At 71.5% G+C, this 54,029-nt stretch carries 60 protein-coding genes and 2 pseudogenes (2 of these 62 cut by a window edge); 35 read left to right on the top strand and 27 right to left on the bottom strand.

Going from position 1 to position 54,029, the window contains the following annotated elements:
• From DEJ08_RS17860 to DEJ08_RS17840, 5 genes are all read left to right on the top strand, one after another.
• A protein-coding gene (locus DEJ08_RS17860; RefSeq protein ID WP_284180492.1) for a LacI family DNA-binding transcriptional regulator crosses the window boundary here: on the top strand, positions 1-185 show its 3' end. Its footprint begins 856 nt before the window's first position; only the last 185 of its 1,041 coding nucleotides appear in the window; its start codon lies beyond the left edge, outside the window; the stop codon is at positions 183-185.
• Between the two features lie 134 nt (positions 186-319).
• Entirely contained in the window at positions 320-1,585 is a 1,266-nt protein-coding gene (locus tag DEJ08_RS17855) for an ABC transporter substrate-binding protein (RefSeq protein WP_071404107.1), read from the top strand.
• Between the two features lie 25 nt (positions 1,586-1,610).
• Entirely contained in the window at positions 1,611-2,564 is a 954-nt protein-coding gene (locus tag DEJ08_RS17850; RefSeq protein ID WP_110865344.1) for a carbohydrate ABC transporter permease, read from the top strand.
• Complete coding sequence (locus DEJ08_RS17845) at positions 2,561-3,433, top strand: carbohydrate ABC transporter permease (RefSeq protein WP_071404106.1); 873 nt, start codon at positions 2,561-2,563, stop codon at positions 3,431-3,433. The genes DEJ08_RS17850 and DEJ08_RS17845 overlap by 4 nt, the downstream gene beginning before the upstream one ends.
• A gap of 53 nt (positions 3,434-3,486) precedes the next feature.
• Positions 3,487-4,764: a family 1 glycosylhydrolase gene (locus DEJ08_RS17840; RefSeq protein WP_111053635.1), complete on the top strand. Its 1,278-nt coding sequence runs from the start codon at positions 3,487-3,489 to the stop codon at positions 4,762-4,764.
• Between the two features lie 58 nt (positions 4,765-4,822).
• Here the strand turns inward: DEJ08_RS17840 and DEJ08_RS17835 are convergent, their stop codons facing one another.
• A complete protein-coding gene (locus DEJ08_RS17835) occupies positions 4,823-5,218 on the bottom strand; it encodes a MerR family transcriptional regulator (protein ID WP_071404104.1) in 396 nt (131 codons plus the stop codon).
• Between the two features lie 94 nt (positions 5,219-5,312).
• Here DEJ08_RS17835 and DEJ08_RS17830 point away from each other — a divergent pair, with 94 nt between their 5' ends.
• Positions 5,313-6,014, top strand: a complete 702-nt coding sequence (locus DEJ08_RS17830) for an SDR family oxidoreductase (RefSeq protein ID WP_071404103.1) — start codon at positions 5,313-5,315, stop codon at positions 6,012-6,014.
• Between the two features lie 121 nt (positions 6,015-6,135).
• Positions 6,136-7,122, top strand: a complete 987-nt coding sequence (locus DEJ08_RS17825; RefSeq protein WP_111053636.1) for a matrixin family metalloprotease — start codon at positions 6,136-6,138, stop codon at positions 7,120-7,122.
• A gap of 104 nt (positions 7,123-7,226) precedes the next feature.
• Here the strand turns inward: DEJ08_RS17825 and DEJ08_RS17820 are convergent, their stop codons facing one another.
• Entirely contained in the window at positions 7,227-7,877 is a 651-nt protein-coding gene (locus DEJ08_RS17820; RefSeq protein WP_111053637.1) for an NAD(P)H-binding protein, read from the bottom strand.
• A gap of 136 nt (positions 7,878-8,013) precedes the next feature.
• Here DEJ08_RS17820 and DEJ08_RS17815 point away from each other — a divergent pair, with 136 nt between their 5' ends.
• Both DEJ08_RS17815 and DEJ08_RS17810 read left to right on the top strand, forming a co-directional pair.
• Positions 8,014-8,499, top strand: coding sequence for a DUF4126 family protein (locus tag DEJ08_RS17815; protein WP_181433003.1), 486 nt, complete (start codon positions 8,014-8,016; stop codon positions 8,497-8,499).
• Between the two features lie 137 nt (positions 8,500-8,636).
• A complete protein-coding gene (locus DEJ08_RS17810; protein ID WP_111053639.1) occupies positions 8,637-9,608 on the top strand; it encodes an NAD-dependent epimerase/dehydratase family protein in 972 nt (323 codons plus the stop codon).
• Positions 9,609-9,617: 9 nt separating this feature from the next.
• Here DEJ08_RS17810 and DEJ08_RS17805 read toward each other — a convergent pair whose 3' ends face one another.
• From DEJ08_RS17805 to DEJ08_RS17780, 6 genes are all read right to left on the bottom strand, one after another.
• Entirely contained in the window at positions 9,618-10,811 is a 1,194-nt protein-coding gene (locus tag DEJ08_RS17805; protein ID WP_111053640.1) for an MFS transporter, read from the bottom strand.
• Positions 10,808-11,506, bottom strand: coding sequence for a carboxymuconolactone decarboxylase family protein (locus DEJ08_RS17800; RefSeq protein WP_111053641.1), 699 nt, complete (start codon positions 11,504-11,506; stop codon positions 10,808-10,810). Before DEJ08_RS17800 ends, DEJ08_RS17805 begins: the two co-directional genes overlap by 4 nt.
• A 60-nt stretch (positions 11,507-11,566) precedes the next feature.
• A complete protein-coding gene (locus DEJ08_RS17795; protein ID WP_071404097.1) occupies positions 11,567-11,770 on the bottom strand; it encodes a hypothetical protein in 204 nt (67 codons plus the stop codon).
• Entirely contained in the window at positions 11,767-12,708 is a 942-nt protein-coding gene (locus DEJ08_RS17790; protein WP_181438898.1) for a helix-turn-helix transcriptional regulator, read from the bottom strand. Before DEJ08_RS17790 ends, DEJ08_RS17795 begins: the two co-directional genes overlap by 4 nt.
• 203 nt (positions 12,709-12,911) lie before the next feature.
• Complete coding sequence (locus tag DEJ08_RS17785) at positions 12,912-13,790, bottom strand: helix-turn-helix transcriptional regulator (RefSeq protein WP_111028872.1); 879 nt, start codon at positions 13,788-13,790, stop codon at positions 12,912-12,914.
• 55 nt (positions 13,791-13,845) lie between these two features.
• Positions 13,846-15,003, bottom strand: a complete 1,158-nt coding sequence (locus tag DEJ08_RS17780; protein ID WP_111053643.1) for a PQQ-dependent sugar dehydrogenase — start codon at positions 15,001-15,003, stop codon at positions 13,846-13,848.
• A 110-nt stretch (positions 15,004-15,113) separates the two neighbouring features.
• Here DEJ08_RS17780 and DEJ08_RS17775 point away from each other — a divergent pair, with 110 nt between their 5' ends.
• Positions 15,114-15,512 (top strand): (R)-mandelonitrile lyase, encoded by a 399-nt coding sequence (locus DEJ08_RS17775; RefSeq protein ID WP_111053644.1) that lies wholly within the window; start codon positions 15,114-15,116, stop codon positions 15,510-15,512.
• Positions 15,509-16,180 carry an SDR family NAD(P)-dependent oxidoreductase gene (locus DEJ08_RS17770; protein ID WP_027466861.1) on the top strand — a complete coding sequence of 224 codons (672 nt, stop codon included), beginning with the start codon at positions 15,509-15,511 and terminating at the stop codon, positions 16,178-16,180. The genes DEJ08_RS17775 and DEJ08_RS17770 overlap by 4 nt, the downstream gene beginning before the upstream one ends.
• A 121-nt stretch (positions 16,181-16,301) precedes the next feature.
• On the opposite strand, the gene DEJ08_RS17765 is transcribed toward DEJ08_RS17770, so the two are convergent.
• The 8 genes and pseudogenes from DEJ08_RS17765 to DEJ08_RS17730 all read right to left on the bottom strand — a co-directional run bounded on the left by DEJ08_RS17765 (position 16,302) and on the right by DEJ08_RS17730 (position 23,798).
• Positions 16,302-16,745: a hypothetical protein gene (locus tag DEJ08_RS17765; RefSeq protein WP_284180491.1), complete on the bottom strand. Its 444-nt coding sequence runs from the start codon at positions 16,743-16,745 to the stop codon at positions 16,302-16,304.
• Between the two features lie 199 nt (positions 16,746-16,944).
• Positions 16,945-19,767, bottom strand: coding sequence for an ABC transporter permease (locus DEJ08_RS17760; RefSeq protein WP_111053646.1), 2,823 nt, complete (start codon positions 19,765-19,767; stop codon positions 16,945-16,947).
• Positions 19,764-20,559, bottom strand: a pseudogene (locus DEJ08_RS17755) (ABC transporter ATP-binding protein). Before DEJ08_RS17755 ends, DEJ08_RS17760 begins: the two are co-directional and overlap by 4 nt.
• Positions 20,556-21,140, bottom strand: coding sequence for a PadR family transcriptional regulator (locus DEJ08_RS17750; protein WP_258366972.1), 585 nt, complete (start codon positions 21,138-21,140; stop codon positions 20,556-20,558). The pseudogene DEJ08_RS17755 and the gene DEJ08_RS17750 overlap by 4 nt, the downstream one beginning before the upstream one ends.
• A gap of 177 nt (positions 21,141-21,317) precedes the next feature.
• A complete protein-coding gene (locus tag DEJ08_RS17745) occupies positions 21,318-22,199 on the bottom strand; it encodes an aldo/keto reductase (RefSeq protein WP_027466858.1) in 882 nt (293 codons plus the stop codon).
• 74 nt (positions 22,200-22,273) lie between these two features.
• A complete protein-coding gene (locus tag DEJ08_RS17740) occupies positions 22,274-22,861 on the bottom strand; it encodes a YdeI/OmpD-associated family protein (RefSeq protein WP_111053648.1) in 588 nt (195 codons plus the stop codon).
• A 32-nt stretch (positions 22,862-22,893) separates the two neighbouring features.
• The gene (locus tag DEJ08_RS17735) at positions 22,894-23,439 is read right to left on the bottom strand and encodes an acyl-CoA thioesterase (RefSeq protein ID WP_111053649.1); all 546 of its coding nucleotides are present in this window, start codon (positions 23,437-23,439) and stop codon (positions 22,894-22,896) included.
• Between the two features lie 122 nt (positions 23,440-23,561).
• Positions 23,562-23,798, bottom strand: a complete 237-nt coding sequence (locus DEJ08_RS17730; protein ID WP_111053650.1) for a hypothetical protein — start codon at positions 23,796-23,798, stop codon at positions 23,562-23,564.
• A gap of 111 nt (positions 23,799-23,909) precedes the next feature.
• Here DEJ08_RS17730 and DEJ08_RS17725 point away from each other — a divergent pair, with 111 nt between their 5' ends.
• Positions 23,910-24,896: an aldo/keto reductase gene (locus tag DEJ08_RS17725; RefSeq protein WP_111053651.1), complete on the top strand. Its 987-nt coding sequence runs from the start codon at positions 23,910-23,912 to the stop codon at positions 24,894-24,896.
• A 164-nt stretch (positions 24,897-25,060) separates the two neighbouring features.
• On the opposite strand, the gene DEJ08_RS17720 is transcribed toward DEJ08_RS17725, so the two are convergent.
• Both DEJ08_RS17720 and DEJ08_RS17715 read right to left on the bottom strand, forming a co-directional pair.
• Positions 25,061-25,543, bottom strand: coding sequence for an FBP domain-containing protein (locus tag DEJ08_RS17720; RefSeq protein ID WP_111053652.1), 483 nt, complete (start codon positions 25,541-25,543; stop codon positions 25,061-25,063).
• 168 nt (positions 25,544-25,711) lie between these two features.
• Complete coding sequence (locus DEJ08_RS17715) at positions 25,712-26,452, bottom strand: class I SAM-dependent methyltransferase (RefSeq protein ID WP_111053653.1); 741 nt, start codon at positions 26,450-26,452, stop codon at positions 25,712-25,714.
• A gap of 38 nt (positions 26,453-26,490) precedes the next feature.
• Here DEJ08_RS17715 and DEJ08_RS17710 point away from each other — a divergent pair, with 38 nt between their 5' ends.
• Positions 26,491-26,694, top strand: a complete 204-nt coding sequence (locus DEJ08_RS17710) for a hypothetical protein (protein ID WP_017887883.1) — start codon at positions 26,491-26,493, stop codon at positions 26,692-26,694.
• A 45-nt stretch (positions 26,695-26,739) separates the two neighbouring features.
• Here the strand turns inward: DEJ08_RS17710 and DEJ08_RS17705 are convergent, their stop codons facing one another.
• From DEJ08_RS17705 to DEJ08_RS17695, 3 genes are all read right to left on the bottom strand, one after another.
• Complete coding sequence (locus DEJ08_RS17705; protein ID WP_111045772.1) at positions 26,740-27,651, bottom strand: helix-turn-helix transcriptional regulator; 912 nt, start codon at positions 27,649-27,651, stop codon at positions 26,740-26,742.
• Positions 27,652-28,102: 451 nt separating this feature from the next.
• Positions 28,103-29,377 carry a hemolysin family protein gene (locus DEJ08_RS17700; RefSeq protein WP_111053654.1) on the bottom strand — a complete coding sequence of 425 codons (1,275 nt, stop codon included), beginning with the start codon at positions 29,375-29,377 and terminating at the stop codon, positions 28,103-28,105.
• Positions 29,378-29,538: 161 nt separating this feature from the next.
• Complete coding sequence (locus tag DEJ08_RS17695; protein WP_146248428.1) at positions 29,539-30,657, bottom strand: M23 family metallopeptidase; 1,119 nt, start codon at positions 30,655-30,657, stop codon at positions 29,539-29,541.
• Between the two features lie 162 nt (positions 30,658-30,819).
• Here DEJ08_RS17695 and DEJ08_RS17690 point away from each other — a divergent pair, with 162 nt between their 5' ends.
• A complete protein-coding gene (locus DEJ08_RS17690) occupies positions 30,820-31,314 on the top strand; it encodes a hypothetical protein (protein WP_111053655.1) in 495 nt (164 codons plus the stop codon).
• Positions 31,315-31,317: 3 nt separating this feature from the next.
• Here the strand turns inward: DEJ08_RS17690 and DEJ08_RS17685 are convergent, their stop codons facing one another.
• The gene (locus DEJ08_RS17685) at positions 31,318-31,683 is read right to left on the bottom strand and encodes a hypothetical protein (RefSeq protein WP_111053656.1); all 366 of its coding nucleotides are present in this window, start codon (positions 31,681-31,683) and stop codon (positions 31,318-31,320) included.
• A 193-nt stretch (positions 31,684-31,876) separates the two neighbouring features.
• On the opposite strand from DEJ08_RS17685, the gene DEJ08_RS17680 reads away from it, so the two are divergent.
• The gene (locus tag DEJ08_RS17680; RefSeq protein WP_110865317.1) at positions 31,877-34,087 is read left to right on the top strand and encodes an NADP-dependent isocitrate dehydrogenase; all 2,211 of its coding nucleotides are present in this window, start codon (positions 31,877-31,879) and stop codon (positions 34,085-34,087) included.
• A gap of 121 nt (positions 34,088-34,208) precedes the next feature.
• On the opposite strand, the gene DEJ08_RS17675 is transcribed toward DEJ08_RS17680, so the two are convergent.
• Positions 34,209-34,664, bottom strand: coding sequence for a DUF3817 domain-containing protein (locus tag DEJ08_RS17675; RefSeq protein ID WP_111053657.1), 456 nt, complete (start codon positions 34,662-34,664; stop codon positions 34,209-34,211).
• A gap of 79 nt (positions 34,665-34,743) precedes the next feature.
• Positions 34,744-36,183, bottom strand: coding sequence for a DUF4832 domain-containing protein (locus DEJ08_RS17670; RefSeq protein WP_111053658.1), 1,440 nt, complete (start codon positions 36,181-36,183; stop codon positions 34,744-34,746).
• A gap of 141 nt (positions 36,184-36,324) precedes the next feature.
• Between DEJ08_RS17670 and DEJ08_RS17665 the strand changes: the two genes are divergently transcribed.
• Both DEJ08_RS17665 and DEJ08_RS17660 read left to right on the top strand, forming a co-directional pair.
• On the top strand, positions 36,325-37,101 hold the full coding sequence (locus DEJ08_RS17665; RefSeq protein ID WP_258366973.1) for a ThuA domain-containing protein: 777 nt from the start codon (positions 36,325-36,327) through the stop codon (positions 37,099-37,101).
• A complete protein-coding gene (locus DEJ08_RS17660) occupies positions 37,098-38,255 on the top strand; it encodes a GAF domain-containing protein (protein WP_111053659.1) in 1,158 nt (385 codons plus the stop codon). The genes DEJ08_RS17665 and DEJ08_RS17660 overlap by 4 nt, the downstream gene beginning before the upstream one ends.
• A 54-nt stretch (positions 38,256-38,309) precedes the next feature.
• On the opposite strand, the gene DEJ08_RS17655 is transcribed toward DEJ08_RS17660, so the two are convergent.
• Complete coding sequence (locus DEJ08_RS17655; protein ID WP_111053660.1) at positions 38,310-38,753, bottom strand: disulfide bond formation protein B; 444 nt, start codon at positions 38,751-38,753, stop codon at positions 38,310-38,312.
• Positions 38,754-38,843: 90 nt separating this feature from the next.
• On the opposite strand from DEJ08_RS17655, the gene DEJ08_RS17650 reads away from it, so the two are divergent.
• The 9 genes and pseudogenes from DEJ08_RS17650 (at position 38,844) to DEJ08_RS17610 (ending at position 45,779) form a co-directional block, all read left to right on the top strand.
• Positions 38,844-39,494, top strand: a complete 651-nt coding sequence (locus DEJ08_RS17650; RefSeq protein WP_111053661.1) for a ScbR family autoregulator-binding transcription factor — start codon at positions 38,844-38,846, stop codon at positions 39,492-39,494.
• A 117-nt stretch (positions 39,495-39,611) separates the two neighbouring features.
• Positions 39,612-40,487, top strand: a complete 876-nt coding sequence (locus tag DEJ08_RS17645) for an aminoglycoside phosphotransferase family protein (protein ID WP_111053662.1) — start codon at positions 39,612-39,614, stop codon at positions 40,485-40,487.
• Positions 40,488-40,545: 58 nt separating this feature from the next.
• Positions 40,546-40,758: a hypothetical protein gene (locus tag DEJ08_RS17640; protein ID WP_111053663.1), complete on the top strand. Its 213-nt coding sequence runs from the start codon at positions 40,546-40,548 to the stop codon at positions 40,756-40,758.
• A 30-nt stretch (positions 40,759-40,788) separates the two neighbouring features.
• Positions 40,789-41,157: pseudogene (locus tag DEJ08_RS17635) on the top strand (DUF6197 family protein); the annotation flags it as partial.
• Entirely contained in the window at positions 41,154-41,882 is a 729-nt protein-coding gene (locus tag DEJ08_RS17630; RefSeq protein ID WP_111053665.1) for a DinB family protein, read from the top strand. The pseudogene DEJ08_RS17635 and the gene DEJ08_RS17630, both read left to right, overlap by 4 nt.
• Before the next feature lie 208 nt (positions 41,883-42,090).
• A complete protein-coding gene (locus DEJ08_RS17625; protein ID WP_071245638.1) occupies positions 42,091-42,738 on the top strand; it encodes an ABC transporter permease in 648 nt (215 codons plus the stop codon).
• On the top strand, positions 42,725-43,996 hold the full coding sequence (locus DEJ08_RS17620) for an ABC transporter ATP-binding protein (protein ID WP_017887899.1): 1,272 nt from the start codon (positions 42,725-42,727) through the stop codon (positions 43,994-43,996). The genes DEJ08_RS17625 and DEJ08_RS17620 overlap by 14 nt, the downstream gene beginning before the upstream one ends.
• Positions 43,993-44,757 (top strand): ABC transporter permease, encoded by a 765-nt coding sequence (locus tag DEJ08_RS17615; RefSeq protein ID WP_111053666.1) that lies wholly within the window; start codon positions 43,993-43,995, stop codon positions 44,755-44,757. The genes DEJ08_RS17620 and DEJ08_RS17615 overlap by 4 nt, the downstream gene beginning before the upstream one ends.
• Complete coding sequence (locus tag DEJ08_RS17610; RefSeq protein ID WP_071406245.1) at positions 44,754-45,779, top strand: glycine betaine ABC transporter substrate-binding protein; 1,026 nt, start codon at positions 44,754-44,756, stop codon at positions 45,777-45,779. Before DEJ08_RS17615 ends, DEJ08_RS17610 begins: the two co-directional genes overlap by 4 nt.
• 80 nt (positions 45,780-45,859) lie before the next feature.
• Here the strand turns inward: DEJ08_RS17610 and DEJ08_RS17605 are convergent, their stop codons facing one another.
• Entirely contained in the window at positions 45,860-46,489 is a 630-nt protein-coding gene (locus DEJ08_RS17605; RefSeq protein WP_111038413.1) for a TetR/AcrR family transcriptional regulator, read from the bottom strand.
• 80 nt (positions 46,490-46,569) lie between these two features.
• Between DEJ08_RS17605 and DEJ08_RS17600 the strand changes: the two genes are divergently transcribed.
• From DEJ08_RS17600 to DEJ08_RS17575, 6 genes are read left to right on the top strand one after another with little or no spacing between them, the layout of a single operon-like run.
• A complete protein-coding gene (locus tag DEJ08_RS17600) occupies positions 46,570-47,298 on the top strand; it encodes an ABC transporter ATP-binding protein (RefSeq protein WP_031260145.1) in 729 nt (242 codons plus the stop codon).
• On the top strand, positions 47,295-48,572 hold the full coding sequence (locus DEJ08_RS17595; RefSeq protein WP_111053667.1) for an ABC transporter permease: 1,278 nt from the start codon (positions 47,295-47,297) through the stop codon (positions 48,570-48,572). Before DEJ08_RS17600 ends, DEJ08_RS17595 begins: the two co-directional genes overlap by 4 nt.
• A 27-nt stretch (positions 48,573-48,599) precedes the next feature.
• Entirely contained in the window at positions 48,600-49,127 is a 528-nt protein-coding gene (locus DEJ08_RS17590; protein ID WP_181438899.1) for a GNAT family N-acetyltransferase, read from the top strand.
• Positions 49,128-49,181: 54 nt separating this feature from the next.
• A complete protein-coding gene (locus tag DEJ08_RS17585; RefSeq protein ID WP_111028900.1) occupies positions 49,182-49,850 on the top strand; it encodes a hypothetical protein in 669 nt (222 codons plus the stop codon).
• A gap of 39 nt (positions 49,851-49,889) precedes the next feature.
• Positions 49,890-51,335 (top strand): phytoene desaturase family protein, encoded by a 1,446-nt coding sequence (locus tag DEJ08_RS17580; RefSeq protein WP_111053669.1) that lies wholly within the window; start codon positions 49,890-49,892, stop codon positions 51,333-51,335.
• A 5-nt stretch (positions 51,336-51,340) separates the two neighbouring features.
• Complete coding sequence (locus DEJ08_RS17575) at positions 51,341-51,784, top strand: SRPBCC family protein (protein ID WP_111053670.1); 444 nt, start codon at positions 51,341-51,343, stop codon at positions 51,782-51,784.
• Positions 51,785-51,859: 75 nt separating this feature from the next.
• On the opposite strand, the gene DEJ08_RS17570 is transcribed toward DEJ08_RS17575, so the two are convergent.
• The gene (locus DEJ08_RS17570; protein WP_111053671.1) at positions 51,860-52,678 is read right to left on the bottom strand and encodes a shikimate 5-dehydrogenase; all 819 of its coding nucleotides are present in this window, start codon (positions 52,676-52,678) and stop codon (positions 51,860-51,862) included.
• Between the two features lie 95 nt (positions 52,679-52,773).
• Between DEJ08_RS17570 and DEJ08_RS17565 the strand changes: the two genes are divergently transcribed.
• From DEJ08_RS17565 to DEJ08_RS17555, 3 genes are all read left to right on the top strand, one after another.
• Complete coding sequence (locus DEJ08_RS17565; RefSeq protein ID WP_258366974.1) at positions 52,774-53,700, top strand: NADP-dependent oxidoreductase; 927 nt, start codon at positions 52,774-52,776, stop codon at positions 53,698-53,700.
• Between the two features lie 98 nt (positions 53,701-53,798).
• A complete protein-coding gene (locus tag DEJ08_RS17560; protein WP_027466823.1) occupies positions 53,799-53,993 on the top strand; it encodes a PspC domain-containing protein in 195 nt (64 codons plus the stop codon).
• A gap of 34 nt (positions 53,994-54,027) precedes the next feature.
• A protein-coding gene (locus DEJ08_RS17555; protein WP_111053672.1) for an L-serine ammonia-lyase crosses the window boundary here: on the top strand, positions 54,028-54,029 show a 2-nt sliver of it. 1,405 nt of this gene lie beyond the right edge of the window; a 2-nt sliver of its 1,407-nt coding sequence is all that appears in the window; the start codon is cut by the window's right edge — 2 of its three bases fall inside, at positions 54,028-54,029; its stop codon lies beyond the right edge, outside the window.

Below are 54,029 nucleotides of genomic sequence, written 5' to 3'. Positions count from 1 at the left end.
CGGCGTACTCGACCCCGGCGCTGACCACGGTGTCGGCCGACCTGGACCGCGTCGCGGCGACGGCGGTCGGGGTGCTCGTCGCCCAGCTCGAGGAGGGCGCCCCGGCGACACCGGGGGTGCTGCGCTCCCCGCACGCACTCGTCGTCCGCGCGTCGTCCGGACCGTTGCGTCCGGTTGCTGCCTGACCCGTTGACCACGGGTGCTCCCCAACCCCTTGACCGGGCGGTCGAGCACCGGCTACTGTCCACATTTACACCGGTGTAAATCCGGCATGGACGAGGTCCGCACACCGACGTGCCGGACGGATGGCAGGTTTTCGATGAAGAAGCACATCGCGGTCGTCGCGCTCGCAGCAGCGGCGTCGCTCTCCCTCGCCGGGTGCGCCGGCTCCCCCGGATCGTCGGGTGACGGCGGCCACGTCGACCTGACGTTCTGGCACGGCTACACCGAGGCCGACGGCAAGGTCCTGGACGGCATCGTCAAGGACTTCAACGCCTCGCAGGACAAGGTCACCATCACGACCCAGACGAAGACCTGGGCCGTGATCGACGACACGATGCTCCCCGCGCTGTCCGCGAAGAAGGGCCCGGACCTCGTCGCGATGACCTCCGACCGGCTGCCGGTCTACGCGCAGAAGAAGGCGCTGGTCGACCTCAGCGACTTCTACGCCGACGACGCCAACAACACCGGGGACCTGAAGGAACAGGCCGTCGCGATGGAGCGGGTCGACGGCAAGGAGTACGGCGTGCCGAGCGGGTTCGTCCCGCTCTCCGTGATCTACAACAAGAAGCTGTTCGCAGCGGCCGGCATCGACTCCTTCCCGACCACCTGGGACGAGTGGGTCGCCGACGCGAAGAAGCTCACGAAGGACGAGAACGGCGACGGCACCCCCGAGCAGTACGGGCTCGTGCTGCCGGACCACCAGACCGTCGGCAACGGCATCTGGCCGAGCCTGTTCGCCGGCAACGGCGGATCGATCACGAACGAGGCGGGCACGAAGTCCACCATCGACTCCGCCGCGAACGCCGAGACGCTCGAGTACTGGGCGAAGGCGGTGCGCGACGACAAGATCTCGCCGACCGGTGTCGACGGCATCGCCGCGGACAAGCTCTTCACGGCCGGCAAGACCGCCATGGAGATCGGCGGCCCCTGGATGGCCGGTGTCGCCGAGGCGTCGGACATCGACTACGGCATCGCCGCGATCCCGGCGGGCCCCGAAGCACAGGTGGCCTCGGCCATCGGCATCTCGCTCGGTGTGACGGCCCAGACCGACGACGCGAAGCAGGCCGCGGCCGAGCGGTTCCTGCGCTACTTCAACGAGCAGTCCGTCGCGACGAAGTGGGCCCTCGGGTCCGGCTGGCCGCCGCTCCGCACCGACGTCACCGCCGCGGACGTCGACGAGAACCCGACCGTCGCGACGCTCACCGGGCTGCCGGGCACCACGATCCCGCTCCTGCCCGGCGTGGTCGACAGCGCCGACGTGCTCACCGCCGTGGACACCGCGACCCAGAAGGCGATGGCGGGCGGGGACCCCGGATCGCTCCTCGCCACCGCCGACGCCGACGTGCAGTCGGCCCTGAAGTAGCAACAGCGGCCCTCGGAGGACCCTCGTGACCACGCAGCAACTCGGCCGACGCCGTCGGTACCGACCACCGGGCCAGCTCGGCGGACGATCGCCCCTGAACGGCACGTTCCGCCGCCGCGCCACCATCGTCGGGTTCCTCGCACCCGCGATCGTCATCCTCGGGGCGTTCGTGCTCTGGCCGATGCTCTCGGCGCTCCAGCTGTCGTTCACCGACGCCAGCGGGTTCGGCGACCCGTCGTTCATCGGGTTCGCGAACTACGTCCGGGTCTTCACCGACCCCGACGTCCTGCGGTCCATCGGCAACACCGCGCTGTACTCGGTGCTCTTCACCCCCGTCGCGATCGTCGTCGCCCTGGTGCTCGCCCTCGTGCTGAACCACCCGGCCCTGCCGTTCCGCGGGTTCTTCCGGTCGGCGCTGTTCCTGCCGTTCATCGTGTCGCTGGCCGTCGCCGCGTTCGCGTGGTCGTACCTGCTCGACCCGCAGATCGGCCTGCTGAACCACTGGCTGCAGCTCGTCGGCATCCGGCTCGGCAACGTGCTGCAGGACCCGACGCTCGCGATGCCCACCGTGGTGCTCGTGGCCGTGTGGAAGAACTTCGGCTTCTACGTGGTGATCTTCCTGGCCGGGCTGCAGGAGATCCCCACGAGCCTGTACGAGGCAGCGCAGCTCGACGGCGCGAACGGCCGCCAGCGGTTCGCGAACGTCACCTTCCCGATGCTGAGCAACACGATGGCGTTCGTCGTGATCGTCGCCCTCATCGCCGCACTGCAGGCGTTCGACCAGATCTACGTCCTGACCGGCGGCGGTCCGTACCGGTCGACCGAGACGATCGTCATGCAGATCTACCAGTCCGGCTTCAAGGACCTCGACCTCGGGTTCGCGAGCGCCCTGGCGTACGTGCTCCTCATCGCGACCCTGCTGCTCAGCCTCGTGCAGTTCCTGTTCTTCGGGAAGCGCGGAGAGGACACCGCATCATGACCGCGCTCCCCCGTCCCGCGACCGTCGTCCGACGCAGCACCGTGGCCCGTCGACAGCCGTCGATGCGGTGGCTCGGCTTCGCAGCCGTGGCCGTCGTGACCCTGGCGGTGCTGCTCCCCGTGCTCGTGATCGTGTTCACGGCGTTCAAACCGGCGAGCGAGGTCAACGCCTACCCGCCGACGCTGTTCCCGCACACCTGGACGCTCGACAACTTCCGGGCGATCTTCACGCAGCTGCCGTTCGGGCGGCTCATCCTGAACAGCTTCGCCTTCGCCGGCGGTGTCACGGTGTTCGCGCTGGCGTTCGACGCGCTCGCCGCCTACGCCCTGGCACGGCTCGACTTCCGGGGCAGCAAGGTGCTGCTCATCGTGATCGTCGCCAGCCTGATGATCCCGTTCCAGGCAACGCTCATCCCGATCTACCAACTGGTGTCCGACCTCGGGTGGGTGAACACGTTCGCGGGTCTCATCGCGCCGCGGGCGGCCGACGCCTTCGGGATCTTCTTCCTGCGGCAGTTCTTCGTGTCGCTCCCCCGCGACCTGGACAACGCGGCGCGGATCGACGGGGCCTCGGAGTGGCGGATCTTCCGGAGCGTCGTCCTGCCGAACGCCGTCCCCGCCCTGCTCACCCTCGGCATCTTCACCTTCGTCAACAACTGGAACGACCTGCTCTGGCCGCTGGTGTTCACCACCGACCAGGACATGGGGACCATCACGTCCGGCCTCACCCTGCTGACCGGACCCGGCGGGATCATCCCGCAGGGCGTGATGATGGCGGGCGCCCTGATCGCCGTGCTGCCCCTCGCCGTCATGTTCCTGCTCGTGCAACGCCGCTTCATCGAGAGCGTCGCCAGCACCGGGCTCAAGTGACGACGACACCGCACGAGCCCGGAGCGGCCGTGCCCACCACGAAACGAGACACCATGCACTGGTCCGACGACGGCAGGCTGCACTTCGCCCTGGGCATCGAGGACACCTTCGTCCCGCAGGCCCGACCGGGTGAACGGCCCATCGACGAGTACGAGCTGACCGACCACTACCGGCAGTACGCCGCCGACCTCGGGCTGGCGGTCGACGTCGGCGCCGAGCTCCTGCGCTGGGGCGTCCCCTGGTACCGGGTCGCCCCCGAGCCCGGCGTCTGGGACTGGTCGTGGGTGGACGGCGTCATGGCGCGCTTCCGCGAGACCGGCCTGCGCCCCGTCATCGACCTGCTGCACTACGGCACACCGCTCTGGCTCGACGGGCAGTTCGCCCACCCCGACTACCCGGCGCACGTCACCGAGTACGCCGCCCGGTTCGCGGCGCGGTACGGCGACGTCGCCACCGACTACACGCCCGTCAACGAGCCCGTCATCCACGCCCTGTTCTCGGGTGAGTACGGGTACTGGCCCCCGTACCTGACCGGCGCCGAGGGGTCGGCCCGGATCGCGTCCGCCCTGGCCAGGGGGTTCGTCTCGACGCAGCACGCGATCACCCGCGAACTCGGAGACGCCGCCACCTTCGTGCACGTCGACGCCGGCATCCGGTACGTGGGCGACGTCGACGCCCCGGAACACCGCGACACGGTCGCGCGCCTGCGCGCCCAGACGTTCCTGGTCGAGGACCTGGTCACCGGTGGCGTCGACGACGCGCACCCCCTGGTCGGACGGCTGCGTTCGGGGGGCGTCACCGACGCCGACCTCGACTGGTTCCGGCAGCACGCGGTCCGGCCCGACGTGATGGGCGTCAACTACTACCCGCTGCACTCCACCGAGGTGTTCGAGGCGGGGGTGCACCACGGCGGCGGGTTCGCCGACCCGCGGCCCTACGAGGACACGGGCGTCGAGGGGCTCCGCGACGTGCTCACCACCTACGCCGAGCGCTACGGCGCCCCGGTCATGCTCACGGAGACGTGCGTCACCGGTTCGGTCGAGGAGCGCATCGGCTGGCTGGACGCCTCGGTCACGGCCGTGCGGGAGCTCCGTGACGAGGGCGTGCCGGTCGTCGGCTACACCTGGTGGCCGCTGTTCGACATGTACGAGTGGACCTGGCGGCACACGGACGCCCCACGCCAGGAGCACCTGCTCACGATGGGCCTCTTCGACCTCGTCGAGGACGGCGCGGGCGGCCTCGACCGTCGCCGCAACCCGGTCGCCGACGCGTTCGCTGCGCACACGCGACAGGAACGGGCCGTGGCAGCGGCCCTGTCCGCGACCCCGTGACGGACGGGAGGCCCGTGGCGGAACCGCCACGGGCCTCCAGACCGTCAGGTGCCGCGTCTCAGGCCGCGACCGGCTCCGCAGGTCGGTCACGCAGTGCCGGGCAGTGCTCGGCGGTGGGGTGTTCGGTGATCGCGATGACCTGGTCGAGGCGCCCCCGGACCGCCTCGAGCTCGGCCAGCTGCGCGGTGATCCGGTCCCGCTCGGCGATGAGGAGCGCGAACGACTCCGGCGTCGACTCCCCACGGTCGACGCAGGGCAGCAGCTGCACGATCGTGCGGCTCGCGAGCCCGGCGGCGAACAGCTGCTGCACGAGCTGGACCCGCTCGACGGCGGCGTCCGTGTAGACCCGCTGCCCGCTCGCGGTGCGCGACGCGGTGAGCAGCCCCTGCTCCTCGTAGTACCGCAGCGAGCGGACGCTGACGCCGGTCTCTGCTGCGAGGTCACCGATGCGCATGGTGCTCCGATCCGGGCTTGCCCCTGACATGGATGTGAGGTCTTAGCGTAGCCGAGCCGCCGCGGGAGACACCCGCGCGGCAGGAGGAGACACCATGGACATCGCTGGATCGGTCGCACTCGTCACCGGCTCGAATCGCGGCATCGGACGCCGCTTCGCTCTGGAGCTGCTGGAGCGCGGTGCGTCGAAGGTCTACGCGACCGCACGCCGCCCCGAACTCGTCGACGTCGAGGGCGTCGTCGCGCTGCCCCTCGACATCACCGACCAGGCCTCGGTCGACGCGGTGGCCGCCGCCGCGGGCGACGTGACGCTGCTCGTGAACAACGCCGGCATCTCGACGCAGGGCTCCCTGGTGACCGACGACCTGACCATCGTCCGGAAGGCCATGGACACGCACTTCTGGGGCAGCCTGTCGATGATCCGCGCCTTCGCACCGGTGATCGAGCGGAACGGCGGCGGCGCGATCGTCAACGTGCTGTCGGCCCTGTCGTGGTTCGCGGCGCCCGGCGCGGGTGGCTACGCCGCGGCGAAGGCGGCCGAGTGGAACATGACGAACGCCGTCCGCCTGGAGCTCGCCGACCGGGGCATCAGCGTGCAGGGACTCCACCTCGGTGCGGCCGACACCGACATGATGGGCGACTACGACGGCCCGAAGACGGACCCGACGGACGTGGCCCGTGCGGCACTCGACGGTGTGGAGCGTGGCGTGGCCGAGGTGCTCGTCGACGACTGGAGCCGGATGGTGAAGGCGTCGCTCGCCGATGCACCGGAGCCCTTCTACGCGCAGATGGCCTGAGCGCCGCCCCTGACTGGGGGCGTGTCCCCGCAGCGCAGTCCTGGACCCGCTGCGTGGTCATCGGCGAGCATGGACCCCGATCAGGAGCGGGGGGCACGTCGCCTGCCGCTGGAAGGGAACCATGCGTCCTGTCAGGAACGCGCTGAGCACCGGGGCGATCGTCGCGATCCTCGCCGGCCTCACCATCACCGCAGCACCCGCCCAGGCGGCGACCCCGGGGGCCGGCGCGAGCTGCGCCCCCGGGACCCTGTCCGTGCAGACGCTCGAGAGCGGCTGCACGGCGGCCTCCGGGACGGTCGTGACGCCCGACGGCCGCACCTTCGCGCTCCCCGCGCCGGGTGAGAGCGTCATGGCGAGCAGCTCGGCCGCCCCCGGGGCGCCCGAGCTCGCCGACGTCCTCATCGCGAACAACGGCTCCGCCGGTGTCGCCGTCCGCGTCGACGAGGCCTGGACCGGTTCGGCCCCCGCCGTCCAGCAGGAGCGTGCGCAGAGCCAGGCCGCGACGGCACAGGCCGCTCCCGCCGCGACGACCGCTGCGACCACGAAGTGCACGAGCACGGCGTACAAGGCGTCCGGCTACACCTGGCCGAGCACGGTCAAGTGGTACTACAACCAGACCGACCAGAAGTCGACGTACGCCAAGGACGCCCTGCGCAAGGGGGCGAACGCCTGGAACGGCACGATCTCGGCGTGTGACCGCACCGTCACGTCGACGGCGAAGAACGACTACCTGCGCCTCGCCACCCAGAAGCCCAACCTCACCGACCAGGGCGGCTGCTCGCGGAACAACGGCTACAACGTGATGGGCTGGGGCAAGCTCCCGACCGGCACCCTCGGTGTCACGTGCGTCTGGTTCGACGGCAACGGCAACGCCCGCGAGGCCGACCAGCGCTACGCCACCGGCTTCAAGTGGAGCTCGACGGCCACCTGCTCGGGCGCGCGCTTCGACACCCAGGTCGTCGCCACGCACGAGTGGGGTCACCTGTACGGCCTCGACCACGTGAAGACCGGCACCGGCCAGGTCATGGAGCCGTCCGGCGGCTACTGCGAGCTCGACGGCCGCACGCTGGGCCGTGGCGACATGACGGGGATCTCGACGCTCTACTGAGCTCGACGTTCTGCAGACACACGAACGGGGTCGTGGCGGAGAACCGCCGCGACCCCGTTCGTCTGTGGGTCTCGCTCAGGCCGCGTCGGCGCGGTCGGTCTCGGTCAGGCCGCGTCGGCGCGCAGGAACTCCGCCACCGGGGTGGACCCCGTGTTGAACCGGAACGTGTTGCCGGCCGTGCCGGGGTTCTCGACCACGTCGGCGACCACGTGCGCCACGTCACCGCGCGGCACCTGGGTCGACGAGCCGTCCCAGTCGACGGAGCCGGTCGGCTCGTCGTCGGTCAGGGTGCTCGGGGCGACGATCGTCCACTGCAGCCCCGAGTCGCGGAGCACGGCGTCGGCGATCATCTTCGACTGCGCGTACGCGAAGAAGTCCTGGTCCTGCGGGACGCCGTGGTCGAGCTGCGAGCCCGAGAACGACACCATCACGTAGCGGTCGACGCCGGCCTGCTTCGCCCCCTGGATCGACAGCACCGCAGCGTCACGGTCGATGGCCCAGGTCCGGTCGACGGACCCGCCACCGGCACCGGCCGACCACACCACCGCGTCGTGCCCGCGGACGAGTTCGGCGAAGTCGTTCAGGGACTGCTGCTGGATGTCCGCGACGAGCGGTTCGCCGCCGTGGGCTCGGATCTCGTCGGACTGGTCGGCGTTCCGGATGACGGACGTGACCGTGTGTCCGCGCTCGGACAGGATGCGGGTGGCGAGGAGTGCGACCTTGCCGTGGCCGCCGAAGACGATGACGTTGCTCATGGGCAGGACGCTACTCGGGGCGGCTCCGTACCCGGGGAACGCCCGGGGAACGCTCGACGTCCGCCCGTCGCCCGCGATGCTCGGAACACCCGAGGTCACCGTGCGTACCGTCAGGGGCAACACGACAGGAGTCACGATGAGCAAGCAGCACGAGCAGCACACCCTGGTCCGCACCCTGGTCCTCGGCATCATGAGCGGCGGCCGGAGCGCCACCCCGCTCGCCGTCCTCGCACTGAACCACGACCGGTCCTCGCTGAAGGGTTCGTGGCAGCAGTGGAAGGTCTTCAGCACCCCGGTCGGCCGTGGGCTGCTCGTGGCCTCCGCCATCGGTGAGCTCATCGGCGACAAGCTGCCGAAGACCCCGAACCGCATCGCCCCGTCCGCACTGCTCGGACGGATCGCGTCCGGCGCCCTCGCCGGTGCCGCCCTCGGCACCACCGGCAAGCGCGACCTGCGCATCGAGGGCGCGATCCTCGGTGGCGTCGGTGCCCTCGTCGGCAGCTTCGTCGGCTGGGGTGCGCGCAAGGCCCTCGGGGGTGCGGGCCTGCCAGACCCCGTCGTCGCGCTCGCCGAGGACGCCGCGACCATCGCCGGTTCCGTGAAGGTCATCACCGCCGACTGAGCGTGGCGCTCGTGCGCGGCGCTCGTGGGCGCCGCGCTCGCCGCGGGCGCGTTTCGTGAGCAGGAACGGTCGGGTCGCACCGCCGCACCCGACCATTCCTGCTCACGATGCGCACGCCTCGGCCTACGGTGGCCCCCATGCACATCGTCGTCATCGGAGCCACCGGCCACATCGGCTCGTTCCTCGTCCCCCGTCTCGTCCGCTCGGGTCACCGGGTCGTCGCCGTCACCCGCGGCACGAGCACCCCCTACGCCGACGCCCCGGAGTGGCAGCAGGTCGAGCGGATCACCGCCGACCGCGAGCAGGAGGACCGCGACGGCACCTTCGGCAGCCGCATCGCCGCGCTCGGTGCCGACGCCGTCGTCGACCTCGTCTGCTTCACCGAGTCCTCAGCCGCAGCGCTGGTCGACGCGCTCCGCGGCACCGGCACGCACCTGGTGCACTGCGGCTCGATCTGGCGCGCCGGCGTCTCGCACGTGCTGCCGATCACCGAGCAGAACGCGACCCCGCCGTTCGGCGACTACGGCGTCCAGAAGGACGCCATCGCCCGGATGCTCAAGGAAGAAACCGTATCAGGCGGTTTGGTCACGACGTCGCTGCACCCCGGTCACATCAGTGGTCCGGGCTGGACGCCGATCGGTCCGCTCGGCAACCTCGACACCTCGGTGCTGACGAAGCTGTCCACCGGCGAACCGCTCGAGGTCCCCGGTCTCGGTGCCGAGACGATGGCCCACGTACACGCCGACGACGTCGCGCAGGCGTTCCAGCTCGCGGTCGAGCACCGCGATGCGGCGGCTGGCGAGGACTTCTTCGTCACGGCTCCGACGGCGCTCACCGCGCGCGGGTACGCCCACCTGGCAGCGTCGTGGTTCGGCCAGGAGGCCCGGCTCGACCCCGTCACGTGGGACCGGTTCCGCGAGACCACGGCTCCAGAGCACGCTGACGCCAGCTGGGAGCACCTGTCCCGCAGCCAGGTCTTCAGCACCGAGAAGGCGAGTCGTCTGCTCGGCTACGCGCCGGCGTTCACCGCCGAGGAGACCGTCCTGGACGCCGTGCGCTGGCTCGTCGACCACGGCGAGCTCGAGGTCGCGAACCCCCTGGTCCGCTGAGCCCCGTGGTCAGGCCCGCTCCGGCTCGACCACGAGCCCACGGTTCCGGTGCACGACCCAGACCGTCGCGGCGAACCCGGTCAGCACCGCGCCACCGATCGTGACCGCCGTCCAGCCCCCGGCGTTCCACAGCACCGACGCCAGCGCGGAGCCGATCGCTCCGCCGATGAAGTTCGAGGTGACGAAGGCCGTGTTGAGCCGGCTCCGCGCGGCCGGGTCCACCGAGAAGAGCCGGGTCTGGTTGAGCACGTTCGCGGCCTGCACGGCGACGTCGAGCAGCAGCACGGCGAGCAGCACCACGACGATCGAGTGCGCACCGATCCCGGCGACGACCAGGGAGACGAGCAGGAGCGCGATCGCTCCCCCGGTGACGGGTACCGACAGCCCGCGGTCGTGCAGTCGCCCCACCCGCTGCGCCGCCACGGCACCCGCGAGCCCCACCAGGCCGACCAGTCCGATGCTGCTGGTGGAGAAGTCGTAGGGGTCGCTGCTCAGCAGGAACGTCAGGGCGGTCCAGAACATCGTGAACACGGCGAACACCGACGAGCTGATCACGAGCGTGACCTGCACGGTCCGGTGGGTCCGGACGGCACGGAACACCGACAGGATGAGCTGCGGGTACGCCACCCCGCCGCGGGCCTCGAGCTCGGGGATGGCCCGCCGCAGCAGCACGGCGAGGACCACCGCGACGACGGCAGCGAGCACGTAGATCGCACGCCACCCGAACGCGTCCGCGACCAGGCCGCTGATCGTCCGCGACACGAGGATGCCGGTGAGCACCCCGGACGCGATCGTGCCGACCACGCGTCCGCGCTGCGCGGGGTCGGCGAGGTCCCCGGCAAGCGGGATGAGGAGCTGCCCCGCGACCGTGGTCAGCCCGACCAGTGCCAGGGCGACCAGGAGCGTCGCGAAGGTCGGAGCGATCGCGGCGAGCAGCAGCGCGACGGCGGAGGCGACGAGCACCCAGGGGATCAGGCGCCGGCGGTCGAGGACGTCCCCGAGCGGCACGACGAGCAGGATGCCGAGGGCGTAGCCGACCTGGGTCAGCGTGACGAGCAGCCCGGCGAGCGACGCCGAGGTGCCGAGCGACGATGCGATGTCGTCGAGCAGCGGCTGCGACCAGTACAGGTTGCCGACCGCCGCTCCCCCGGCGACGGCGAACAGCAGGGTCCGGCCCGTCGACATCGAGTGGTCCGTGCTCATGCTGCGGGTGCTCCCTCGTTCACGGCGGCCAGGGCGTTCAACGTGCGCGGGTAGCCGATGAGCGGGACGAGCACGGTCAGGACGTCCAGCATCTGCTGGCGGGTGTTCCCGACGTTCAGGTTGCCGGCCACGTGCCCCTGCACCTGGGCGTCGGCCCCGCCGAGCGCCGCGAGCAGCGCGAAGGTCAGGAGTTCACGGGTGGGCAGCGACAGCCCGTCCCGGCCGACGGTGTCCCCGAAGCAGTTGACGGACAGGAACCGCTGGAAGTGCACGGCGTCCGCGGGGGCGTTCTCGTACATCGCGTCGACGCGGTCCGCACCGACGACGGAGCCCTGCACCGCTCGGCCGCGCTCGAGTCGGTCCGCCGGGGTCGTCGTCGACTGTCCGGCCAACGGCAGGGTGACCCCGCGGGCGACCAGCACGGCGTTGGTGATCGTCAGGAAGTCGCCGACGCGTGCGGAACCGACGTAGGCCACGGCCTGGTAGACGATCTCCTTCGCCTCGGTGGGCGAGAGCGGGCCGTCGAGGGCCTCGTCCAGCAGGTCGCGGAACGCCGTCGGCGCCCCGGCCGCGATCGTCGCACCGAGCTGGACGACCACGCGGTCGTGCTCGCTGAGTGATGCGTTCCGCAGGGTCTCGTCCACGAAGTCGGCGTGGTACCGGGCGAACTCGGGGTCGGTGTCGGCGAAGGTCATGTCCTCGACGCTAGGGCCGACCGCAGGACCGTGACAGGTGCTGTCCTCCCCCCTCAGCCGTCACCGTCGCCGGAACAGCTCCCCCAGGTGCCACGGCCCGGGCGCGAGCCGCACCGCTGCCTCGGCTCGGACCCGTTCCTCGAGTTCACGGTCGCGGGTGAGCTCGTGGATCTCCTGCTCGGCACGCCACCGGAACCGCAGTCGGCCGAGGAACCCGGTCGGCGGAGCCGGGACGACGGTCTCGACGGACTCGGTCTCGTTCACGCGTCCTCCCCGGCAGCAGCGGCAGCAGCACCAGCGACGGAAGCAGCACCGGCGACGGAAGCGGTCGACGCAGCCGCCGCACTCGTCGCACCGGTCGCGCTCGTCGCCGCGAGGTTCGCCAGCAGTTGCAGCCGTTCCTCGGACGCCGACCCGGGCTCGGTGCCGTACACGACCATGGTCAGCCCCGAGTCCGTGACGAGCTCCATCGTCTCGTAGCTCATGTCGATGTCGCCCACGTCCGGGTGGTGCACGCGCTTCACACCGCTCCGGTGCCGCATCACGTCGTGGGCGGCCCATCGCCGCCGGAACTCGTCACTGCGGGTGGAGAGCTCCCCGATCAGGTCGGTCAGTCCCTTGTCGTACGGCGAGCGGGCCGCCTCGGCGCGCAGGGCGGCGACCACGTCGCCGGCGACCGAGTCCCAGTCTGGCCAGAACTGCTGACCGCGCGGGTCGAGGAACGCGAAACGCGCGGTGTTCGGAGTGCCGGAGGGCGACAGGAACAGCGGCGAGTAGACCGCGCGGGCGAGCGCGTTGCCGGCGAGGAAGTCGAACCGGCCGTTGCGGACCCAGGCCGGGGCGCTGATCGAGTCGAGCACCCGCTGCACGTTCGGCCGGACCTTCGACGTCGGGATTGTCCGGCGTGAGGCACCCGAAGCGTTCTGCAGGCGGGCCAGGTCGAACAGGTGCGCGTGCTCGGCATCGTCGAGACGCAGCGCACGGGACAACGACTCGAGGACGCTCTCGGAGACCCCGGTCAGGTTCCCGCGCTCGAGGCGGACGTAGTAGTCGACGCTCATCCCCGCGACCAGTGCGAGCTCTTCGCGCCGCAGTCCCTTGACGCGGCGGACCCCACCGAAGTCGGGCAGACCGACCTGCTGCGGCGTGACGCGCTCGCGCCGTGTGCGGAGGAAGTCGCGCACTTCGCTTCTGGTGTCCATGCGTCCACGGTACGGCCGACCGGGTGCCGGAAGCAGGGGTTGCTGGTACCCGTCAGCAGGGATCGGCCCGGACCCGGACGGGACGGACACGAGCCGGTTCGACCGGGTGATCCCGGAGGTCTGACGCGACCACGAGCGGCCGGGAGGCGCGGTGCGGGCCCGCCCCGTCCCTCCCGGCAGATGCGGTGGTCGCGACCACCGCATCAGGCGAGCTGGCGCGCCCGCTCCGCGATGCCCTCGGTCGCCGCCCACGACGCCAGCACCCGCAGGGCGTCGGCCGTGGGGCTGCCCGGGGTCGCCGGGTAGATCGTGAGCGCGAGCCCCGGGTCCTCGGCGAGTTCGAGCGTCTGGAAGTGCAGTTCGAGCGGCCCCACGACGCTGTGCCGGAACGACTTCACGCCGGCGTAGTGGCGTCGGACGTCGTGCGCTGCCCAGAGCTCGCGGAAGTCGTCGCTCCGCATCGACAGCTCGCCGATCAGCGCGGCGAGGTCCTTGTCGTTCGGCGTCCGGCCCGCTTCGCGGCGCAGGATCGCGACGTTCGTGTGCGCGGCCCGCTGCCAGTCCTGGTAGAAGTTCCGCGCCTGCGGGTCGAGGAAGATGAAGCGCGAGAAGTTCATCGGCCGCGCCGGTGCCGCGACCAGGTCCGAGTGCATCGCGAAGCCGAGAGCGTTCGCGGCGACGATGTCCTGCCGGTTGTTGATGATCATCGCCGGGGCGTCCGTGACGACGTCGAGCAGGTACTGCAGCTCGGGTCGGACGGCAGCGACGGGCACGACACGACCGGCGCGACGCGGGGTCTCGTTCTGGTGCTGCGACAGGTCGCGCAGGTGCTCCTGCTCGGCGGGGTCGAGCTGCAGGGCCCGGCCGATGGCGTCGAGCACGCTGTCCGAGACCCCCTGCAGGTTCCCGCGCTCGAGCCGCGTGTAGTAGTCGATGCTGACGCCGGCCAGGCGTGCGACCTCTTCGCGACGCAGCCCGGTGACGCGGCGCCGTGTGCCGAAGGTCTCGACGCCGGCCTGCTCGGGTGTGATGCGGGCGCGACGGCTGGAGAGGAAGTCGCGCGCTTCGTCGCGGTGGTTCATGCCGTCACGGTACTTCGCCCCGTCCGGCGCGAGCGAGGGGCTGCGGGAACCCCTTTCACGTGCGCGTGAACGGGACGGAGACGATCCGGTCGTCCCCGCTCGACGGTGTCCCGCGGCCGTCGGTGTTGTTCGTGACGAACCAGAGCGTGTCCGACGGGCCCTCGAGCACCGTCCGGATGCGGCCGAAGTCACCCGCGAAGTACTCGGTCGCCGTGCCGGGGTCGTCGGCCGGGACCGCACGGAGCACCTCGCCCCGCAGGTTCGCGACGAACACCGTGTCGTCGACGACGGCGAGGCCGCTCGGTGACGCCTCGTCGGTGGACCACTGCTGCACGGGGTCGACGAAGCCCTGGTCCTCGCCGCCGGTGCCCTCGACCTCGGGCCAACCGTAGTTCGACCCGGGCTCGATCACGTTGAGCTCGTCGTTCGTGTTCTCGCCGAACTCCGACGCGAACATCGTGCCGTCCGACGACCACCCCATGCCCTGCACGTTGCGGTGCCCGAGGCTCCACACCGGCGAGCCGTCGATCGGGTTGTCGGCGGGGACGTCGCCGTCCGGGGTGAGCCGCAGGATCTTGCCCGCGAGCGACTCCTCGTCCTGCGCGTCCGTGCTCGCGCCGGCGTCCCCGACGCTCGCGTAGAGCATGTCGTCGGGCCCGAACGCGATCCGGCCGCCGTCGTGGAACGTGTTCTTCGGCAGCCCGTCGATGATCGTCGTCGCCTCGCCGAGCCCCCACGACCCGGTGCTCCCCGTCAGCTCGTACCGCTGGATCCGGTTGCCGTCGTCGGCCGTGGAGTAGACGAACAGGTCGTCGTCGTGCAGCGCGAGCCCGAGCAGTCCGCCCTCGCCGCCGTGGCTGACACCGTCGACCGTGCCGACCTGGCGGGTGGTGCCGTCGGACCGCAGCTCGAGCACCCGGGCCGAGTCGCGCTCGCTGACCAGCGCGTCGCCGTCGTCACCCGTCAGGACCACCGACCAGGGGGCCTCCAGGCCGGTGACCACGTCGGTGGTGTCACCGTCGAGCGCCACCTGCCCGGCCGACAGGTCGGCGGGCGCGGTCGCGCGCGCCGACGGCGAGCCGCCCCGGTCGGATCCGTCCCGCTCTGCTCCGTCGCCGCTCGTGCAGGCGGTGAGCGCCAGCGCGGTGACGGCGGCGAGGCCGGCCACCGACCAGAGGCGGCGGCTGCGGGGTGTTCCGGCGGGTGTGTCCACGATGATCCTCCCGGGGTCGTGGGTCGATCACACACGCTGCGTTCGGGAAACCCCTGAGGGGGTCTGTCGGCACCTCCCGACGGTGCGTACGGCGGCCTACCGTCGTCGGCATGCAGATCGAACCGAAGCAGCCGACCGTCAAGAACCCGCCCGAGCAGTTCACCGGCGACGTGCACCTCGACGCAATCGCCTCGCCGAAGGAGCCCGGTCAGACGATGACCGTCGCCAAGGTCCGGTTCCTGCCCGGCGCCCGCACCGCCTGGCACTCGCACGCCAAGGGGCAGACCCTGCACGTCACCGAGGGCGTCGCGCGGATGGGCACCCGGGACGGCCGCGTCATCGAGGTGCAGGCTGGACAGACCGTCTACACGCCGGCCGGCGAGGAACACTGGCACGGCGCGACCCCCACCGACTACATGGAACACCTCGCGATGCTCGAGGCCGCCGACGACCCGGCGACGACCACCACCTGGCTCGAGCACGTGAGCGACGAGGAGTACACCGCATGACCACCATCGCCATCGTCGGGGCCGGCAAGGGCCTCGGCCTCGCCGTCGCCGAGCGCTTCGCCCGTGAGGGCTTCGCCGTCGCTCTGATCTCCCGCAACCAGGACCGGCTGGACGGCCTCGCCGCGGAGCTGCGTGAGCGCGGCCACACCGCAGCCGGGTTCGCCGCGAACGTCCGTGACGGGGACTCCCTGCGCACCGCACTCGAGCGCGCCACCGAGCAGCTCGGCCCCATCGAGGTGCTGCAGTACAGCCCGCTCCCCGCCAAGGAGTACATGCGCCCCGTGCTCGAGACCACGGCGGACGACCTGGTCGGCCCGATCGAGTTCTCGGTCTACGGCTCGGTCAACGCCGTCCGCCAGGTGCTGCCCGGCATGCGCGCGATCGGCCACGGCACGATCCTGTTCGTCAACGGCGGCAGCGCGGTCCGACCGGGAGCCCGCGTCACCGGCACGTCCGTCGCCTTCGCCGCCGAGAGCGCCTACGCGCAGCTGCTGCACGACGCCGTCCGCGACGAGGACGTCCACGTCGGCCAGCTCATCATCCCGTTCGGCATCGACGACGGGCAGCCCGAGCACTCCGGGGAGTCCATCGCCGACCGCCTGTGGGCGATCCACACGGAGCGCGGCGACTTCCGCACCTACGCGGAGGCGCTGCCCGAGCTCGCGTGAGCGCGGCGCTCGCCGCTTCGTGAGCAGGAATGGTCGGGTCCGGCACAGCGACCCGACCATTCCTGCTCACCATGTGACGGACGGGAGGCCCGTGGCGACGCCGCCACGGGCCTCCCGTCCGTCACTCCGGCAAGTGCACCTTCGCGAGATCCATCGACGCGTCTCGCCAGGAGCGCGCGCGAGCGGTGCTCATCACCGCGACGTGCGGTTCTGCCCAGTCGGTGATCGCCGGCCCGCGCATCAGTCGACCGGTGTGCGCGATCACGTCTCGGAGTGCGGCCTCGGTCAGCTCGGCCGCGAACGCCTCGCCCCCGGGCACCCCCGCGAGTTCGGTGAGGTAGGCATCCCCGAATCGTTCCGCCGCCGCCGCGCGCAGATAGGGGCTGTCGAGGCGCTCGTACCAGCGCCGGACGAACGCGTCGTACGGAGCCATGTCCACCGCGAAGCCGCCCGAGGCGAAGAGCAGGTCGGCGACCCGGTCGGGAGTCAGCCCCTGAGCTTCGGCGACCGCGGCTTCGATCGCTCCGGCATCGACGAGCCGTGCAATTTCGCTCATCTCACCCATCCGTTGCTGATGTGGCCACTCAAGGACGTCCGCACTGTGATCGTTCGGTTGTTGTGACGCCAAACGTAGTCAATGTGCTTCCGAGTCTTCGTTGCCGGTCACTTCGTGAGCAGAAGACGTCGAGTCCGAGCAGCCGACTCGACATCTTCTGCTGACCAAGCGAAGCCTCACGCAGCGCGCGGCTCAGGCAGCGCACGCGTCAGTGCGCCCGTCGCACCGCCACCCGCCGCCGACCCCGCGAGGTCAGCCAGGCCCCGGCCGTCACCACGAGGGGTAGGCCGATCGCGAGCAGGGCCAGCACCGGCCAGTCCGGCACGAACTTCATGTGGTTCACGCCGACGGGGCTCTCGGTGAAGCGCAGGGTCAGGGCGCGGATGGGCAGGAGTCCGAGGAGCGTCCCGATCACCGAGCCGACCGTGGCCAGGATCGCCGCCTGCCAGGTCGACACCCCTCGGCGCAGGCGCGGTGCGGCACCGATGGCGTCGAGCACCTCGTCGTCCCGCCGGCCGTCGGACCGTGCGAGTCCGATCGCCACCGCCGTCGCACCGATCGTGACGGCCGCGGCCAGTGCGAGCACGATCGCCCGGATGATCGCCTCGTTGTCGGTGGGGCCGGCTTCGTACATGAACGACGGGCCGCTCCACAGTGCACGGTCGTCGCCGCCGAAGCTCTGCCACGCCGAGCTCAGCTCGTCCGCCTGGGCCGGGTCGAGGTCGTGGGGCAGCGTCGTGACGAGCATGCCGTCGACCACGGGCACGCCGTACTGCTCGGCGGTCGCCTTCGTCATGAAGACGCCGACCTGGATCCGCGGGGTCTGCACGTCGAGCACGGCGGGGATCGAGACGCTGGCCGCCGGTCGGCTCCCCTCGGTGATGGGCTCGCTCTCCCACGTCCGGTCGTGGAAGGTGTCGACGCGGACCGCACCGTCGTGGGCGTACTCGGGCCAGAGCGACACGGCCCGACCGCCCTCGAGTGCGCTCCGGACGGCGGCGGACGGCCGGTGCCCGGTGAGCACGGCGTAGTCGTCCACGGTCCCGGTCCAGATGTGCGGGCTCGACACGCTCGCCGTGTCCAGGTAGTACGAGCAGCTCCTGGTGTCGTTCACCGGGCAGTCGTACGCGCTCCAGCGGTGCGGGATCGTGACGGTCGAGGGGGTGTCGCCCGGCTGCTCCTGCGCGACACCGAGCACCCGGATGCGGTCCTGGTCGAAGACCCCGGACACCACCTTCGCGGCGTGGGCCGTCAGTTCTGCGTCGTGGCGACCGGTACTGCCGCCGTCCTTCGTCTCGGTCTGCACCTCGGCCGTCGCGACCCCGACCGCCGTCGTGTACTCGTACCCACGGACGTACTGGGCGTGGCTCGACGCACTCCACGTGATCACGACGGAGGCCACGAACACGACGCTCATCACGCTCGACAGCACGGGTACCGTGCGGACCGGGTTGCGGCGGGCGTCGCGGGCGGCGAGCCGGGCGGACAGACCGGCCCGCGAGGTGAGCCGGGTGATCAGGGCGAGCAGCCACGGTGAGCAGATGGCGATGCCGAGCTGCATCAGGCACGGCCCGATCGCGACGCCGGCACCGACGACGTACGCCCACCGGTCCTGCTGCACCGGACGGTCGTTGAGCATGAGCACCCCGACACCGCACGCCAACGTCATCACGGCGCCGAGGACCACGAGCAGCGGCCCCCAGATGCGACGACGACGGCGGGCCGGACGGCTGACGGGCACCGGCCGGAGCGAGCCCCGCAGTGCTGCGAGCACGTTGATCCGGGTGGCCGACCGAGCGGCGACGAGTGCGGAGACGAGTCCGGCGAGCACGCCGGCCACGGCGATCGACAGCAGCAGGAGCGGCGGCACGTGCAACCCGGGGAACGACGCCACGTTGCCGTTGTCGATCAGTCGGTAGGCGAGCACGCCGATCCCGGTGCCGGCGGCGACCCCGAGGACCGCGCCGACGAGGCCGAGCACCACGCCCGACCCGGCGACGATCGTGCGGACGAACCGCTTGTCCCCGCCGACGCTCGTGACGATGGCGTACGAGCGGGTGTCCGCCCGGGTGCCGACCAGGAACGCGGCCCCGGCGAGCAGGGCGACCTCGAACATCGCGAAGACGCCGAGCAGTCCCATCGCCCCGAGGTACCAGCCGAGCGACGAGCCCAGCTGCCCACCGGGGAGCCGGGCGTCGGGCGGGTCGAGCACGACCGGACGCGACTGCACGATGATGCCGTGCGCGTTGAGCTGCCGGATCTCCGACCACGTCGGGGCGTCCGACGGCAGGTACACGGTGACGTCGGTGAGCCCGACGTCGTCGGTGGTGTCGGTCGTCGAGAGCGTCGTGCCCCAGGGCAGGAACACGCCCTGCGAACCCGGGTCCGTCCCCAGGTCGGTCATGGTGCCGGTGATCGTGAAGCGCTTGGTGACCGGGTCGGTCAGGTCCACCGTGTCGCCGATGTGCGCCCCGAGGCGGTCGAGCGTCGCCGGCGTGACCATGAGCTCACTGCGCGTGGTCGGCCTGGAACCGTCGAGCACGTGCCAGTGGCCCTCGAGCGACGGGTCCCAGACGCTGCCCTCGACCGCGGTCAGGCCGACGGGACCCTTCGGCCCCTGGACCACGACGGGTGTGCCGCCGACCGGGATCGACAGCGCGCCGTCGGGCACGTGGGCCAGGACGTTCGTGAACGGGGAGTCCTCGTCCGACTTCGTGACGGGGCTGTTCCGCTTCGAGTCCGTGGACTGCCACTGGACGGGGTCCTGCACCATGCCGGGCAGGTCCGGGCCGGACACCCGCATCTGCGCCGATGCCTGGCCGAGGTCGTAGTCGAGCCGCTCGGTTGCGGTGGCCTGTGTGGACTGCACCACGACGGCGACCGCGGCGAACCCGGCGGTGGGGATCCCGATGAGCGCGATGATCAGTGCCGCACGGCCCGCCTTCGCGAACGCCAGTCGACGCCCCAGACGGAGCGCCGGTCTCAGGGCGAACGGCGTCCGGCCGGTCCCGGCACGCCGACCCCGGCTCACGAGGCGGTCCGGTCCGTCAGCGCGGCCTCGACGCCCGAGTACACGGTCTCGTCGACCACCCGACCGTCGCGCAGGAACACGATCCGGTCCGCCCAGGCCGCGTGCCGGGCGTCGTGGGTCACCAGGAGGGCGCCGGCTCCGGCGTCGACGTGCCGACGGAGCATGCGGAGCACGACCTCGCCGGTCTGCGAGTCGAGGGCTCCGGTCGGCTCGTCGGCGAGCACGAGCCGGCGCTCGCCGACCACGCCGCGGGCGATCGCGACGCGCTGCTGCTGCCCGCCGGACAGGTCGTCCGGGTAGGCGTCGGCGCGGTGCGACAGCTCGACGTTGTCCAGCGCGAGCTCCGCGGCACGGCGGGCCTGCGAGGCCTTCCACCCGTCGAGCTCGAGCGGCAGTGCCACGTTCTCGACCGCGGTCAGCGAGGGGATCAGGTTGAAGTCCTGGAACACGAACCCGATGAGCCGGCGCCGCCTCGACCGCGGTCAGCGAGGGGATCAGGTTGAAGTCCTGGAACACGAACCCGATGAGCCGGCGCCGCAGCGCTGCGAGCTCCTTGGCTGGGCGGTCGGACACGAAGGCGCCGTCGATCAGCACCTCTCCGCTCGTCGGTGGCAGCAGGGTGCCGGCGCAGGCGAGCAGCGTCGACTTGCCCGAGCCCGAGGTCCCCATCACAGCGACCATCTCGCCGCGCTCGACCCGCAGGTCGATGCCGGCCAGGGCGGTGACGGCCTTCGCGCCGGAGCCGTAGTGCACGCTCACGGCGTCGAGCTGCAGGAGCGGTGCGGCGGTCACCGTGCGCTCCGGGGAGCGGAAGCAGCAGCGGCAGCGTCGGCACTGGCAGGCGCCGCCGGGTGCTCGTCCGGCCGGTACCGCGCGACGCTCGACTCCACGTGGTCGAGCCAGCGCACCTCGGCCTCCGCCTGGAACACCATCGACTCGAGCACGAGCGACCACGCCAGGTCCGTCGACGGGTCGGTCGTCCGCTTCAGCCGCGTCAGGTCCTGCAGGTTCCGGATCGCGGCACCGCGCTGCACCTGCACCAGCCGGGCGACGTCGACCCCGGGCACGGTCACGGCGAGGGCGAACTTGATCGCCAGCTCGTCGCGGCCGCGCTTGGCCGGCACGGGCTCGCTGAACCAGCGGGCCACCTCGGCCCGACCCGCGTCGGTCGCCGTGTAGACGACGTGTCCGTCGTCGTCGGCGTCGCCGCGGGCCACGAGGCCGTCGCGTTCCAGGCGGTCCAGGGTCGTGTAGACCTGGCCGATGTTCAGCGGCCAGCTCCCGCCGGTGCGGTGCTCGAACTCCCCCCGGAGCTGGTACCCGTAGCCGGGTCCCCCCACCAGCAGCGCGAGTACGCCCATCCGAACGCTCATGACACTTCCCCTGTCTCGGGCCACCGTGGCCATACTGAGTATGCACATACCCGGTATGCGTGCGCAAGCACGGATCGGTACAGGGCGGAAAACGGACGGGAGGCGCGGTGCCAGCTGGCACCGCGCCTCCCGTCCGACCGGTCGTCGCGTTCGCGACTCGCGGTCGGGTTCTCAGGGTCAGTGACCCAGCTTCGCCAGCTCCTCGAACTCGTCGTCGGTCAGCTCGACGGTGGCACCCGCGAGGTTGTCCTCCAGGTGCGCGACGCTCGACGTGCCGGGGATCGGCAGCATCACCGGGGAGCGCTTGAGCAGCCAGGCGAGCGCGAGCTGCGCCGGGGTGGCACCCTTGCGCTCGGCGATCTCGGTGAGCGGCGAGTCCTCGCCGGTCAGGCCACCCGTGGCCAGGGGGAACCACGGGATGAAGCCGATGCCCTGCTCCTCGGACCAGTCGAGCAGCTCCTCGGCGTCACGCTTCTGCAGGTTGTAGAGGTTCTGCACGGAGACGATCGTGGCGATCTCCTGCGCGGCCTTGACCTCGTCGACGGAGACCTCGGACAGGCCGATGTGACGGATCTTGCCCTCGTCCTGCAGCTTCTTCAGCTCGCCGACCTGGTCCTCGAGCGGGACCTTCGGGTCGATGCGGTGCAGCTGGAAGAGGTCGATGCGCTCGAGGCCCAGGCGGCGGAGGCTCATCTCCGCCTCTTGCCGGAGGTACTCCGGGCGGCCGACGGGCGGCCAGACGTTCGGGCCGGTGCGGGTGAGGCCGGCCTTCGTGGCGATGACGACGTCGTCGCCGTAGGGGTGCAGGGCCTCCTTGAGGAGCTCCTCGGCGACGTAGGGGCCGTACGAGTCGGCGGTGTCGAAGAAGTTCACGCCGAGCTCGACGGCACGCTTGAGGACGCGGATCGCCTCGTCGTGGTCCTTCGGCGGTCCCCAGACGCCGGGGCCGGTGAGCTGCATGGTGCCGTAGCCGAGCCGGTTGACCTCGAGGTCGCCGCCGATGCGGAAGGTGCCGGAGGACGCGGCCGGACGGTTCGTGGTGTCAGTGCCTGTGGTCATGTCCCCGGTCTACGCCCGGTGCGTTGCCGGTCCCTGAGTCGGTGTCCCCCGACCGCTTTCCGGGTTCGCAGGGTCTACGGACGGGTGGGCCGCGGGTACGGGGTCTCGCCGCGTTCGAGTCCGCCGACGAGCTTGGCGAGCCGGTTCGTTCGCACCGTGGCGTTCGGGGCGGTGGTGATGCGGTGCAGCACGGCGTACCGGTTCGTGGCGTCGAGCTCGGCGAACAGGGCGGCGGCTGCGGGGGCGGCGTCGAGCGCGGCCTGCAGGTCCTCGGGCACCGTGGCCGTTGCCGAGCCGGCGTAGGCGCGGTCCCACCGGCCGTCGCCCTTGGCGCGCTCGATCTCGGCGTGCCCGCGCTCCCGCATCCGGCCCTCGGCGATGAGTGCCGCGACCAGGCCGAGGTTCCGCTGCGACCACAGCGAAGCCTTCCGGCGCGGGGTGAACCGCTGGCGGTAGGTGGTGTCGTCGCGCCCGCGCCGCTGCCCGTCGATCCACCCGGAGCAGAGCGCCTCGTCGAGGGCCGTGTCGTAGGTCAGCGTCGTCGGCTCCGTGACGCCCTTCTTCGCGAGGACGAGCCACACGCCGTCGGGTTCGTGCTCGTGGTCGTCGAGCCAGGCACGCCACGCGGCGACGTCCGGCAGCACCAGGTCGACGATGTCCATGCGGTCATCGTAGGACCGGCCGGCCGCGCGGGTCAGGCCGAGCTGCTGCTGATCCGGGTCGCGCTCGCCCAGTCGTGCACCCAGTCGGGCACGGTCAGGTCGCGGTCCGCGCCGCCCGCCGCTTCGAGCAGGTCCGCGGTCGGCACCGTCCCGCCGGAACGTCGCAGGAACCGGGCCTGCACCACGGCGCGGGCCATCACGGCACCCTGTCGCACGAACGTCTGCTCCAGGTACACGGCACGGTCGTCGACCCCGAGCACGTGGGTGCGGAGCTCGAACCGCTGCCCGAGCGTCAACGACCGCTTGTACGTGATCGTCTGCGCCGAGACGACGGGGTACCAGCCGTGCTCGCCCAGTGCGGCCCAGTACCCGGAGCGGAGCATCAGGTCGAGCCGACCGAGGTCGAGCATCGACAGGTACTTGCCGTTGTTGACGTGGCGCAGCGGGTCGAGGTCGGTGGGAGCGACCCGGAACGGCGTCCGGACCTCGTCCCAGAGCGACGCCCGGCGGCGTCCACCGACCCGAGCGCGCAGACGGGTGCGCAGCTGCAGCAGGAGCAGTCGGAAGTACAGGTTCACGGGTCGATCACACCAGTGCGCGGAGTACTCGTGCGAGCACCTTGGAGGAACCTCACGAAGCGCGGGCAGCTCGGGTCACCGCGATCCGCTGCTTCGCACAACCGCCGGAGCGGCCGGGTGGGTCAGCCGGAGAACATCCCGCTGGCGGCGCTGCCACCCGGGTGCGCGGTCTTCGACACGCCTTCGGCCGTCGATCGAGCGGCGTCGGCCTCGACCATGGCACGTGACCCGGCCGTGGGGTCGGAGAAGTCCTCGAGGTCCGCGAGCGCTCGCCGCCGACGGCGGTTCTGCACCTCGAGCACGATCAGCAGGGCGCCGAGCACGACGACCACGGCGATGACGATCCAGATGATGACCACGACACTCCCCCGAGCCCGGGGCGTCTGCCCCGTCCCTCGCAGCGTAGCGGTGCGGAGGCGGGTACAGCCAGTGCCTCCCGCCGCCAGGGGGACCGGGAGTAGACCTGCAGCATGCAGACACGCAAGCTCGCAGACCTCGAGGTCGGACCGATCGGCCTCGGAACCATGGGCATGAGCGCCTTCTACACGGGCGCCGGCACCGACGACGACGAGTCGATCCGCACCATCCACCGCGCGATCGACCTCGGCGTCACCCTGTTCGACACCGCCGAGGCGTACGGCCCCTACACGAACGAGGAACTCCTGCGCCGTGCGCTCGAGGGCCGTCGCGACGACGTCGTCATCGCGACCAAGTTCGGCCTGTACCGCCACGAGGCCGGTGAGGAGACCCCGACGCAGCAGCGCGGTCTCTCCAGCCAGCCCGAGTCCGTGCGCGAGGCCCTCGAAGGATCCCTCCGTCGCCTCGGCACGGACCACATCGACCTCTACTACCAGCACCGCGTCGACCCGGCTGTCCCGATCGAGGACGTCATCGGCCAGCTCGCCGGCTTCGTGCAGGAGGGCAAGATCCGGCACATCGGACTGTCCGAGGCCGGTGCCGAGACCATCCGCAAGGCCCACGCCGTCCACCCGATCACCGCGCTGCAGAGCGAGTACTCGCTGTGGACGCGGGACCCCGAGGGCGACGTGCTCGACACCCTGCGCGAGCTCGGCATCGGCCTGGTGCCGTACTCGCCGCTCGGCCGCGGGTTCCTGACGGGTGCCATCACGAAGCCGTCCGACCTGGACTCCGACGACTTCCGCCTGGCGAACCCGCGCTTCCAGCAGGAGGCGTTCGAGCAGAACATGCGCATCGTCGACGCGGTCAAGGACATCGCGACCGAGGCCGGCGCCACCCCGGCGCAGGTGTCGCTCGCCTGGCTGCTCGCCCAGGGCGACGACATCGTCCCGATCCCCGGCACGAAGCGGGTCTCCCGCCTCGAGGAGAACGTCGGCGCAGCCGACCTGACCCTCACGGCGGACCAGCTGTCGCGCCTGTCGGCGCTGCCGGTCCCGACCGGTGACCGCTACCCCGACATGTCGACCATCGGTCGGTAGACGCGACCGGTTGACGGCCTGGAGGCCCGGTGCCAGCTGGCACCGGGCCTCCAGGCCGTCGTCAGTCGCGTTTGCGGACGCGAGACGCCGGCGTCAGCGCGAGACGCCTCCGAATCCGGCGGCGTCTCGCTGACTCGGGGGCGTCCTTCGAGGACGCCGGCGTCTCAGACCTCGGCGGCGAAGGACGCGGCCCGGACCTGCAGGTCCTCGATGCGCCGGAGGCGCGCGGCCTCGACGTCGTAGCCCTCGTAGGCGGACGGCGGCAGCTTCCGGACGTTCCGCGAGCACTGGAAGTCCTGGCACACCAGGGTGCCGACGGTGTTGCCGTTCCGTCCGGCCGGCCCGGATCGCTTGGCGCTGTAGAACGCGACGTCGTTCGGCAGCTTGACGTCCTGGCACCACGAGCACTGGGCACGGGAGCGGGGCGAGGCCTCGGCCTGCCGGAACAGGATGCCGATCAGGTCGCCGTCCAGGGTCGGCACGACGGCGTACGCACGCCGCCCGATCTTCGGGTCGCGCCAGCCGAGGTAGTCGAGCGCGTCCCAGTCGAGCGTCTCGAAGTCGGCGGGCAGCGTGAGGTCGGACACCTCCTTGCGCGAGGCGTTGACGAAGGACGTGCGGAGGGTCTTCTCCACGATGGGGAGCATGGGTGATCGCTTTCGTGCAGGCCCGGGGTGTGCGGACGCACACCGCACCGGGCGGAGGAGGTCAGGGTTCGACGAGGTCGGCCGCACCCGAGGGCACGACCGAGGGCCTCACGCCCTGATGCCGGCGATACGGGCGCCGACCACCTCCTGGAAGCTCACCCGACCAGCCTACGACCGGGTGTCAACCCCGGCCCGGTCTGCCCGCGATCGGTTCGGCGTCGCCGTGACCAGGACGACCGAGCCCTCGTACGTCGGGCGGATCCGCAACGACCCGTGCCGCCGGTCCCACTCCCCCGACTCCAGCGCGGTCCGGAGCGCGGCCACCGACCGCCGGACGGTGAACTCGTCGACGAGGCCCCACGCCGGGTCCGCCTGGCGCACGCCGGGGTCGAGCAGACGCTCGGGGCGCGCGTAGTACGCCTCGGCGAACCCGTCGACGCACGTGAACGGGATCGGCAACGGGGTGCTCGTCACGGTGTCGTCGCCCAGTGCGTCGGCGATCCGCGGCAGTGCCGGATGGCGACGGGCGTCGGCCGACAGCACCTCGGGCGCGTACTCGGCGAGCCAGGTTCGCTCGATGCGGTCGGGGTCGAACGTCAGGACCACGATCGGGCCCCGGGTGACCCGACGCACCTCGGCGAGCCCGCGTTCGAGGTCGTCCCACTCGTGCAGCGAGAAGGTCGTCATCGCGGCGTCGAAGGTGGCGTCGGCGAAGGGCAGGTCTCCGGCGGGTTCCACGGCGGTCACGTCGCGGTCGGTCGGTGCGTAGGAAACAGCGCCGGCCCCGACGTCGAGCACGGCCCGGGCGTCTCCGAGGGCCTTCGCGACCGCGCGGGCGAACGCGGGTTCGGGCCGGCGGTGCTGCCGGTGGTCCGCGTCCCCGGCTGAGCCGTCCGTGGTCCTCGTCACGTCTCCACCCTACGAACCCGCGCTGCTATGTTCGACGGATGCTCGCAGACAGTGGTCTCGGATTCGTCGTCGTCCTCTACGCCCTGTTCGTGCTGGCGCTCGCCGTGCTGGCCGTCGCCCTCATCGTGCTCGTGTTCGCCGCGATCCGTGTGCTGCGGTTGTCGGCGACGGAGCGGCAGCTGCGCATCGAGCGGATGCGCTCGCCGGAGCTGTTCGACGGCGACGTGCCGCCCCAGGCCTGACGTTCCGACCACGGCGCTGACGCACCTGCCCGTCGGCGGGCCGGGTCAGTCGACCGACTCGGACTCGGACTCCGACTCGCGCATGGCCGCGTACTGCTCGGCCCGCTCCGTCGCTGCCCAGCTGCCGAGCAGCGCGAGCGACCGCTCGGACTCGCTGCCCGGTTCGGCCGAGTACGAGAACAGCGTCAGGCCGGGGTCGGCGACCAGGTCGAGCGCCTCGTAGGACAGCCGCAGCTCCCCCACGATCGGGTGGTCGATGCGCTTCTTGCCGGTGCGCTGCATCCGGACGTCGTGGGCGGCCCACCAGCCGCGGAACTCCTCGCTCCGGGTGGAGAGCTCACCGACGAGCGTGATGAGCCCCGGCTCGCAGGGGTTCGACACCGCGGCGGTCCGGAGCACGGCCACGGCGTCCTTCGCGGTCTGGGCCCAGTCGGGGAAGAAGTCGCGGGCGGCCGGGTCGAGGAAGGTGAAGCGAGCGGTGTTCACCGGGCGTCCGGGGCCGGCGAAGAGCGGTGCGTAGAGCGCACGGCCGAGCTCGTTCGTCGCGACGACGTCCCCGCGCTCGTTCCGCACCCAGGCCGGCGCGCCGGTGATGGCGTCGAGCAGCCGCTGCACGCCGGGGCGCACGCGGGTCGGCACGTTCCGGTGCATGACCTTCGCGCCGGAGTTCGCCAGGCGCGTGAGGTCCCACAGGTGCGCGCGCTCGTCCTCGTCGAGCTGCAGGGCGCTCGCCAGGCCCTCGAGCACGCTGTCCGAGACGCCCTTGAGCGAGCCGCGTTCGAGTCGCGTGTAGTAGTCGACGCTCACGCCGGCGAGCATGGCGACCTCGTGCCGACGCAGCCCGGGCACGCGTCGGACGCCACCGCCGAACGACGGCATGCCGACCTGCTCGGGGGTGAGCCGCGCCCGCCTGGAGGACAGGAAGTCGCGGATCTCGTTGCGCACGTCGATACCCATGCGACGAGCGTACGTGCCCGGGCCGTGCGTCCGGCAGGCACGGGCGGTACCCGGCAGCCGGTCAGGGCGCGGCGGGGCCGCCGGCCGTCGCTGACTGGTCACGACACGTCGCGTGCCGTGCGCCGTCCCGTCGCAACCTGTCGGCTGGTGGCGCCGCAGGCGACGGCCTGTGACCGCTCGTCGGCGTCTGGCGGGGTGTTGCGACCGCCTGGAGCAGACGGGAGGCGCGGGGCGGCCCCGCCACGCGCCTCCCGTCCGCCGTCTGGTCGCGTTCCGTTGCGTGACCGGCCGTGCCCGACCGGTCGCGACACGTCGCGTGCCGCCCGCCGGGTGGTCGCGACCTGTCGGCTGGTGGCGCCGTAGACGACGGCCTGTGACCGCTCGCCGGCGTCCCGCGGGGTGTTGCGACCGCCTGCCGCCACGGGCTTCCCCCCCCCGCTCCGTCAGCCGGTCAGGGCGCGGCGTCGGCCCCGATGCGCACGCGGGCGACGCGGTGACCGTCCATGGCGGTCACCTCCAGGCGGTGTCCGCCGGCCAGGACGACGTCACCGACCTCGGGGACGCGGTCCAGCTGCACCTGCACGAGACCACCCACGGTCTCGTAGTCGCCGTCCGGCAGGACCGGACCGCCGTCCGCGGCCAGGTCCTCGAGCACCGTGGCCCCGTCGACGCCGTCGTGCGCCAGCATCGACTCGTCGTACTCGGTGGAGTCCCACTCGTCGCGGATGCGGCCGACGAGGTCCTCGAGCAGCGCCTCGAGCGTGACCATGCCCGCGCTGCCGCCGTACTCGTCGACCACCAGGGCGATCTGGTGGCCGTCGGTGCGCATGTCCGCGATCGCGCTCGACAGCGACTTCGTCTCGGGCAGGGCGAGCACCGGCCGGACGAGCGTGGCGACCGGTGCCGCGGGGTCGACCGGACGCAGCAGGTCACGGAGGTGCACGAAGCCCTGGACCTCGTCGCGCCCGCCGGAGGTCACGAGGTACCGGGTGTGCCCGGCCGCGATGGCCTGGTCGGTGGCCTCGGCGACGGAGAGGCCGGCATCCAGCGTCGAGACGTCGTACCAGGGGCGCATCGACTCGCGCAGGATGCGGTCACCGGCGTCCAGGGCGCTGCGGGCGATCCGGCGTCCCTGCTCGTCGACGCCGGTGTGCTCGTCGACCAGGCCGCGGAGTTCCTCGGTGCTCATCGACTCGCTGCGGGCGTTCGGGTCGCCGCCGAGCAGTCGCACGACGGTGTCGGTGGACTTCGAGAGCAGCCAGATCACCGGCCGCATGAGCACCGCGAAGCGCTCCAGGGTCGGGGCGACGGCCATCGAGAAGCCCTCGGCACGCTGCAGGGCGAGGCGCTTCGGCACGAGCTCGCCGAACACGAGCGACAGGTACGCGATGACGAGGGTCATCAGCACCAGCGCGACGGCTTCGGCCGTGCCCTGCTCGAGGCCGAGCCCCTGGAACAGCGGCGCGACGTCGGGTGCGATCGAGGACGCACCGTACGCGGCGGAGAAGAACCCGGCGACGGTCACGCCGATCTGCACGGCGGACAGGAACCGGTTCGGGTCACGGCCGAGCTCGGCGACCCGCATCCCGCGGGGGCCGCGGCGTTCGAGCTGCTGCAGCTGGGATTCGCGGAGCGAGACGAGTGCGATCTCGGCGGCCGCGAAGACCCCGCCGACGAGCACGAAGAGGATGACGAGCCCGAAGGCGATCCAGGTGTCGGCGCCCATCAGCGGGCAGCCGCCTCGGATCGACGACGGGCGGGCGGTCTGTGGGGATCGTCCATGCCTGTGAGTCTGCACAGGCCGACTGGGACATCACCGTGCTGCCGCTCGACAGCGGCTGTGGATCCCCCGTCGCGACGGGGAGCGGTCGGTGCGGGGCGCGGTCGCTACAGCGTGAGCGAGCGACCGATGCGGGCCTCGAGCCACGCCTTCGGGTCGATCGGCGTGACGCCGTCCATCAGGACCTCGAGGTGCAGGTGGGCACCGGTCGAGACGCCGGACGACCCGACGAGCCCGATGAACTGGCCGGCCGCGACGGTGTCGCCGACCTTGAGCGGCGAGGAGCCGGGGATCATGTGGCCGTAGAGCGTGGAGACCTGACGGCCATCGACCACGTGGTCGATGATGACCGCGTTGCCGTACGAGAAGTACGTGCCCGAGACCCGGACTTTGCCCGCGGCGACGGCGCCGATCGGCGTGCCCATGCCCGGGGTGAAGTCGAGGCCCTGGTGCAGCGACGAGCACGCGCCGCACGGTGCCGAGCGGTACCCGAAGCCGGAGCTCATCTGCACCGGGCCGGGGAACGGCGAGCGGACCGCGCCGCCGAACGAGACGGCGCCGCCCGCGGTCGCCGCGGTGTCGGCGGAACCAGCGGTCTTCGCGGTGACGGTCGAGCCGCCGCCGACGGTGAACCCGTCACGGTCGAACCCGGCGGCCGTGACCGCCTGGGTCACCGCGTAGTCCTGGGTGCGCACGACGGGCGCGATGGTCGAGGTGGCCATCGAGGTGCCGGCGCTCGCGTGGGCGGGCATCGCCGAGGCGGCGAACATCGCGATGGCGGCGGCGGCGCTGGTGAGCGTGATGCGTCCGGCGCGGGCCGACCGGGAGGCCCGGGGTGCGCTGGCGACACGGGTCACCTTGGGTGCGGGGCGACGGACGACCCGCTGGATGCGGTCGTCGACGTGCTCGGTGGTGGCGCGTGCGGCTGCGGAGCGGCGGCCGGCCGCCTCGGTGGCCGAGGACGCGGTCGCGAGGACGACGGCCTGCACGGGCTTGGCGACCTTCGCGGCCTTCGCGGCCTTCGGCGCCTTGGCGACCTTCGCTGCCTTGGCGACCTTCGCTGCCTTGGCCGGCTTCTCGGGCTTGGCGGCCTTCGCGACCGGCGCCGTCTTGCTGCGACGCTGCGGTCCGCGGGCTGCTGCGCGCTCGGCCTCGAGGGCGGCGCGACGGGACAGGTGCACCACCGGGGTCTCCGGGTGCTGGTCGAGTTCGGGTGCAGTCGTCATGGCCGCCCACCATTCTGCACGACTCTGTCGCTTTGTACAGGCCCTTTCGTGATCTTTTCGTTACCGAGTGCGCTGGGAGGGCCCTGATCACCACGGGCGGAAGCGTCCCCCGGGCCCTCCGCATCGGTACGGTCAGGGGAAAGCGACGGAAGGACCCGCACCATGGCCCGATCGCCGCGTGAGCGGTACGGAACGGTCGACCTGGCGTCGGCCGACGTCGTGCTGGCCGGTACCCAGGAACTCCTGCCCGTGCTCCGGGCCGCGGCCGTGCGCGCCGGGATCGACGCCGCGCGGATGCGGGTCATCGGGGTCGACGACCTGCCGGACCCCGAGGAGACGTGGGACGCGGCGTTGGCCGTCATCGCGATCCGTCGCCCCGGTGACGACCCCGCGTTCCACCGGGCGCAGGCGGCTGCCGAGCTCATCGCGCCGATGCTCGCGCCGCACGCTGTCCGCATCGTCGTCACGGTGTCCGGGCTGACCCGGCTCGCGCCGAAGCTCGAGCGCACCCTGACGTCCGAGGTCCTGCACCAGATCGATGCCGCGTCGGCGTCGTCCGGGTTCCGCCGGCCCTTCCGGCCCCTGCGCATGCGGCTCGGGCTCGCCGGGCTCCGTGCCGCCGGCGTCCGGGTGTTCCGCGTCTCGATCGGCGACTGAGGCTCAGGCTCCGTCGGGTCCGGGGCCCTGCGCGGCGCTCGCCTGCACCGACGGGTGTGGAGGAGCGGCGTGCGCGACGACGGAGACACTGCCGACGGCGAGCACGAGCGCCAGCGCTCCGGCGGTGCAGGCCGTCCCGATCCGCCGCAACCGCGACCGGCTGCCACGTTGACGCGGTGCGAACCGCTTCGTGCTCCGTCGGGGTTCGGGGCCGACGAGCCAGGGGCCGGAGCCGTCGGGGTCGTACGAGAACGGGCCGGAGCCGTCCGGCGCGTAGCGGTAGGGGCCGCTGCCGTCCGAGGCGTAGGCGGACCGCAGGTCCTCCGCGGTCCAGCCGAAGTCGTCCGGGGTCTGCCGTGTGGTGGTCATGCGCGCTCTCCCTCGCTCTGGTGCTGCGGAAGACCAGTCCACGCACCGTTCCTATGTGTCGACAGTGCGCCTCCAGGATGTCGGCCGAGCATCTGCCGCGCGGAAGCGGAGGCCATGTATCTTGATGTCGAGACATCCTGCGCCACGAGTACCGTGGACGTACCGACGGTCGAACAAGGGAGTACCCGCCAGCATGGCCAAGATCATCTACACCCTCACGGACGAGGCGCCGTTCCTCGCCACCCACTCCTTCCTCCCGGTCATCCAGGCCTTCGCCGGCACCGCGGGTGTCGACGTCGAGACCCGCGACATCTCGCTCGCCGGCCGGATCATCGCCCAGTTCCCTGAGCGGCTCACCGACGAGCAGCGCCTGGACGACGCCCTCGCCGAACTCGGCGACCTGGCGAAGACCCCCGAGGCGAACATCATCAAGCTGCCGAACATCTCGGCGTCGATCCCCCAGCTCAAGGTCGCGATCAAGGAACTGCAGGCGCAGGGCTACGACCTGCCCGACTACCCGGACGAGGCCACGACCGACGAGCAGCGCGACGTCCGCGCCCGCTACGGCCGTGTCCAGGGCAGCGCCGTCAACCCGGTGCTGCGCGAGGGCAACTCCGACCGCCGCGCACCCCTGTCCGTCAAGAACTACGCCCGCAAGCACCCGCACCGCATGGGCGCCTGGTCGCGTGACTCGAAGACGAACGTCACCACCATGGGCGTCGACGACTTCCGGTCGAACGAGAAGTCCTGGATCGCCCCCGCCGACGACGTCCTGACGATCACCTTCGTGGCCGAGGACGGCAGCGAGCAGGTCCTCAAGCAGTCGATCCCCGTCCTGCAGGGCGAGGTGGTGGACGGCACCGTGCTGCACGTGGCCGCACTCGAGTCGTTCCTGCGCAAGCAGATCGAGCGCGCCGCCGCCGAGGACATCCTGTTCTCCGTGCACCTCAAGGCCACGATGATGAAGATCTCCGACCCGATCATCTTCGGTCACGTCATCAAGGCGTTCTTCCCGTCGGTGTTCGAGCGATACGGCGCCGACCTCGCCGCCGCGGGCCTGACCCCGAACGACGGCCTCGGCTCGATCCTCGCCGGCCTCGGTGCGCTGCCGAACGGCGCCGAGATCGAGCGTGCCTTCAAGCAGGGCATCGCCGACGGCCCCGAGCTCGCCATGGTCGACTCGGACAAGGGCATCACGAACCTGCACGTGCCGAGCGACGTCATCGTCGACGCATCGATGCCCGCGATGATCCGCACCTCGGGCCACATGTGGGGCCCGGACGGCGACGAGCACGACACCCTCGCCGTCATCCCCGACTCGAGCTACGCCGGCATCTACCAGGCCGTGCTCGACGACTGCCGCGCCCACGGCGCCTTCGACCCGTCGACGATGGGTTCCGTGCCCAACGTCGGCCTGATGGCGCAGAAGGCCGAGGAGTACGGCTCGCACGACAAGACCTTCGAGCTCCCCGGTGCCGGTGTGGTCCGTGTCACGACCGCCTCGGGCGACGTCGTCATCGAGCACGACGTCGAGCCCGGTGACATCTGGCGCGCCTGCCAGACCAAGGACGTCGCCATCCGCGACTGGGTGAAGCTCGCCGTCACCCGCGCCCGTGCCTCCGCGACGCCCGCCGTGTTCTGGCTCGACGAGACCCGTGCGCACGACGCGAACCTCATCGGACTCGTTCGCCAGTACCTCGGCGAGCACGACACCGAGGGCCTGCAGATCGAGATCCTCGCGCCCGAAGACGCCATGCGCTTCTCGCTCGAGCGCATCCGCCGCGGCGAGGACACCATCTCGGTCACCGGCAACGTCCTGCGCGACTACCTGACCGACCTGTTCCCGATCATGGAGCTCGGCACCTCGGCGAAGATGCTCTCCGTCGTCCCGCTGCTGGGCGGTGGCGGCCTGTTCGAGACCGGTGCCGGCGGTTCCGCGCCGAAGCACGTGCAGCAGCTCGTGCAGCAGAACTACCTGCGCTGGGACAGCCTGGGCGAGTTCCTCGCACTGGCGGTCAGCCTCGAGCACCTCGCCGGTGTGACGGGCAACGAGCGGGCGAAGATCCTGGGCGAGACCCTCGACCGAGCCACCGGGACGTTCCTGGAGCAGGACAAGTCCCCGGGTCGGAAGCTCGGCTCGATCGACAACCGCGGCAGCCACTTCTACCTGGCGAAGTACTGGGCCGAGGAGCTCGCGGCGCAGACCCAGGACACCGAGCTCGCGGCGTCGTTCGCGGACCTCGCGGCGAAGCTCGGTGAGCAGGAGCACACGATCGTCGACGAGCTCGTCTCGGTGCAGGGTCACCCGGCCGACATCGGCGGCTACTACCGTCCCGACGACGCCAAGACGAGCGCAGTCATGCGTCCGTCCGCCACGTTGAACGCGGCGCTGGCAGCGCTCTAGCAGCGACCAGCGTCCGTGGTCGCGACCACAGCCGCGTCGAGTGAGCAGAAGACGTCGGGTCCCGCTTGCGAACCCGACGTCTTCTGCTCACTCGTTGATCAGACGCGTGGCGCTCGTCGCGTCAACTGCGGGACGGCACGGGCGGGCCGGCGGCGAGCAGCCCGGTGAAGACCAGGGCGACGGCCACGACCCCGATGCCCGCGGCCACGGCGGGCCAACGCACCACGAAGAACAGCAGGCGGTCCCAGAAACCCGAGTGGGCGTCCGGCGAGCGTCGCCAGGAGCCCTCGAGCATGCCGCGGCGGGCGACCGCGACCTCGAACGGCACCGTGGCGTACGGCACGACGGCACTGGCCCAGCCGAGCACGAGCGCACCGAACGACCACCGCTGGTTCACCGCCACGACCGTCGTGACCACCAGGTACGCCAGGAACACGAAGCCGTGCACCCCACCCCCGATGCGGACGCCCCAGTCGCCGGCGTCCAGGCCGTACTTGAGCACCATCCCGAGGATGAGCAGGGTCCAGGTCACGAGTTCGGCGACCGCGGCGGCGCGGAACAGGGAGCGCGGAGTCATGGCCTCCATGGTGGCGGACCCGGTTGACAGACAGCAGGGCGCCCCGGATCGTCCGACCCGGGGCGCCCTGCAGGTCCGCTCAGTGCCGCACGACCACCGTCTGCCCGAGGCGGTTCACACCCGCGCTCGCGTCCCACGTGCCGGTGTTCGCCGTCTGGATCGCGAAGGCCGGGTTCGCCGCCACCGAGGCCTCCGGCGCGGGCAGGGCGAGTGCGATGCTCCAGCGCCCGTTCGGCACGTCGGCCAGCGACGCCCGGACGGTCACGGTCCGTCCCGGCTGCCAGGACGACGCGTCGGCGGCCACGGGCACGGTCACCCGGCGATCGCCGTCGGTCAGGACGAGCTGCACCGGGCGGCTGTTGTACGGCGCCGCCCAGCCGTCGTTCCGGATCGACACCGCCACCGACGGCTTCGCGCCAGAGGTGGCGGTGCTCGACGTCATCGTGAAGCGGTAGCCGAGCTTCTTCGCGGCGTCGGTCATGCCGTCCGCGCCCCAGGTCGCCAGGACGTCCTTGTTGTAGTCGAGGTTGAGGTAGCTGTAGTGGTACTTCGCCATCTCGGCCGAGGCGGACGGGTACTCGGACCGCGGCGCGTTCACGGCGCAGGTCTCACCACCGACGGGGACGTACCGCGACTCCGCCGCCAGGTAGTCCTGGTCGAGCGACAGCGGGTTGCTCAGGAACGTGCCGAAGTCGTCCGGCGAGGCGAGGAAGCAGTCGTTGTGGTGCCCGATGCGCGACGCTGCCGACCCGTCGTGCGCCTGCTCCGGGGTGAGTGCCCCGGCCGTGCCGGACGGCGTGCGGAGTGCGTCCTGCTTCATCTGCATCGTGCGGACCTGGACCGAGCGGCTGGAGGGCAGGGCGGCGAGTTCGGCCTGCAGGACCTGTCGTCGGGCGTCCTTGTCGGCCTCGGTCAGCACGCCCGGGTTCGCCGGGTCGCTCGCGAAGTGGTCGGTGTAGTAGCCCTCGCCCCACAGCCCGATGAATCCCCCCTGCAGGGTCGGGATGACGTCGGCGTTCCGGCGGAGCGTCGGGGTGAGCTGCTCGATGTGCGCGAGCACGGTCGGCAGGTCGGCGTCACCGTAGGGCGCCGAGTACGGGTACGAGCCACCCTGGACGTACGCGAACCGGGTGATCACACCCACGCCGGCTGCGCGCGCGGTGTCGTAGTCGTGCTGCACGAGCGCGAGCCAGGCCGGGCTGAGTTGCCGCTGCTGGACGAACGCCTCCATGTAGAACACCCGGACGACCTGCGTGACGCCCTCGGCCCGGTAGCCCCGGAGGGTCGCGGCGTCGAGCGGCGTGTACCCGGTGCCGTCGGCGCGGTAGTGCGTCTCGGTGGTGTGGTCGAACCCGCGCGAGGGGTTCGGGATGACCGCGTCGCTCGCCGTGTAGGTCACGGTCGAGGTGGTCGCGGTCCGTGTCGGGTGGTGGCCGGTGGGTGATGCCCACGCGGTGGTCGGTACGGCGAGTGCGAGTGCCGCCGCGAGTGCGACGGTGGTGATGGTGCGGTGCTGCATCGGACGAGCCCCTGTCCTCGGCGCGGACGGTGATCGGCGCCCCCTGGCGCTGCCGTCCTGCGCGAATGTGATCTGAAGGTAGGGCAAACGATCAGAAAACGCCAGTGAATGCGCGAACCGAGCACGGGTAGCGTTGCCTGCATGTCGCCGTCGACCGAGAACCGTCCCCTGAACATCGTCGTCTGGAACGAGAACGTGCACGAGACCCGCGGTGACGCGACGGTCATCGGGCACTACCCCGACGGCATGCACACCGTGATCGCCGAGGCGCTCCGGCAGCTGCAGCCCGGGGCCGACGTCTCCACCGCCACCCTGCAGGAACCCGACCACGGCATCACCGCCGAACGACTGGCCACCACGGACGTGCTGTTCTGGTGGGGCCACGCCGCCCACGACGAGGTGAGCGACGCCGTCGTCGACCTGGTCGTCGACGCCGTGCACGCCGGCATGGGCCTGGTGGTGCTGCACTCCGGCCACTACTCCAAGCCGTTCAAGCGCCTGATGGGCACGACCTGCTCGCTGAAGTGGCGGAACGACGGCGAGCGCGAACTCGTCTGGACCGTCGCGCCCGAGCACCCGATCGCCGCCGGGGTCCCGCATCCGATCGTCATCGACCGGCAGGAGATGTACGGCGAGTACTTCGACATCCCGCGCCCCGACGAAGAGGTGTTCCTGTCGACCTTTGCGGGCGGCGAGGTCTTCCGTTCCGGCGTCGCCTACCGCCGGGGGCTCGGCAAGGTCTTCTACTTCTCGCCCGGCGACCAGGAGTACCCCGTCTACCACCACCCGGACATCCAGCGCGTGCTGTCGAACGCCGCCGCCTGGGCCGCCCCGATGTCCGAGCGCCGCGAGCTGACGGCTGACCCCCACCCACGGGACTGGTTCCTGACGGACGATGGGGGTAGACAGGCCGGGTGACCAACCATCTCGACGGTGCGCACAGGCGCACCGCGGTGATCGAGGCGCTCGCCATCTTGGGATCAGGACCCGAGGAGCGCTTCGACCGCATCACCCGCATGGCCCACGAGGCGTTCGACGTCCCGTTGACCTTCCTCAACCTCGTCCACCACGACCTCGTCACCACGCAGTCGACCTTCGGCTGGCACCAGGGGTCGAGTGTCCCCGCCAGCGAGCAGTTCTGCGCGTCGACGGTGCTCACCCGCGAACCGATGGTGATCCCGGACGCGTCGCTCGACGCCCGGTTCGCGCACACGGCGGCGGTGGCTGAGCACGGCATCCGGTTCTACGCGGGCGCACCGTTGACCATGGTCGACGGCACCCGGGTGGGCACGCTGTGCCTGATGGACGCGGTGCCGCGCACGTTCTCGCCGGACGACGTCGCCCTGCTCGGGGACCTGGCCCGGTGGGCGGAGCGCGAGCTCGGCGTCGCCATCGACCGCGGGCGGGTCCGTCGGGTGCTCGACGGCCTGGTGCCGGACCCGGTCGCGGTGCCGGGGTACGACCTCGACGTCCTGGTGGCCCAGCACGACGACGGCGGGGGTGACGTCGCCGACTGGCGCGTCGCACCGGACGGTGCCCTGCACGTCACCGTCGGCCGGGTGAGCGCGGCCGGCCCGGCGTCGGGCCTGCTCGCCGCGGCGGTCCGCGGTGCCGTGGCAGCACGGACCGGCTCGGCCATGTCGGACGCGATCGTCGGCCTGGAGGCGCAGGTCACCGCCGACCTGTCGGCTGCGGACGCCGTCGGCTCGCTCTTCCACCTGCGGCTCGACCCGACGTCGGGTCACGTCGACTTCGGCGACGCCGGCCACGGCCTCGCCGTGCTCGTCCCCGCCGACGGCCCGGCTCGCGTCCTGCACCCGCTCGACCTGCCGCTCGGGCTGCAACCGGAGTCGATCCCCCGGTCGCCCGGCGCGCTCGACCTGGAACCCGGGGACCGGCTGGCGATCTGCACCCAGGGCGTCCTGTCGCTGGAGGGGCTCCGGCACCTGGACGACCTCGCTGCGCTGGTGCGCTCGGCTCCGGACGGGGCCACCGTGGTCGAAGGGGTGCGCACGGCGGTCCCCACGGACGCCGTGGTCGACGTCACGCTGGTGGTGCTCACGCGACACTGACCGTACGTGCCGCGCCACCCGGTCGTGCGGCGCCACCTGATCGTGCCGCGTGCGTCAGGAGCGGAAGCGGTCCGTCCGCGGGCGCGGGGTGCCGGTCAGCGAGACCACGAGCAGCGTCGCGAGCAGGGCGAACCCGGCGAGCTCGATGCCCAGGCCGGCGAGCTGCCAGTACGCGCTGCCGACGTGCTGCGGCTGCGTGATCGACTCCGGCCACCACGACTGGATGAGTGGGAACGAGCCCGGGAACGGGTCGAGGCCGAACACGACGAGCCCGCCGAGCAGCATCACCACGCCGAGGCCGGCCATCGCCCCACGGGACCGACGGAGCATGTGCACCACGAGGGCCGCACCCATGCCGGCGAGCCCGACGACGGCGATCAGGAACGCGAGCACCACGATGGTCTGCGGCGCGAGCGCGACCCAGTCCAGCACCGCGATCGGCAGCAGCAGCCACCGACCCGTCCGTGCCCAGCGCGCAGGGTTCCGCCATCCGTCCATGGCGACCGACCGTAGGGCACCCGGCCGAACGCCTGCCGAATGCGGCCAGTGGACCCCGGCGGCAGCGAGCGCTGACTACGATCGGACCCCATGGCGCAGGACCGACCGACCCGGCAGCAGCGGTCGCTCGCGACCCGCACGGCGATCATCGAGGGCGCGGCCGCGGAGTTCGACGAACGCGGGTACGTCGGTGCCTCGATGGACGGCATCGCCGAACGCATCGGGATGACCAAGGGTGCGCTGTACTTCCACTTCACGTCGAAGGCCGACATGGCCGGGGCCGTCGTCGCCGAGCAGCACGCGATCTCGCGCCGCTACGGCGAGGCCGCGGTGGCGCGGGGCACCACTCCGCTCGAATCGATCATGTGGCTGTGCCAGGGGCTCGCGGTCCAGATGACGTCCGAGGTCGTCGTGAGCGCCGGGGTGCGCCTGTCGACCGACGTGGCCGCGAGCGACGTCGCCCGGCAGGACCCGTACACCGACTGGACCACGGTGGTCGCCGACTTCGCGCGGCAGGCCGTCGACGCGGGCGAGATCGACCCGCGGTGGGACCCGGACCTGGTCGGCCGGGTCGTCGTCCGCGCCTACACCGGCGTGCAGACCGTCTCGGACGTGATGACCCGCCGGGCCGACCTGTTCGCGGGCCTGCGGGAACTCTGGACGGTCCTGCTGGACGCGTTCGTCACCGAACGGCTGCATCCGGAGATCCCGCGGCTCGTCGCACTCATCGCTCCGGAGTGACGCGGGTCCCCCCAGGGAAACACCCACGTCACCTCGCCTCTGAGACTAGCGAGAAGGGGGTCGCGCCACCGGCCCCAGTTCGCGGGCGTGTGTCCGGCGGCCCACTAGCCTGACGCGGTGCCCACACCCGCTGCCGAGGTCGACGTCGACGTCCCGCTCGTCCGGGCCCTGCTGCACGACCAGCACCCTGACCTGGCCGGGCTCCCGCTCGAGGTCGTCGCGAACGGCTGGGACAACGTCGTGCTGCGTCTGGGCGACGACCTGGCCGTCCGGGTCCCCCGTCGGGAGCTGGCCGCACGGCTCGTCGAACACGAACAGCGCTGGTTGCCGGACATCGCCGCCCGGGTCGGATCGGTCGTCCCGGTGCCGGCCCCGGTGCGCACCGGACGCCCCGCCCTCGGCTACCCGTGGTCGTGGAGCATCGTGCCGTGGTTGCCCGGCACGGCGATCGGTGAACGGGCGGCCGGGGTCCCCGTCGCCGAGGCGCTCGCCGCGTTCGTCGTACTCCTGCACGTCCCGGCCCCGGACGACGCCCCGGCGAACCCGTTCCGTGCGGTGCCGCTCGCGTCGCGGAGCGACGCCGTGCTGACGCGACTCGACGAGCACGGCGTGCACCGGGCCGGAGAGCTGGCCACGCTGTGGCGGACCGCAGCGGCCGCGCCCGCGCACACCGGGCCTCCCGTCTGGGTGCACGGCGACCTGCACCCCTTCAACCTGCTCGTCGACTCGTCGGACGGAGCCGACCGCCTGTCGGCCGTGGTCGACTTCGGGGACGTCACCGCGGGCGACCCGGCCGTCGACCTCGCCACCGCCTGGCTGACGCTCGACGTACCGGGGCGTTCCGTGTTCCGGGCGCGCGTCGCGGCCCCGGACGCCACCTGGCTGCGCGCCCGCGGGTGGGTGGTCGCGCTCGCGTCCGCGCTGGCGACCGCCGACGAACGCGCCTTCCGGAGCGTCGCGCGACGGAGCATCGACGCGGTGCTGGACGACTGAGTCCCCGCGGGGCTATCGTGACCGCACCATCCGTGCACAGCCGATCGGAGGGGCCGCCATGACCCTCGAGCTCCGCGTCCAGCACGACGTCGCCACCGACGCCTCCCCCGCCCCCGTCCGACCCGAGCGACGCGGTCTCCGCGGCCTGCTCGACCGTCTCTCGGACCGCCGCGCCGCCGCCCGCGCGCGACGGGTCGACGACCGGGTCCGCGAACTCGGGGAACTCGTCCACCTGCTCTCCGATGCCCGCGCGGTCGTGGAACGCGGGTAGGTCCAGCACGCCTGGTTCGCCTACCTCGACGAGCACGGCCGCGAGCGCAAGGCCTCCAGTGCCGCCGCGATGGACGTGCAGGGCCGGCCGCTGGTCGGCGCCTGCCTGGTCGGCGCGGTCGTGTCCGCCGCCGGCGGGCCGCACGCGGTGCACGCGCCCCGGGTGCAGCACGCGCTCGACGTCGTGTGGCACGCCCTCGCCCGCGACGAGGGCGAGCCCGTGCTGTGGTGCCCCGCGCCGGACATCCGGATGGGGCGGGTGCGCGACCTGACGAGCTGGAACGACGCCCCGGCACGCACCGGCACCGAGGTCGCCGGGCTGCTGCTGACGGCCGAACGGGTCGCCGTGCAGGAGTCGACGCGCCTGCAGGAGCTCCGGGTGGCACGATCGGGGGCATGAGCGACGTCGAAGCGGTCCCCGAGGTGCACCCCGCGAGCACCAGCACCCTGGCCGCGAGCGGCAACGCCCTGCTGTCGGACGAAGGGGCCACGCGGTACCCCGCCGGTGCGGCGGCGGACGGCGCGGACGCCGCTGCCGCCGACGCCGCGGTGAAGCGGACGCTGCACCGGTACCTGCAGAAGCACCGCGCGGCCCTGCTGGCCAAGCTCGACGGGCTGGCCGAGCGCCAGGCACGCTGGCCCGTGACGCCGACGGGCACGAACGTCCTCGGGCTCGTGAAGCACGTCGCCGGGGTCCAGGCCGGCTACTTCGGCGAGGTGTTCGGGCGGCCGTTGCCGGACCAGCCCGCCTGGCTCGAGTCGGAGGACGGCGAGGACATGTACGCCTCGCTCGACGAGACCATCGCCGACATCGTGGCCTTCCACCACCGGAGTGCCGCCCACGCCGACGCCACGATCGAGGCGCTCGACCTCACCGCCACCGGGACCGTGCCGTGGTGGCCGGAGGGGCACCGGGACGTCACCCTGCACCGGATCCTGGTGCACATGGCGTACGAGACCGCCCGGCACGCGGGTCACGCCGACATCGTGCGCGAGATGCTCGACGGCCTGGCCGGCGACGGCGACGGCAACCTGGCCGACAAGTCCCCGGAGGAATGGGTCCGGTGGCGTGAGCAGCTCGTCGACATCGCGGAGCGAGCGGGGTTGCGCGGCCTGGGCGCATAGCCGAGCAGGCAGACCGATCGTTACCGTTCTCCCAGGCTCGGCGTGGTGAACCACACCTGACCTGGGGTTATTCTCCTCGCAACCGCAAGGGAAACCGTCGTCTCGGTGGGGTTGCGTTGTACAACCGGTCCAGCTGCTGCGTAGCTTTGGCCGAGCTCGTGCCCCGATCTGTGGGCAGTTCAGCCGACCGGAAGGGGAGCGCCCACCCGTGTTCCAGTACGTCGTGGAGCGATGGAACCAGATCTGGTTCGCATCGTGGCAGCACTTCTCACTGGTCGTCCAGTGCGTCGTCCTCGCCACGGTCATCGCCGTGGTGCTCGCCACACTCGTCTACCGCAGCCCGCGCCTGACCGCGTTCGCGAACGGGGTCTCGGCCATCGGCCTGACCCTGCCGTCGTTCGCCGTCATCGGCCTGCTCATCGTCCCGCTCGGCTTCGGTGTCCTGCCGTCGGTCGTGACGGTCGTCTTCTTCGCCGCCCTGCCGATCCTGCGCAACGCGGTCGTCGGTCTCGCCGAGATCCCGCCTGCCGTCGTCGAGTCGGCTCGTGGCATCGGCATGAGCCGGTTCCGCACCCTGCTGCAGGTCGAGCTGCCGATGGCGTGGCCGATCATCCTGAGCGGTGTCCGCGTGGCCGCGCAGATGGTGATGGGCATCGCCGCCATCGCCGCGTACGCGCTCGGCCCCGGGCTCGGCGGCTTCATCTTCTCGGGGCTGTCCCGCCTCGGCGGCGCCAACGCCCTGTTCTCCGTCGTGGTCGGGGTGGTCGGCGTCGTCCTGCTCGCCCTGGTCCTCGACCTGCTCCTCATCGGCCTCGGCCGCCTGACCATCTCGAGAGGTATCCGTGTCCAGCACTGACTCCGCCACCACCACCGCGCCCGACGGGGACGTCACCGGGCGCAGCATCCTGCTCGACGAGGTCACCAAGCGGTACCCCGGGCAGTCGAAGCCCGCCGTCGACGGCATCACGCTCGAGATCCCGGCCGGCAAGATCGTCATGCTCGTCGGCCCGTCCGGCTGCGGCAAGACGACGACCCTCAAGATGATCAACCGTCTGATCGAGCCCACCCAGGGGCGGATCGTCGTCGGCGACGACGACGTCACGGGCATCGACGGCGACGAGCTCCGCCGCCGCATGGGTTACGTGATCCAGGCCGGCGGGCTCTTCCCGCACATGACGGTCGCGGCGAACATCGCGATCGTGCCGAAGATGCTCGGCTGGTCGAAGGAGAAGATCGCGGCGCGCGTCGACGAGCTGCTCGACCTGGTCTCGCTCGACCCCGACACCTACCGCGACCGGTTCCCCCGCGAACTCTCCGGTGGGCAGCAGCAGCGCGTCGGTGTGGCCCGTGCGCTCGCCGCGGACCCGCCCGTCCTGCTCATGGACGAGCCGTTCGGTGCGGTCGACCCGATCACCCGCCAGCGTCTGCAGGACGAGCTCCTGCGCATCCAGGAGGAACTGCACAAGACGATCGTCATCGTCACGCACGACTTCGACGAGGCCGTGAAGCTCGGCGACTGGATCGTCATCTTCACCGAGGGTGCGCACATCGTGCAGTACGACACCCCGGAGCGGATCCTGGCCGAGCCGGCGAACGAGTTCGTCGAGAACTTCATCGGCTCCGGCGCCGGCCTGAAGCAGCTCACGCTGAACCGCGTGCGCGACGTCGAGGTCGAGTCGGCCGTGACGTGCTCGCCCGGCGAAGAGGTCAAGGCCGTGCTGCAGCGGATGAACGAGGCCGGCGGGCACCAGCACGCCGTCGTCGTCGACCACCGCCAGCGCCCGATCGGGTGGCCGTCGCGCCGCCAGCTCGAGCGCCTCGACCGCATCCCCGACGGCGTCGAGCCCGGCCTGCCCGTCGTGGGCGAGGCCGCGACCCTCAACGACGCGCTCGACACCATGCTCGTCTCGAGCGCCGGCGCCGCGCTCGTCACCGGTCGTCGTGACGCGTTCCGCGGGGTCATCACCGTCGAGACCGTGATGGAGGCGATCACCCGCTCCCGCGCGACCGCCGCAGGCGACCAGGCCTACACGCCGGTCGGCACGAACACGAACCCGATCGAGACCATGCCGTCGTCACCGGTGTCGGCCATGCCCACCGGAGAAGACCTGTGAGCGCAGTCGCCGCTGCCGGCCCCGCCACCGGTGCACGCACCTCGTGGAAGGGCCTGCTGTTCCAGCCGATCGCGATCCTGGTCGTCCTGGCCGGCTTCGCGGTGTGGCTCGCGACGGCGGACCTGACCCCGACGGAGCGCACGACGCTCAACCCGGCGGACATCCTGGCCCTGACCGGTCAGCACCTCGTGCTGACCCTGCAGTCGACGGTCCTGGTGCTCGTGATCGGCATCCCGCTGGGCGTCGTGCTCACCCGCGGGCCGCTGCGCCGGGCGAGCCCGTACGTGCTCGCCGTCGCGAACTTCGGGCAGGCGGCACCGGCCGTCGGCCTCATCGTGCTGCTCGCCGCCTGGCTCGGCCTGAACAGCTCGTCCGCCGTCATCGCGCTCGTGCTCTACGCGATCCTGCCGGTGCTCCGGAACACCATGATCGGCGTGCAGAGCGTCGACGACCGCCTGGTCGAGGCCGGTCGCGGCATGGGCATGAGCGCCTTCAGCGTGCTGATGCGCGTCGAACTGCCGCTCGCGGTGCCCGTGATGCTCTCGGGCATCCGCACCGCCCTCGTGCTGCTCGTCGGCACGGCGAGCCTGGCGACCTTCGTCGGTGCGGGCGGACTCGGTCTGCTCATCACGACGGGCGTGACGCTGTTCCTGCCGAAGGTGCTCGTCTCGGGGGCCCTGCTCGTCGCCCTGCTCGCCCTCTCCATCGACTGGCTCGGCCGCGTGGTCGAGACGGTCGCACGACCGAAGGGACTCCGATGACCCGCCGCACCCGCAGCACCCGCCGCACCCGCACCCGGGTCGGAGCCGCCGCGTTCGTCGCCGGTGCCACCGCCCTCGTCCTGACCGGGTGCGGCCTGCAGCCCGCCACGTCGTTCGTGCCCGAGGCCGGCGCCGGCTCCATCCAGCGCATCGACGACCTGCCGGCCGGCGCCCACATCACCGTGACGTCGAAGAACTTCACCGAGCAGCTCGTGCTCGGCAAGATCGCCGTGCTCGCCGCCAAGGCCGCCGGGTTCGACGTCACCGACGAGACGAACGTGCCCGGCAGCGTCGCGGTCCGTGAGCTGATGACCTCGCACGCGGCCGACTTCACGTACGAGTACACCGGCACCGCCTGGCTGACCTTCATGGGTCACACGAAGGGGATCCCGGACAAGACCGAGCAGTGGACGGCGGTGAAGAAGGAGGACGCCGGCAACGGGCTGACCTGGCTCGAGCCGGCGCCGATGAACAACACCTACGCGTTCGCCGTCCGCAACGAGGCCGTCAAGGAGCTCGGGGACGTCAAGACGCTCTCCGACATCACGAAGCTGCCGGTCGACCAGCGCACGTTCTGCGTGGAGTCGGAGTTCAACTCCCGTGCCGACGGCTTCAAGCCGATGCTCAAGAAGTACGGCTTGGAGCTCGGCGGTTCGGGGTCGAACGGTGTGCCGAGCAGCAACGTCAGCATCCTCGACACCGGCACGGTCTACACGGCCACCGACCGGGGCAAGTGCAACTTCGGTGAGGTCTTCACCACCGACGGCCGCATCAAGTCGCTCGGGCTGACGGTGCTCGAGGACGACAAGGGGTTCTTCCCGGCGTACAACGTCGCGCCCGTCATCGACTCGAAGACACTCAAGGAGTACCCGCAGCTCGAGGGGATCTACGACCAGATCTCACCGAAGCTCACGGACGCGGTGCTGCAGGAGCTGAACCGTCAGGTCGACGTCGAGGGGCGTGAGCCAGCCGACGTCGCCTTCGACTGGATGGTGAAGGAGGGCTTCATCACGAAGCCCTGACCGTTCTCGACGTGCCCACCGACGGACGGGAGGCGCGGTGCCAGCTGGCACCACGCCTCCCGTCCGTTCGTGGTCGCGTCTCAGGCCGCGGCGATGCGCGCAGCCGTGTCGCGGATCGACGCGACCACCGCGGCCCGCACCTGCTCCGGGTCGGAACCCTCGTGCCGAGCGGCACTGCGCAGGCCCGTCATGCACATGCCGAGCAGCATCTCGGCCGCCTGCGGTGTCGCGGCCTCGGGGCCCCAGGCCGGGTCGCGCTCGAGGATCGTGCGCACCGCGCCGGTCATCGCCTCGGCGACCGTGGTCATCCGCGCGACCTGCCGACGCATCAGCTGCGGGAACCGCACGATGACGGCCTTGCGCTCGAGCCGCTCGTGCTCGTCGCCGAACGACGACCCGAACACCAGGAACGCCAGGTCCACCACGGCCTGCGCCGCCGGCTCCCCCGCGACGGCGGCCAGGTGCGCCTCGAGGGTGGCGGGTTCGAGGTCGAGCTCGGTGTGCCCGAGGACCGCGTCCTCCTTGCTCTCGAAGTAGTTGAAGAACGTCCGCGGGGAGACGTCGGCCCGCGCGGCGATCTGCTCGATCGTGGTGCCGTCGACGCCCTGCTCGAGGGCCAGGGACCGAGCCGCCTCGGCGATGCGGTTGCGGGTCTCGATGCGCTTGCGGTCACGGAGACCGAGTTCTGACGGCGTCGCGGAGTCGGGCATGGCCCGACTGTAACCGGAACGTCACATGATCTACAGCAAACGCAAACTTGCAGTCGTGCATCGGACACTACGGTGAACCCATGACCACTCCCGTGCTCGAGGCCCGTGACCTCGCCAGGACCTACGGCCGCGGCGCGACGCGGTTCGACGCGCTCAAGGGGGTGTCGCTGGCGGTGCACCAGGGCGAGAGCCTGGCGATCGTCGGCAAGTCCGGCTCCGGCAAGTCGACGCTGATGCACCTGCTCGCACTGCTCGACAAGCCGTCGGCCGGACAGGTGCTGCTCGACGGCACCGACGCGGCGACGCTCGGTGCCCGCCAGGTCAACCGCACCCGGAACAGCACCTTCGGGTTCGTGTTCCAGCAGTTCTTCCTGACGCCGAAGACCTCGGTGCTCGACAACGTCGTGCTCCCGCTCAAGATCGCCGGCGTCTCCGGAGCCGAGCGGAAGCGCCGGGGCATGGCGGCGCTCGACGCCCTCGGGCTGGCCGACAAGGCCAAGAACGACGCCAACGACCTGTCCGGCGGCCAGAAGCAGCGCGTGGTCATCGCCCGGGCGCTGGTCGGCGAGCCGAGCGTGATCTTCGCCGACGAGCCGACCGGCAACCTCGACACGAACACCGGGCAGGTGGTCGAGGACATGCTGTTCGGGCTGCAGCGCGAGCGGGGGATCACGCTCGTCGTGGTCACGCACGACGAAGAGCTCGCCGCGCGCTGCGACCGCAGCGTCAACGTCCGCGACGGCCTGATCGTCGGCGGACCCGACGACGCGGTCGACGCGTCTGCCACGCACGGAAGGCACTCCGCATGAACTTCCTCGACCTCCTGCGCACCGCGGTCTCGAACACCTTCCGCTCGAAGCTGCGCACGACCCTGACCGTCATCGCGATCTTCATCGGCGCCTTCACGATCACGCTCACCTCGGCCATCGGCACGGGCGTCAGCAACTACATCGACAGCCAGGTCTCCTCGATCGGCGACACCGGTTCGCTGACCATCACGAAGGCGGTCGACAGCACCTCGACCGACAGCGGCCCGGCGAAGTACGACCCCGAGGCGTCCGGTCAGAGCGTCGACCGCGGGCCCGCGTCGTTCTCGTACCTGTCGCAGTCCGACGTCGACGCGATCGAGAAGACGGACGGCATCAAGAGCCTCCGCCCCGCGATCGCCCTCGCACCGAAGTACGCCGAGTACGACGACCAGGGCAAGTACGTCGTGTCGCTCACGGCCAACGCCGGCGAGCTCGACGCCGACCTGGCGAGCGGCAAGCAGCTCGACGACGAGACCGACGCCAACCAGGTGATGCTGCCGACCGACTACCTGAAGAACATGGGTCTCGGCAGTGCCTCGGCCGCCGTCGGCAAGGAGCTCACGATCGCCGTCGACGACTACCAGGGCAAGGAGCACACGCTCACCGCCACCGTCGTCGGGGTGCAGAACGAGTCGCTGTTCGGCAGCGGTGCCGGGGCGAACGCCGCACTGACCGACGCCATGCAGGCCGCGCAGGAGATCGGCAAGCCCGACTCGATCGCGACGTCCTATGCCAGCGCCACCGCGACGCTCGACGCCGACGCCTCCGTCACCACGGTCAAGAAGTCCCTGGCCGACGACGGGTTCCTCGGCCAGACCATCCAGGACCAGCTCGGCCAGTTCCAGACCGTCATCAGCGGCATCGTCGGGGTCCTGAACGCCTTCGCCGTGATCGCGCTCGTCGCCGCCGGCTTCGGCATCATCAACACCCTGCTCATGAGCGTGCAGGAGCGCACGCGCGAGATCGGCCTGATGAAGGCGATGGGCATGGGTGGCGGCAAGGTCTACACGCTGTTCTCGCTCGAGGCGGTGTTCATCGGGTTCCTCGGCAGCGCCATCGGCGCCGGGGTCGCGATCCTGCTCGGCACCGGGATCTCGAACGTCCTGGCGGGCACGCTCCTCAAGGACCTGCCGGGGCTGCAGATCATGCAGTTCGCGCCGGGGTCCGTCGCCACGATCATCCTCGTCGTGATGTTCATCGCGTTCCTGGCGGGCACCCTGCCGGCACGACGAGCCGCACGGCAGAACCCGATCGAGGCGCTCCGGTACGAGTGACAGGCAGGGCTGCCTAGTGTCGGGGCGGTGACGACGTTCGGACGCGACCTCGGTGACGGCTACACGCTGACGCTGCGCGACCTGACGACGGTCGACCAGGTGCTCGCACTCGTGCACGCCAACACCGATCGTCTGCGGGCCGCCGAGCCCTGGGCCTGGGACCCCCAGACCCGCGAGGCCATCGCCCTGCACACCGAGCGGCTGCTCGGCCAGTTCGCGATGGACCGCGCGCTGCCCTGCGTCATCCGCGCGGACGACCGCATCGTCGGGGTGGCCTCGCTGACGTTCGACCCGTACCTGGGCCAGGCATCGCTCGGCTACTGGGTGGACGCCGGACAGGAGGGCCGTGGTGTCGTCCGGCGCGCGGCCACCGTGCTGATCGGGGTCGCCCGGGCGCGCGGGTCCGCACGGATGGAGATCCGGACGGCGGTCGACAACGCGCGGAGCCGGGGGCTCGCCGAGCGGCTCGGCTTCGTGCACGAGGGCACCCTGCGCGGGGCGCTGCCCCTCGGGCCCGAGCGTGTCGACGTGGCGGTGTACGGCCTGCTGCTCTGACGCCCGTCGCCGTCGTGCAGGCCGACCGACACCGGTCGCCGGTATCGTCGGAGCATGGCCTTGTTCGGACGACGCAACCACGACGTGCGCGATCGACCCATCAGCCAGGTCGAACTGAAGCGGGCGGTCGACGAGGGCTTCCTCATCGCGAAGGCCGCCGTCACCATCGCGGTGGCCAACCGCATCATCACGAACGCCCTGCGTGACCAGGGGTACTTCGACCACGCGCTCATCGCCGAGGCCACGCGCGAGGAACTCCACCGCATGGCCGAGGAACAGCGGGGCGACGCCGCACGCATGCGGGAGATCCGCTCCACCTCGAGCAAGCAGAAGGGCCGTTCCCGCCACCAGCACGACTACCGGCGGGGCGACGACCTGAAGCTCCGGATGCGCGAGGCCACGTACGAGCAGCTCGCCACCATGCTCGACAAGCGGCGCGACGACCAGCACTTCGTCGACGGGATCGTGCTCGCCGCGCGGGCCCGCGCCTGGGACGACATCGGCACCACCGTCGTCGGACGCCTCGGGTGGGCCCAGCGCCCGGCGGACGACTACGAGATCGGCCGTGACGACCGGCTGCAGCAGATGCTCGACGAGGACTTCGCCGAGTTGCTCGCTGAGCACCCCGTCGGATCGACCCCGGTCGACGCCGACGAACCCGACGACGCCGACGGTGACCAGGACGAGTCGGACCCGGCTGATCCCGACACCTCGCGCACCTGACCGACACCACACGCAGTCACGAGTCCCTAGGCTCGGTGCATGGTTGATGCGGTGGTCGTCGGAGCGGGACCGAACGGGCTCGCGGCAGCGGTGACGCTCGCACGCGCCGGACTGTCGGTCGAGGTCGTCGAACGGAACGACACGATCGGCGGCGGCGCCCGCACGGCCGAGCTCACCCTGCCCGGCTTCCTGCACGACGTCTGCTCCGCCGTGCACCCGATGGCCCTGCAGTCCGAGTTCTTCCGGCTGTTCCGGATGGAGGAGCGCATCGAACTCCGCCTGCCCGAGGTGCAGTACGGCCACCCGCTCGACGGCGGCCGCGCCGGCATCGCCTACCAGGACCTCGACCGCACCGCCGCCGAGCTCGGGGTGGACGGGCCGGCCTTCAAGCAGCTGATGGCCCCGCTGGCGGAGAACGCCGACCAGGTCGCCGACTTCGCGACTGACGCGCTGCTGCACGTGCCGCGGCACCCCCTGACGGTCCTGCGCTTCGGCCTGCGGGCGCTCGAGCAGGGCACCGCCGCGTGGAACCTGCGCTTCCGCGGCGAGGCCGCCCCGGCGATGGTGTCCGGCGTCGCCGCGCACTCGATCCAGCACCTGCCGTCCCTGTCCACCGCGGCGGCTGCCCTGTCGCTCGGCTCGTACGCGCACGCCCGCGGCTGGCCGGTGCCGATCGGTGGCAGCCAGGCGATCGTGGACGCGCTCGCCGCGGACCTCGTCGCGCACGGCGGCCGCATCGTCACCGGGCAGGAGGTCCGGTCGCTCGGTGACCTCACCCCGGCGAAGGCGGTGCTGTTCGACACCAGCGTGCCGGGCATGCTCCGGATCGCGGGCAAGCAGATCCCGACCCCGAAGCGCGGTGCACTTCGACGCTTCCGGTTCGGCAACGCCGCGGCGAAGGTCGACTTCGCGCTGTCCGACCCGGTGCCGTGGACCAACGAGTCGCTGCGGAAGGCCGGGACCGTGCACATCGGCGGGACCCGCCAGGAGATCGCGGAGGCCGAACGTGCCGTCGCGAACGGGCAGCACGCCGAGCGCCCGTACGTGCTCGGTGCGGAGCCGACCGTGGTGGACCCGACCCGCGCCCCGAAGGGCAAGCACGTCTTCTGGGCCTACGCGCACGTCCCCGCGGGGTCGGATGTCGACCCGACCGAGGCCGTCACCCGCCAGATCGAGCGGTTCGCGCCGGGGTTCCGCGACACGATCCTGTCGTCGGGCTCCCGCACCGCCGTGCAGATGGGCGAGTACAACCCGAACTACGTCGGTGGCGACATCGCCGCCGGTGCCGCGAGCTTCTGGCAGCTCGTCAAGCGCCCCGTCCTGTCCAGCGACCCGTGGCGGATGGGCGGCGGCATGTACCTGTGCTCCGAGTCCTCCGCGCCCGGCCCCGGCGTGCACGGCATGGCCGGGTGGCACGCGGCGAAGAGCGCACTCCGGCACACCTTCGGCCTGCCGGAGGACGTCGACCTCACCCCGGAAGGCTGATCACCATGGCGAAGAACGTCCGCATCCTGCACTGCCGCCCCGAAGCCGTCTTCGACGTGCTCGGCGACGGGTGGCTCTACACGACCTGGGTGGTCGGGGCCTCGCGCATGCGCAAGGAGGAGTCCGGCTGGCCGCAGGTCGGTACCCACCTGCACCACTCGTTCGGCGCGTGGCCGATCGTCATCAACGACGTCACGACGTCGCTGGTGTGGGAGCCGCCGCACCGCATGGTCATCCAGCCGAAGGGCTGGCCCATCGGCGAGGCCCGCGTCGAGCTGACCGTCGAACCGCACCGGCACGGCAGCAAGGTCACGATCACCGAGAACGCGGTGGACGGGCCGGGTTCGTACGTGCCCGACTTCCTCATGCAGCCGCTCATCTGGATCCGCAACCGCGAGACCCTCCGCCGCCTCGAGTGGGTGGCCGTCGGGCGTGCGGCGAACGCCTGAGACGTCCCACGAGACGGACGGGAGGCCCGTGGCGGCGCCGCCCCGGGCCTCCCGTCCGCCCTGTGGGCGCGTCGACTACTCGGCGCGCGAGAACTCGCTGGCCCGCGCCACCTGGTCGTCGGTCAGGGCGACGCCCGTGTACCGCTCGAACTGGCGCGCCGCCTGCAGGGCGATGACCTCGGCGCCGGTGATGACGTGCTTGCCGGCGTCCCGGCCTGCCCGTACGAGCGGAGTCTCCGACGGGAACGCGACCACGTCGAAGACGGTGTGCGCCGCCTCGATCCGTTCCGGCGCGAAGGCGAGTGCGTCCTGCTGGTCGCCGCGCATGCCGAGCGGGGTGACGTTGACGACCAGGTCGGTCTCCCCCGCTTCCCGCTCGTCGGCGACCCACTCGTAGCCGTACTGCGACGCCAGGGCCGGTCCGGTCCGCTCGTTGCGGGCGACGACCGTCAGCCGGTCGAAGCCGGCGCCGCGGAACGCCGCCGTGACGGCCTTGGCCATGCCGCCCGAGCCGCGGAGCAGCACCCGCGAGGCCGGGTCGACCTGGTGCGACCCGAGCAGGGCGGCGATCGCCTCGTAGTCGGTGTTCGACGCGGTGAGCACGCCGTCGTCGTTCACGACCGTGTTGACCGACTGGATCGCGGCGGCGGAGTCCTCGATGTGGTCGACCAGCGGGATGATCGCCTCCTTGAAGGGCATCGACACCGAGCAACCGCGGATCCCGAGCGCACGGATGCCGGCGACGGCGCCGGGCAGATCGGTCGTGGTGAACGCCTTGTACAGGAAGTTGAGGCCGAGCTCGTCGTACAGGAAGTTGTGGAACCGGGTGCCGATGTTGCTCGGGCGCGCGGCCAGCGACATGCAGACCTGCATGTCCTTGTTCAGGATGGGCATGCCCCCAGTCTCGCACCCTCTCCCTTTCGCGTTCTCGCAGGGATGGAGCGGTCCACGCAGACCGGGTGCGGCGCGCCGGGGTAGCGTCGGTGCCGATGACTGAGATCCCGGAGACCATGCGCGCTGTCCGCTTCGACGAGTGGGGTGACCGATCGGTCCTGCACGTCGCCGAGGTGCCCGTTCCCGAGGTGACGCCCGGGCGGGTGCTCGTCCGCGTCCGCGCCGCAGGCATCAACCCCGGTGAGTCGGCCATCCGCCAGGGTGCGTTCGGCGGCGACCTGCCGTCCGGGCAGGGCACCGACTTCGCCGGCATCGTGGTGGCCGTCGGGGCCGAGGTGGACGGCGTCGACGAGGGCGAAGAGGTCATCGGCTGGTCGTGGGACCGCGCCAGCCAGGCCGAGTACGTCTGCGTGCCGGCCGTCCAGGTCGTCCAGAAGCCACGCCTGCTCGACTGGACCGTGGCGGGTGGCCTCGACGTCATCGCGACCACCGCGGCCGCAGCCGTGCGTGCGGTCGACCCGCGTCCGGGCGAGACCGTCGTCGTGTCCGGCGCCGCCGGTGGGGTCGGTGGCTTCGTCACCCAGCTGCTCGCGAACGAGGGCATCGACGTCATCGCCGTCGCCTCCGAGGCGAACCACGAGTGGCTCCGTTCCAAGCGTGCACGGCCGGTCGCGTACGGCGACGGCCTGCAGGAGCGCATCACCGAACTCGCGACGAACGGCATCGACGCCGTGATCGACACCCACGGTGCCGAGTACGTCCGGCTCGGCATCGCCCTCGGGGTGCCGGTCGACCGCATCGAGACGATCATCGCGTTCGACGAGGCCGCCGAGGTCGGGGCGAAGGCCTCGGGCAGCGCGGACACCGCCGACCCGGAGATCCTCGGGGCGCTCGCCCTCGAGGTGGCGAACGGCGCCATCGAGGTGCCGATCGCCGCGACCTACCCGCTCGATCGTGTGCAGGACGCTTTCGAGGAGCTCGAGCAGGGCCACACCCGCGGCAAGATCGTCCTCATCCCCTGATCCCGGGGCCGCTCAGGGCCGGTCCGGGGGTTTCCCCCACCACGCTCGGGGTGCGTCCCGGATGCGCTCGACCGGCGGGGTTGCGTAGCGTCGTCGGTATGAGCACACTCTCCCGTCCCCGCAACGGTCGTCTGCTGGCCGGCGTCTGCGCCGGTCTCGCCGATCGCTTCAACCTGTCCCGCACCCTGGTCCGGGTGGTCTGGGTCATCCTGAGCTTCTTCCCCGGGCCGCTGTGGATCGCGTACGTCGTGCTGTGGTTCGTGATGCCGCCCGAGGGTGGTCGGCGGCGCTGAGCACCGGTCCGTCCGGACGGGTTAGTGTGGCGGCGT

The sequence above is a fragment of the Curtobacterium sp. MCLR17_054 genome, from assembly GCF_003234335.2.
Lineage (GTDB): Bacteria > Actinomycetota > Actinomycetes > Actinomycetales > Microbacteriaceae > Curtobacterium > Curtobacterium flaccumfaciens.
The sequence above is the reverse complement of the archived record's forward strand: the minus strand, read 5'-3'. Positions and strand labels throughout refer to the sequence as shown.

Bases quoted from the DNA above. Each gene is read 5' to 3' on its own strand.
- DEJ08_RS17665 (WP_258366973.1), top strand. From the start codon at position 36,325: ATGTCGCCGTCGACCGAGAACCGTCCCCTGAACATCGTCGTCTGGAAC.
- DEJ08_RS17610 (WP_071406245.1), top strand. From the start codon at position 44,754: ATGACCCGCCGCACCCGCAGCACCCGCCGCACCCGCACCCGGGTCGGA.
- DEJ08_RS17565 (WP_258366974.1), top strand. From the start codon at position 52,774: ATGACTGAGATCCCGGAGACCATGCGCGCTGTCCGCTTCGACGAGTGG.
- DEJ08_RS17695 (WP_146248428.1), bottom strand. From the start codon at position 30,657: ATGACGACTGCACCCGAACTCGACCAGCACCCGGAGACCCCGGTGGTG.
- DEJ08_RS17680 (WP_110865317.1), top strand. From the start codon at position 31,877: ATGGCCAAGATCATCTACACCCTCACGGACGAGGCGCCGTTCCTCGCC.
- DEJ08_RS17575 (WP_111053670.1), top strand. From the start codon at position 51,341: ATGGCGAAGAACGTCCGCATCCTGCACTGCCGCCCCGAAGCCGTCTTC.
- DEJ08_RS17785 (WP_111028872.1), bottom strand. From the start codon at position 13,790: ATGAACCACCGCGACGAAGCGCGCGACTTCCTCTCCAGCCGTCGCGCC.
- DEJ08_RS17600 (WP_031260145.1), top strand. From the start codon at position 46,570: ATGACCACTCCCGTGCTCGAGGCCCGTGACCTCGCCAGGACCTACGGC.
- DEJ08_RS17775 (WP_111053644.1), top strand. From the start codon at position 15,114: ATGCAGATCGAACCGAAGCAGCCGACCGTCAAGAACCCGCCCGAGCAG.
- DEJ08_RS17580 (WP_111053669.1), top strand. From the start codon at position 49,890: ATGGTTGATGCGGTGGTCGTCGGAGCGGGACCGAACGGGCTCGCGGCA.
- DEJ08_RS17710 (WP_017887883.1), top strand. From the start codon at position 26,491: ATGCTCGCAGACAGTGGTCTCGGATTCGTCGTCGTCCTCTACGCCCTG.
- DEJ08_RS17700 (WP_111053654.1), bottom strand. From the start codon at position 29,377: ATGGGCGCCGACACCTGGATCGCCTTCGGGCTCGTCATCCTCTTCGTG.
- DEJ08_RS17650 (WP_111053661.1), top strand. From the start codon at position 38,844: ATGGCGCAGGACCGACCGACCCGGCAGCAGCGGTCGCTCGCGACCCGC.
- DEJ08_RS17640 (WP_111053663.1), top strand. From the start codon at position 40,546: ATGACCCTCGAGCTCCGCGTCCAGCACGACGTCGCCACCGACGCCTCC.
- DEJ08_RS17800 (WP_111053641.1), bottom strand. From the start codon at position 11,506: ATGACCTTCGCCGACACCGACCCCGAGTTCGCCCGGTACCACGCCGAC.
- DEJ08_RS17815 (WP_181433003.1), top strand. From the start codon at position 8,014: ATGAGCAAGCAGCACGAGCAGCACACCCTGGTCCGCACCCTGGTCCTC.
- DEJ08_RS17855 (WP_071404107.1), top strand. From the start codon at position 320: ATGAAGAAGCACATCGCGGTCGTCGCGCTCGCAGCAGCGGCGTCGCTC.
- DEJ08_RS17770 (WP_027466861.1), top strand. From the start codon at position 15,509: ATGACCACCATCGCCATCGTCGGGGCCGGCAAGGGCCTCGGCCTCGCC.
- DEJ08_RS17690 (WP_111053655.1), top strand. From the start codon at position 30,820: ATGGCCCGATCGCCGCGTGAGCGGTACGGAACGGTCGACCTGGCGTCG.
- DEJ08_RS17740 (WP_111053648.1), bottom strand. From the start codon at position 22,861: ATGGACATCGTCGACCTGGTGCTGCCGGACGTCGCCGCGTGGCGTGCC.
- DEJ08_RS17745 (WP_027466858.1), bottom strand. From the start codon at position 22,199: ATGACCACAGGCACTGACACCACGAACCGTCCGGCCGCGTCCTCCGGC.
- DEJ08_RS17805 (WP_111053640.1), bottom strand. From the start codon at position 10,811: ATGAGCACGGACCACTCGATGTCGACGGGCCGGACCCTGCTGTTCGCC.
- DEJ08_RS17845 (WP_071404106.1), top strand. From the start codon at position 2,561: ATGACCGCGCTCCCCCGTCCCGCGACCGTCGTCCGACGCAGCACCGTG.
- DEJ08_RS17585 (WP_111028900.1), top strand. From the start codon at position 49,182: ATGGCCTTGTTCGGACGACGCAACCACGACGTGCGCGATCGACCCATC.
- DEJ08_RS17670 (WP_111053658.1), bottom strand. From the start codon at position 36,183: ATGCAGCACCGCACCATCACCACCGTCGCACTCGCGGCGGCACTCGCA.
- DEJ08_RS17790 (WP_181438898.1), bottom strand. From the start codon at position 12,708: ATGGACACCAGAAGCGAAGTGCGCGACTTCCTCCGCACACGGCGCGAG.
- DEJ08_RS17810 (WP_111053639.1), top strand. From the start codon at position 8,637: ATGCACATCGTCGTCATCGGAGCCACCGGCCACATCGGCTCGTTCCTC.
- DEJ08_RS17725 (WP_111053651.1), top strand. From the start codon at position 23,910: ATGCAGACACGCAAGCTCGCAGACCTCGAGGTCGGACCGATCGGCCTC.
- DEJ08_RS17840 (WP_111053635.1), top strand. From the start codon at position 3,487: ATGCACTGGTCCGACGACGGCAGGCTGCACTTCGCCCTGGGCATCGAG.
- DEJ08_RS17675 (WP_111053657.1), bottom strand. From the start codon at position 34,664: ATGACTCCGCGCTCCCTGTTCCGCGCCGCCGCGGTCGCCGAACTCGTG.
- DEJ08_RS17835 (WP_071404104.1), bottom strand. From the start codon at position 5,218: ATGCGCATCGGTGACCTCGCAGCAGAGACCGGCGTCAGCGTCCGCTCG.
- DEJ08_RS17705 (WP_111045772.1), bottom strand. From the start codon at position 27,651: ATGGGTATCGACGTGCGCAACGAGATCCGCGACTTCCTGTCCTCCAGG.
- DEJ08_RS17720 (WP_111053652.1), bottom strand. From the start codon at position 25,543: ATGCTCCCCATCGTGGAGAAGACCCTCCGCACGTCCTTCGTCAACGCC.
- DEJ08_RS17685 (WP_111053656.1), bottom strand. From the start codon at position 31,683: ATGACCACCACACGGCAGACCCCGGACGACTTCGGCTGGACCGCGGAG.
- DEJ08_RS17825 (WP_111053636.1), top strand. From the start codon at position 6,136: ATGCGTCCTGTCAGGAACGCGCTGAGCACCGGGGCGATCGTCGCGATC.
- DEJ08_RS17750 (WP_258366972.1), bottom strand. From the start codon at position 21,140: ATGAGCGTTCGGATGGGCGTACTCGCGCTGCTGGTGGGGGGACCCGGC.
- DEJ08_RS17560 (WP_027466823.1), top strand. From the start codon at position 53,799: ATGAGCACACTCTCCCGTCCCCGCAACGGTCGTCTGCTGGCCGGCGTC.
- DEJ08_RS17605 (WP_111038413.1), bottom strand. From the start codon at position 46,489: ATGCCCGACTCCGCGACGCCGTCAGAACTCGGTCTCCGTGACCGCAAG.
- DEJ08_RS17570 (WP_111053671.1), bottom strand. From the start codon at position 52,678: ATGCCCATCCTGAACAAGGACATGCAGGTCTGCATGTCGCTGGCCGCG.
- DEJ08_RS17830 (WP_071404103.1), top strand. From the start codon at position 5,313: ATGGACATCGCTGGATCGGTCGCACTCGTCACCGGCTCGAATCGCGGC.
- DEJ08_RS17820 (WP_111053637.1), bottom strand. From the start codon at position 7,877: ATGAGCAACGTCATCGTCTTCGGCGGCCACGGCAAGGTCGCACTCCTC.
- DEJ08_RS17765 (WP_284180491.1), bottom strand. From the start codon at position 16,745: ATGGGTGAGATGAGCGAAATTGCACGGCTCGTCGATGCCGGAGCGATC.
- DEJ08_RS17655 (WP_111053660.1), bottom strand. From the start codon at position 38,753: ATGGACGGATGGCGGAACCCTGCGCGCTGGGCACGGACGGGTCGGTGG.
- DEJ08_RS17595 (WP_111053667.1), top strand. From the start codon at position 47,295: ATGAACTTCCTCGACCTCCTGCGCACCGCGGTCTCGAACACCTTCCGC.
- DEJ08_RS17630 (WP_111053665.1), top strand. From the start codon at position 41,154: ATGAGCGACGTCGAAGCGGTCCCCGAGGTGCACCCCGCGAGCACCAGC.